Raw genomic sequence first — 56,042 nt, forward strand, 5'->3', positions numbered from 1 at the left:
ACCGCGGGCGGCCTCCTTCTGGTCCCGGTAGCACTCATGTTCGAGCCCATTCCTCCGGTCCCGACCCTGACCAACCTGCTCGCGCTGACGTGGCTCGGCCTAGTCGGCATGGCCCTGACCTATGTCCTCTGGTTGCGAGGGGTCACGCGCCTGGACTCATCGGTGGTTTCACCGCTGTTGCTGCTCAGCCCGGTGACCGCCGTGCTGCTCGGCTGGCTGTTCCTGAACCAGACGCTGACCGCGCTTCAGATCGCAGGCGGCATTCTTGTCGTGGGCAGCATTTGGCTCGGGCAACGCGCCAATCACCCTTCCGCGGCCCCCATTCCTAGGCAGACTGGACAGGCGGGAGCCGGCTTTCCATTAGTCGGAAGAACTGTGCGCTGCGCAAGGCCGCGACGAAGCTCGGCCTAATCACTGTGTCCTCGCAAGGGACAACGCGATCCTCCATCCCTGGCTCATCATCGTGGCGAGCCTGCTCGGCAATGGCTCGTCCTTGTCGCCGAGCAACTTCCTCGAGGGCGGCGATCGCACGCGTCGCCACGGGCGGGGAGAGCGCCAGTCGCCAGGCAGCGGGAGCGAAGCCCCCTGCTCCGCGATGGACACGGACACAGTCATCGCTGGCAACCTGTCCATGAGCGATTATTCCCCATGCAGAAATGCTCCATTGCGGAGAATGGGAATTCTGCTCACAGAAGGGGAAGGGCGTTGTCCCGTTCACCGGGCGGCCAGCACCGCCCGACCCATCACGAAAGGACATCCTCCATGGCCCGAGTCGTGCGATGATGAATGCTGCCCTGACGTCTGGCGTCGACCATGTCGGCCTGACGGTCCCCGACCTTGCCGCCTCCCAGGCGTTCTTCACGGACTGCCTCGGCTGGACCCTGCTGGGAGAGAAGCCAGACTATCCGGCCGCCTTCGTTTCCGATGGCGTCACGCGGGTGACCCTGTGGCCGGTGAAGGACCGGGAGGGACACGTGCCTTTCGATCGGCACCGGAACGTGGGACTGCACCATCTCGCCTTCCGGGTGGTCGATCTCCCCACGCTTCACGCCATCCATGAGCGCGTAGCCAAGTGGCCGGGAGCCGTGGTCGAGTTCGCGCCGGAGCCGAGCGGTACCGGACCCAAGGTCCACTGCATGATCCGCGAGCCCGGCGGCAACAGGATCGAGTTCGCATACCTGCCGCAGGACATCCCACGCCGCGCGGAGGGATGAAGCGCTATCAGGCCTCTGCGCATTTGAGAAATCATTGAACGATGCGGTCCAGGTGACACCGAACCCCTTTCCTGGCGCTCGGACTCATGACGACGACAGTCCCGTCGTCCTGATCAACACGTTCCACCCGAAGCCGGGAAAGCTGGACGAGTTTCTCGAAACGCAGATCGCCGAGGCTGGGCACCTGGGCGGTGCCGCCCGCGCGATGGGCTGGCTGGGGAACCGCATCCACCGCGCCCAGGACGGCCGGACGGCCGTCATCGTCACGGCCTTTGCACCGGAGGCGGCACGGAAGCGATGGGCTGAGAGCGACCTGTCCATACCTCGAACGGGTTGATTCAGAGGCATTCGACCTGGTGTTCGAGAGCAACGGCCCGTAGCTCCGGGCGTGCCGGAAATGGAAGGAACATCCCGTCTGCGGCGATCAGGGAGACGGGATCAACAGCCCACCCAGGAGGGGACAAGAGATGATGCAGGCCCAACCCGATTCAAGATCCGTCTATCGCATCGACAAATTCATCGTGCCACCGCCCGCTCGCGACGAGTTCATGGCAAAGGTACTCGAAACACATGAATGGCTCTGGACCATGGAGGGATGCCTTCAGAACCTTGTCCTGGAGCAGGTCTCCGGCACAGGCCGCTACAACGTCGTGACCGTCGTCGAGTGGGCAGATGCCGCCTCATTGGAAAAGGCCACGGCCGCCATGCTGCACAAGCGAGAGCGGGACGGCTTCGATCCCCGGGAAATGCTCGCGCGGCTGGGCATCGTGGCCGACCTGGCAAACTACGGAACGTGCGCCATGACAGGCCACTCACCCGGGCCTTAGGGTGTCATGCACTTACTTCCGGGTTTGTGCCAGCCCTTCGCCTCCCGGCCTCGACATAGACCGCTTGTCCTCGGCCAACTGAAAGGAAACCCATGCTTGTCACCACTCTCGAGGACCTGGAAGCCCTTTACGGCCCATCTTCCGATGCCGCACGCGTGAAGGAGACGGACCGGATCGTCCCGGAGTACCGCGTCTTGATCGAAGCATCGCCCTTCCTCGCGCTGGCGACGCGGGGACCCGACGGCCTCGACTGCTCGCCCCGCGGCGACGGGCCCGGGTTTGCGCGCGTGGCCGACGACAGGACACTCCTGCTGCCCGACCGGCGCGGCAACAACCGCATCGATTCCTTGCGCAACATCCTCCACGATCCACGAGTCGCATTGCTGTTCCTCATTCCCGGCGTCGGCGAGACGCTGCGTGTCAACGGCCGTGCCGCCATCTCGGCAGATGCTTCGCTGCTGGAGAGCTTTGCCGTCGACGGCAAGCCTCCCCGCACGGTGCTGGTGATCCGTGTCGAAGCCGTGTTCTTTCAATGCTCCCGCGCGATCGTGCGCTCGGACCTGTGGAACCCGGAACGCCATGTGGCCCGATCGAGTCTCCCCAGCGCCGGACAGATCCTGGCGGCATGCAGCCGCAACCGGATCGACGGCTCGGATTACGATCGGGCCTTGCCGGAGCGGGTGCGCGCGACTCTCTACTGATCCCAAACGCATGAGCCACCACACGCACTCCTTTGGGGGAAACCCGGATTGACGGTGGATACCACTTGCGCTTGTCGAAGTAACACAAGCCCAACGATGCCCTGGCAGGTCGCTGGCCTGGAGAACCTCCTTGTATCCGCTGGCAACGACCACCAGAAAAGACCCTCAACCTTGGTGATCAGTGCTTTCCGCGAGTCCGTCACGGGCGCCGAACTCCCCCTCATACCTCCCGACAGGAGCGAGCCGAGCACCAGGAGGAGGAAGGGTCGTAGTCTGTCAGGGAACCTCGCCCGGGAACGTTCGGACGGCCTCAGTTGATCGAGCCGTCCGCGCGCAGCCGTTGGGCGGCGAAGTCGATGAACGCCCGCACCCGGGCCGAGGCCTGCCTTCCCTCCCGGTGCACGAGGTGGATCGGCACCGGCGCGGGCTCGTTCCCGGCCAGCACGCACTTCAACCGCCCGGCGGCAAGCTCCGGGGCAACCATGTAGGACAGCACCGACGTCAGCCCATGTCCCTGTACGGCGGCGGTGATCGCCATCTCCGCCGTGTTCACCTCCAGACCAGGCCACGGCCTGACCTTCACTTCAGAGGCGCCATCCCTGAACGACCATTCCGGCGCGGGCGTAACGCCCTGGAAGGCAATGGTCCGGTGGCGGATCAGGTCATCAGGCTCCTGGGGGATGCCGTTTGCGGCAAGATAGGCGGGCGACGCGCAGACGAGACGCCGCACCGAGCCGCGACCATCGCCGCTCTGTTTCGAAAAGGACTTCTCCCATGGCTCGCATCCTTGCTGTCGACCCCGCCGCCGCCACAGGCGAGGCCAAGATCCTCCTCGAGGCCGTGAAGGCGTAGCTCGGCATGACACCCGACTTCCTGCGCGTGCTCGCCCACTCCCCTGCCGCTCTCGGTTCCTTCCTGGGCCTCTATGGCATCGCTGAGCAGGGCAGCCTCGATCCCCAGACCCGCGAACGCATCGCCCTGACGCTGGCCGAGCAGAACAGTTGCGAATACTGCCTGTCGGCCCACACCGCCATCGGCCGCAGCGCCGGCCTGACGGGCGACGAGATGGCGGCCAACCGCCAGGGCACCTCGCAGGATGCCAAGGCAGCCGCCGCGGTCGCGTTTGCCCGCGCTCTCGTCAAGCACAAGGGCGAGGTGACGAACGCCGAACTCGACGCTGTGCGGAAGGCCGGCTACCGCGAGGCCGAGATCGTCGAGATCATCGTGCATGTCAGCATGAACCTGCTCACCAACATCCTCGGCAGGGCGAGCCGGATCGAGATCGACTTCCCGAAGGTGGCTCTCCGGCAGGCCGCTTGATCCTACCTTTCGCGGACCCTTGCCCCCGCCGGATTTGCCCGGGCGGGCACTCCCCTCCGGCGCCCGCCCCTCCTACCATCAACTCTCCAGGAAAGCGGGATGACCCAACCCGTTCTGACATCCGAAGTCGATCACATCGGCCTAACCGTCTCTGATCTCGCCGCAACCCGGACCTTGTTCACCGACTGTCTCGGCTGGACGCTGCTCTGGGAAATCCCGGCCTATCCGGATGCCTTCGTCACAGACGGCACCACGCGAGTGACGCTCTGGGAGATTAGGCGTGGCAAGCCACGTCCCTTTCGACAGACACCGGAAACTAGTCCTCCACCATCTCGCCCTCCGAGTGTCGGACCTGCCCACGCTCAAAGCCATTCATGGGCGCGCTTTCGCGGCAACGTTCAGTATATCAGCGCGGGCAACATCGCCGCCGACGGCCGCGTCGCCCTGATCCTGATGGACTACCCGAATCGCCGCCGCCTTAAGCTCTGGGCGCGAGCATACACGAGGACGAGGATCCCGCCTTGCTGGCGCGTCTCGAGGTCCCGACCTACCGCGCCCGGGTCGAGCGGGCCATCGTCATGACGGTCGAGGCGTTCGACTGGAACTGCCCGCAGCATATCACGCCCCGCTTCACGGAGGCGGAGAGCGCCGACCTCGTCTCACCGCTGCGGCAGCGGCTCGCGGAAATCACGCCGGAGAACGAGTCCTTGAAGGCGACAGTCGCGAACGCGCAGGCGCTCGGCAGCGGTCCGCTGGAGTTGGCGATCACAGGCATGCGCCAGTTGACGCCCCGGATCAGGGCGTACGAGTTGCGGGCATCCGACGGCGGTCTCCTGCCCGCCTGGACGGCGGGCGCGCATCTCAGCGTGCCTGTCCGCCTTCCCGATGGGCGGGAACAGACCCGCAGCTACTCGCTGATGCGCGATCCCGCGCAGCACGAACCCCGGCCGAGATGGCGCTGCGGCGCGACCTGGAGGCCAGGCTCGGCGGCCGCCTGCGGACCTACTTCAGCCAGGATGCCGTACCGACGCCGTTGGACGTCGGCAAGGTCCCTGGCGGACTTGCCGCCGGATGCCATGGTCTATGTCTGCGGTCCCGCCTCCTTGATCGCGGCGGTGACGGGCAGTCGGAGGCGATGGGCATTCCGCCGGATCGCGTCCGGTCCGAACGCTTCACGGCGGAGACGCCGCGCGAAGGAATTGGCCGATCACGCTGCATCTGGCCCGAAGCGACAAACGCTCGCCGTCGCCCGTGAGGAGACTTGTCGAGCGCGTCCCAGGCTGTCTCAACCGCCCCTATGACTTGTCTGGCGCGCTCGTATTTCGCCGCCTTGGATAGGCGGCTAGAAAATGTCTATGTCGGGATGGTGGAAAGAAGACGTCCATCACCCGCTATTTTTCGATCTTGAGCCGTCACCATGCGTCTTCCTTGCGCACCATGTGGACGATGTTGGCCGGGTTCATGATCCAGCCGCCTCGAAAACCGGGCTCCAAGGCTCGACCGCGTCGCAGCGGGTGATGCCGTTGCTTTCCAAATGCGCAAGTGCGGCTTTGTGGTCGTCAGTGAACAGTTCACCAGACTTCAGCCTGGCTTAGCACCGGGACTTCTTCCAGCCAGAGCCGGTTCGGACCGAGTTCGAAGCCGACTGCTGGCGCTTTGGTTTCGCTTGTCAGGCTTCAAGCTATGTTATAAAAATATAACATGTCAAGAGATTCGAAAGACGACCTGGTGTTCAAGGCGCTGGCGCACCCGGTGCGGCGGGGCTTGCTGGATCACATCCGGGATCAGCCCAAGACAACCGGCGCGCTTTGTGACGCCTATCCCGAACTCGACCGCTGCACGGTTATGCAGCATCTGAAAGTGCTGGAGGACGCCAGCCTGATCCTGGCCAGGCGCGAAGGCCGCGAGCGCTGGAACCATTTGAACGCCCTGCCGATCAAGGCGATCTCTGATCGCTGGATCAGCCAATATGCCGGCCACGCGATCAGCGTTCTGGACAGAATGAGGAGTGCACTCGGCTAGACCGCTTTCAATTGTCTGCTGACTGAGGAGTTATCGTTATGCGAGAGCGACTTCGGCCCGATGACGTTCCTGTGCTCGCCGGCCATCTTGTGCACGGCGATCAACCACCAGCGCACGCCCGACGCCCTCAACTGCGCGTTCGAGCGCCAGTTCACCCCCCGATATCCCGGGACAATGCCCTGGATCTGCGCCTATAAGGTGGCCGTGTACGCCTGACCAAATGCGCCGAAGAATTCGAAACAGGTCCTCGGCTAGCGGACGCGGCGGTCCGCTAGCGGGTGATTCAAGCTTCGAACGGGGCATTGACAGAATGTCGGGGGCGGAAGGCCGGAGCCAGCGTACAGAGTGGTCTCGTGCAATGTCGGCTTTCAGGCAGTGGGCAAACTGACCCCAACGGCATATGCGGCGCACAGCAGTCGTTCATCACGTGTGGCAAGAACGGCTGGAACGGGTCAATCCTTCACGTCCAGAAGAATTCCGACCAAACGAATCCTTGAAGTCCGGCAGGGTCGCACACGCGCCATTTCCGGATCGTGCAGAAAACCGCGACCAACGACAATAGGGTGATCCGATAGCGGACCCCGATCTCAGGGCGGCTACCTGCTGGTCTTGCGACAGGGACCGCAATGCTTCGCCGCGGAGCAACCAGAACGGCTTTGCGGTTTCCTCCAGTTCCTCGATCGCTTCCCGCGGGGCGGCGTGACCATGCTCGGCCAGCAGCAACGCACGGTGTTCTCGGCTTCGACCTCCTTGACCGCCACTCTCAAGCGCCTCGTCGTCCGGCAGGTAGTACGGGCACCAGCTGCCGATGCGCAGTCCCGAGCACCATTGTCTATCGTTCCGCGTATGTTTGGTTATGGCGCTCTCGGTCTCCTATGCTTCGACCGAGCGCGTGCGACGATCGAGAGATGCTTCGGTGCCGTGGAAACGGGCGTCCTGTTCTCGGCGCAGGTTGAGCAGGATCGAAGACGACTCGATCTCAAGATCAGCCATGACGATGTGCTCCCCCTTGGCGACCGGCCGAGCGAGCCGTCGGTCGGCGGCAAGATAAAAGGGCGCGGGCGCGTCCGGCGCCAATGCCTGCGAGGGCCGGATCTCGGACGAAACGCCGGTGATCACGTGGTGATGGCCACCCATCGCCAGATCGTGGCCGGCGGGCAGGTCGACTTCGGCGCGCGCTACGAGATCCACGCGATGCCGCGCCTCGACGCCTCCGCTCGACACGCCGTGTATCGCGGCTTCGAGGATGCTGGTTGCGGCCTCCAAGCCGAGTAGATGGCGTGGCACGAACATCATCGCGGCGGAGCCGTCCCGTGCGAGCACATGGCCCTTCTCCTCCAGCATCGTCCAGGTCGGCCGATCCTTGCACCTGACCACGACGAAGACGCCGCCGGCAAAGCTCACCTCGTCCGGCCGGCGCAGGCAGTGAAACACATCGACGCGGCGCGCACCGGAAAGCAGGCCGCCCTGGGACTTCAGATTGAGGAAGGTCGGCACTTCGCCGATCCGCGCGATTGGCGCGTGCAGGGTCGGAACATCGGGGTCGAGATCCAGGGCGTTCGCAACCAGGCTCAACTCGCACAGGTCGGGAACGGCGCGTTGCGGGAAGGCGGCGGCAATCGTGGCGCGGCGCTCGGCAATCTCGCGGCAGTCGCGGTCGCCCAGATTGGCGACGGGGGCGAAGTCCGGAAGATGCACCTGCCGTCCGTTGCTCGACAGTGTGCTCGTTCCGGGATCGAAGACGAAGTCGTATTCGCTGGATTTTCCGGCCGCAATGATCTCCAGACCGATGACCTCAGCCCAACTGGCGAGCCCGATGAGCAAGCTCGGCTGATCGCCGTCGACGGGCGTCACGACCAGGCCACGCTCCCTGGCGACTGCGGCGAGACCCGGCCCGACGACGCTGTCGACCTCCTTCGAGACGAGCGCGACATGACGACCCGCTTCGATCGCGATGCGTGCATGCTTCGCACCGGCTTCGGGCTGTCCCGTGGCTTCCACCACCGCGTCCACCGGCAGTCCGACGACGCATGACAGGTCGCCGGCAGCTATGACATCACCGGCCTTCCAGGCTGCCTCCGCCTCTGCCGAGGTCGAGCAGATACGGATGCGTCTCCTCGCGACACCGACGGATGCAAAGGCGGCAGCGGCCGTTTCGGCCTCCCTGTCAACCGCAACGCGCGCGCCCAGCAGAGGCACATGCTGTGCCTGCACGAGAAAGCTTCGGCCGAAACCGCCAGTACCGACGACCACGGTTTCGACACGCCGCGCGCCGGCAAAATGGGAGTGATAGTTCATGGCGATCCATTGATTGAAGGAAATTGTCCGTCTCAGTCGCCTAGAGGCTCTGCTTGGTCCCGCTTCCAGCGCGATGCGAGGCGCACCAGTTGCGGCAGGATCACCAGCGCGAGCGCCAGCGTCATGATGGTACCGACCAGCGGATTCGACCAGAAGACCAGGACCGATCCGTCCGACAGGATCATCGACTGGTGAAAGGCATTTTCGGCCTTGTGGCCGAGCACCATCGCCAGCACGAGCGGCGCGATCGGGTAGTCAAGTTTGTTGAAGAGATAGCCGACGATGCCGAACGCCAGCACCAGCCATAGGTCGAAAGTGGCGCTGCTCACCGTATAGGCACCAACGAAGCAGACAGCGACGATCATCGGTCCGATGATGGCAAAGGGGATCCGCAGGAGCGCTGCGAACATCGGCACCGTGGCGAGCACTAGGATGACAGCGACGATGTTGGCCACATACATGCTGGCGATCAGACCCCAGACGAAATCGGGCTTGGTGGTGAACAGCATCGGTCCCGGCGTCAGGCCCCAGATCATCAGTCCGCCCATCATCACGGCAGCGGTCGCCGAACTCGGCACGCCCAGCGCCAGCATCGGTAGCATCGCGCAGGTGCCGGCCGAATGGTCGGCCGCCTCCGGAGCGACGATGCCTTCCGGCCGGCCCGTGCCGAAGACCTTCCCCTTCCGCGACCACTGGCGGGCAATGCCGTAGCTCATGAAGGACGCGGCGGTGGGGCCGCCCGGAGTGATGCCCATCCAGGCGCCGACAAGGCAGGAGCGAACGAGCGTCAGATAGTAACGGGGCAGTTCGGCAATTGTGCGGAAGACGTCGCGCAGGTCGACGCGCGAACTGACGCCCCTGAACTTGAGCCCGTGCTGGACGGTCATAAGGATCTCGCCGATGCCGAACAGCCCTATGACGACGACGAGGAAGCTGATGCCGCCGATCAGTTCGCTGAGGCCGAAGGTAAGCCGCAGCGAACCGGTGATTGTGTCCATGCCTACCGAAGAAAGGGCGAGGCCGAGCAGCAGCGAGACCGCGGTCTTGCCGGGCCAGGCGCTACCCATGCCGATGAAGGCGCAAAAGGCGAGAAAATAGACCGCGAAATACTCCGGCGCGCCGAAGCGCAGTGCAAAATCGGCGGCCCATGACGACAACAGCGTGATGACAATGACGCCGACCAGCGCGCCAGTACCGGCCGACATGAAGGCAAGCGTCAGCGCCCTGGTCGCCTGCCCACCCCGCGCCATCGGATAGCCGTCGAATGTGGTCGCCACCGAGGACGGCTCGCCGGGGATGTTGAAGAGGATCGACGTCGTCGATCCGCCGAAGAGAGCGCCCCAATACATGCTGGCAAGCAGGATGATCGCCGAGACCGGATCCATGGAGAAGGTCAACGGGATAAGGAGCGACACGCCATTGGGAGCGCCCAGCCCCGGCAGCACACCGACGACCAGGCCAAGCAATACCCCGATCACCATGATGGCTATATGCGTGGGGGTGAGTGCGATCTGGAACCCGTCCAGCAGCAGGCCGAAATTTCCCATGGTTAGACCTCCCGCCCTACCTCAATAAATGCCGAACAAAGGCTCGAGCGGCCCCTTGAGGAGCGGCACCTTGAACGTGAGTTCGAAAACAGCGAACAGGGCGAGTGAAAAGCCGACGCCGATGAGAGCCGAAAGAAGCGGCCGATAGCCGCCCTGGCGCCAGGCGACGTAGAAGAGATAGAGCGCCGTTCCGACGTAAAGGCCAAGCAGGATCGTTACGACGACGAAGGCGGCCATGGGCCCCCCGAACCTGGCAAGGCGGATTGCATGCCGCTTTTCCACAAAGAGCTCCGCATCGCCTCGCTTGGCAATCGCCGCGTGAGCTCCGTTGTAGAGGCCGAGAACGGCCAGAAGCAGGCCGATATAGAAGGGAAAATAGCCCGGCTCGGGACCGGATTCGGTCCAGCCGACCCCAAGCTCGAGCGAGCCGAATGTCGTCACGGCGCCCGCCAGGGCCGTCAGGCCAGCCACAAAGAGCTCCATGTGAAAGCGTCTGATAACCATTTCGGCCTCCCTGTCGAAGCTACGATCCGGCACGCCATGCACGCCGGATCGTCCTGCGGAGATTACTGGACCAGCCAGCCCTCGGCCTTGAACACCTTGAGCGCGTTATCCTGACTCTTCGCGATGAAGTCCTCGAACTCGGAGCCGGCAAGAAAACGGCCCGTCTGCGAGGTCTTGGCCAAGTAGTCCTTCCACTCCGGCGTCTCACTGACTTTCTTCAGCAGATCGGAATAGAAGGCGAGCGCTTCTTCGGGCAGGCCGGCCGGCGCCCAGACCGTGCGCGGCATCTGGTAGGACTCGATCGGCAGGCCGGCTTCCGAGCAAGTGGGAATGTCGCTCCAGCCCTGATCTCCCTGGATCGGCTCGCCTTTCGCCATACGCTCGGGGCTGAACACGCAGAGTGGCCGGATAGCTGCGCCCTGCCATTGGCCAAGGTTCTCGTTCGGATTGTTGACGTTCGCGGCAATATGGCCGCCGGCCAGTTGCACGCCTACTTCGCCACCACCGTTGAACGGGACATATTTGAAATCCGCCCCGGTCTCCTGCTCGATCAGCGCAACCAGCGTCTCATCGGTATCCTTGGATTGGCTGCCGCCGAACGGAATCTGACCTGGATTGGCCTTGGCCGCCTCGATAAGGCTCTTGGCGTCCTTGTATTCGGAATCGGCCTTCACCCAGATCAGGAACTCGTCGAGCGCGAGCGCCGCGACGGGAGCCAGATCCTCCGTGGTGTAGGCCAGCTTGGCGACATGCGGCAACAAATAGACGTTGTTGGTGCCGAAGATCAGCTTGTGCGGATCGCCGGCATTGGCCTTGGCGTAGATGAAGGCTTCGGCGCCGCTGCCCGAGCCCTTATTCAGCACGACAATCGGCTGCTCCATCAGATTGTGCTTGGTGACGATCGACTGGATCGTGCGGGCGAAATTGTCGGTGCCGCCGCCGGCGCCCGACGCGACGATGAACTCGACGGGCCGCTCGGGCAGCCATTCGGCGTGAGCCGCAACGGTAGAAAGTAGTGCTGCCGCGGCAGCGAGAGTGATTCTGGTGTTTCGTAGCATGGCATTTCCTCCCGAACCTGGATTGCGATGATCATTGGCGATCGGGGGACCTGCCCCCACCGCCGCATGATTGGCTCGCTGCTGCAAGCCATTGCCGCAACCGTTCCTGATTGCGGCTTCGCGGGCCCAGGAGGTCCCGCGAAAACCGTCAAAGCTCCTCCGCGAGATCGATCACGCGCTGCACTCCGTCCACGAGCGCGCGGTGCAGCCCGTCAGCCGACGGAATCGCAACCGAACGCTCGCCAGGAACTGAACAAGCCTGATTGAACGCAGGGTCATGCCTCTGTGATGCTCCGCTTATTCGATTACGTCGAACGCGCCGATATGCTCGTGGCTCAGTTCAATCCCGAGGCCCGGCTTGTGGTCGTCGAGTTGAAGAAAGCCGTTGTCCGGCTGAGGCTCGCCTTTGAACAGGTAGTAGAAGAGTTCGTTGCCGACCTCGACCTCGTGGACGGGGAAGAACTCGGCCATTGGCGACGCGGTCGACGCCATCGTCAGATGATAATTGTGCATCTGTCCGGCGTGCGGGATCACCGGAATCTGGTAGGCTTCGGCAAGCGCGTTGATCTTGCGCGCGGCCGAGATGCCGCCGACGCGGTTGGTGTCGTACTGGATCACATCGAGCGCACGTCGGTCGAGCAGTTGCTGAAAGCCGGCCAGGGTGAACTCGTGCTCGCCGCCCGAGATCGGCACATGGCCGAGCTTGCGCAATTCGGTGTAGCCTTCAATGTCGTCGGCGATGACAGGCTCTTCGAGCCAGCGAATGTCGTAGGCTTCGAGCTTCGGCAGCATCCGCCTGGCATATTCGAAGGTCCATCCCATGTAGCATTCGCACATGAGGTCGCGGTCCGGGCCGATGACGTCGCGCACCGTTGCGACCAGTTCGAGGTTCTTGCGCATACCAGCCGGCCCGTCTTTCGGCCCCCAGCCAAAGCGCATCTTGACCGCATCGAATCCCTGGTCGACGTAGCTCTGCGCCTCGGCCCGGAGCGCGTCGAGCGGCTGCCCGTAAAGCTTTGAGGCATAGCAGCGGATCTTGTCCTTGGTCCGCCCCCCCAGCAGCTTGAAGACCGGCCTGCCGACCTCCTTGCCCATCAGGTCCCACAGGGCGATGTCGATGGCGCTGATTGCCGTCATGCCGATGCCCTTGCGGCTCCAGGCATGGGTCTTGCGATACATCTTCTGCCAGAGATACTCGGTGTCGAAGGGGTCTTCGCCGATCAGCATCGGCGCGTAGTACTGGTCGATGGCGGCCTTGACTACGCGCGGCGCCAGGGCGGCATTGCCGAGGCCAATGGAACCGTCCTCGGTCTCCACCTCGCAGACCAGCCATCCGTGAAAGCGGAAGCTGCCCATGCTGTCGCCTCGCTCGTAGAGCAGGTCGGCGGCGTTCGTGCAGAAATTGGCCGCAGGCGGCACGACCTTCCCGTTCCACTCGAATACGCGGGTACGTACGCTCTTGATCTTCATGTCTTTGGTTCCGCGAGATCGAAAGGAAGGACGTCAGGCGGCGGCAAACATGCTGCGGCGCGCGGCCGACATGGCCACGCAGATGTCGAAAGCCGCCTGCATGGCTCCGACATTTGCCGTCCCGCGCCCGTAGATGTCGAAAGCCGTCCCATGGGCCGGGGTGGCGATGGGGATCGGCAGACCGCCATGGACGGTCACGCCGCGCGAGAACCCCATGAGTTTCATCGCGATCTGGCCCTGGTCATGGTACATGGTGACGATCGCGTCGAACTCGCTGGCGCGAAGGAAGATCGTATCGGCAGGGAAAGGCCCGACAGCCGGGTAGCCGCGCCGCCTGGCCTCCTCAACGGCCGGCCCGATGACGTCGATCTCCTCGCGGCCGAAGCTGCCATTGTCGCCATTGTGGGGATTGAGCCCGCAAACGGCGATCCGAGGGGTCTCAAGCCCCGACTCGACCAGCGTCGAATGGACGAGCGCAATGCCATCGATAATGCGCTCCTGGGTGATCAGCCCGGCGACATCCTTGAGGGCGACATGACTTGTGACGCGACTGGTCCACAGATTGTCGAGAACGTTCAATTCGCCATGCGGGCCGGTGACGTTCAGCAACTCGGCGAACCATTGGTTTTCGTCCTCGTGCCTGAGGCCGGCCTGATGCAGCGAACTCTTATTGAGCGGCGCAAACAGCAGCCCGTCGGTGACGCCCGACCTGGTGATTTCGACCGCCGCTCGCAGTGTATCGAGACTGTAGGAGCCACCGTTGGCCGTCGCCCTTGCCCGTTCGAATTGTTGGCTCGCGCCGCCGCGAAAATTCCACAGCACAACACCTGACGTCGCGAGTTGATCAGGCTGTTTGTCAGAGAGTTCATAGTCGAACCGCCGGCCCGCAATGCGCATGCCCTCCTCGACCTCGTCGCGATCGGCAATGATTAGGACCGACGCTTTTTCGAGATTGCCTCGATCCGCAAGTAGTTTGGCGGTCAGTTCCGGGCCAATGCCGGCCGGATCGCCGACGACCATCGCAAGGCGAGCCTTCATTCCCGAGTTCCTCCCACGCCGCGGCGCACCGCCGCCCGTGGTCAGCCAAACACATCAATGTCATGCCTGTCAACTGGTCCGGCCACAGGACCACTAGACCAGATTGCCGGCCTTTGCTATCTTCGGCAGCGCAGCATGGAAGCTCGATTGAATGGGCATCACCTTGGACCTCAACAACCTCAAAGCAGGGCTGTCGAAACGCACAATCCGCGAGCAAGTCAGTCAGCGCATCGCCGCCATGGTCCAGTCCGGCCTCCTGCGCGAGGGCGACGAATTGCCAAGCGAGCGTGAGTTGGCCGCGACCCTCGAAGTAAGCCGGGAGACGGTGCGCGGCGCGATCCAGATGCTGGCGGCGATCGGAATGGTCGAGATTTCTCAGGGCAGCCGCACGCGGGTCATCGGAACAATCGGCTTTCCGTCGGCAGACCGCGCCATGGGCGAAGCGGGAACTCGTCGCTCCGCCCATCAAGTCTACGAGGCGAGGCGCCTCGTGGAATTGCCCACTGTCCGCCTCGCTGTGGAGCGGATCGATGATGCCGGGATACAGCGCATGAAGCGCTTGGTCGATGCGCAGCGTGAAATGACCAACGACCCCGTGCGCTTCCAGATATCAGATGCCGAGTTCCATGATGTCATTTACCGGGCTGGGGGAAATCCACTCCTCGCCGAATTCCTGCACGAAATGTACTCGTTCGGCCTTGAATTCCGCCGCCGCGTGCTTGTAGCGAAAGGCGCCGTATCACTGAGCGTCCAGGATCACATCCAAATACTGGATGGCTTTGAAAGGCGCGATGCAGCGGCCGCCGTGGATGCGATGGAAAATCATCTTAACCGGATCCATCGCACGACGCTGGAAGTGATGCACGCCTGATCCGACACAAGCCCTGTCCGATCACCGAAACCACGACCTCGAGCGACGCGGGCTTGCAGAGCAGATTGAAACGTACATTTGAGAAGAACGACCTGCGTTAACGACCGCTATGCGGGCGTAACAAGTCAGTTCACCAGAGAGTCCTCAATGACGGCTCAGGGCCGGAATCTGCCGGTCCGCTTTCGGAAACAATGCGCGCAGAGCTGCCGTTCGTATTATGAAGTGTGGGCGTCAATCCCTTTGTGTCCAGAAGGTTTCCACTCAAACGAATCCTTGTACCCCGGGTAACCCAGTCCAGTCGCAGAGCACCTGCCGACGTTTCCGCTGCGCGAATGACGGTGTTTGGCCCCCAAACAGCATCAGAGCTTCAATCTCGCCAGCAGACAGCCTGCACTCGCTGGTCTGTGACCCATGGGCATGCGGCATTCTAAGAAGCCGCTCCGCTTGACCACCGTCCTGCACGGGAGCACAGTGCCCGCGAGCGTTCGGAACCCGGACCTTCCGCACCGCATCACTGTTCGGCATTCCGAACGCGGTTGCCCGCCTGATGGCGAACGAGATCGTTCTCTCCACTCTATGCCGCTGTTTCGCGGGCTGGCAGGGGGCTAGCGCGTGTTCGGCGCTGCCGCTCGCCACACGGGAGGAACGCATGGAACGCTGCAAGAGAATGGTCGACCTCGGCCGTCGCCGCTTCCTGCAGGGAGGCGCTATCGCGGCCGCCGGAGCGGCAGCCGCCGCAACGCTGCCCAGGGAGGCCAAGGCGCAGGCCGCAATGGCGCGGGTGGAGTATCCCTCGAACCGCCTCGCCAATGTCGCCGACCTGAAGGTCAACGAGCCGCTCGAGGTCGCATATCCCGATAAGGACGCGCCCGGCGTGCTCATCAAACTCGGCCGCCAGGTCGAAGGCGGCGCGGGACCCGAGGGCGACATCGTCGGCTTCACTACGGTCTGTCCGCACAAGGGGTTTCCTCTCGCCTACAATCCCGATGACCGCACGCTGAACTGCCCCGGGCACTATTCCCGGTTCGACTGCGAGGCGGGAGGATTGGAGATCTGGGGCCAGGCCACCCAGAACCTGCCGCAATACACCCTCCGCGTTGACGACAATGGCGACGTGTTCGCCGAGGGGCTCGACGAACTCCTCTACGGCCGCCTCTCCAACGTACTTTGAAGGGAGGATCTGCCATGGCCTACAAACGCCAAATTGACCGCCTGCCGATCATCCCGGCCGATGCTAAGGTCCACAATGTGGTCTGCCACTACTGCATCGTCGGCTGCGGCTATCACGCCTACAGCTGGGACGTGAACCGCCAGGGCGGCACCGCGCCCGACCAGAACATCTTTGGGGTCGACCTGTCCCTCCAGCAGCCCGCCCAGACGGCAGCCTGGTACTCGCCCTCCATGTACAACATCGTCAAGCAGGACGGCCGGGACGTGCACATGGTCATCAAGCCGGACCCGGACTGCGTCGTAAACTCCGGCCTGGGCTCGATCCGCGGTGCCCGGATGGCCGAGATGAGCTACAGCCGCGCCCGCAGCACCCAGTTGCGGCGTCTCACCGACCCGCTGGTGTGGCGCTACGGCCAGTTGCAGCCGACCTCGTGGAACGACGCGCTCGACCTCGTGGCTCGGGTCACCGCACGGGTGATCGCCGACAAGGGCGAGGACGCGCTCTTCGTCTCCGCCTATGACCACGGCGGCGCCGGCGGCGGCTATGAGAACACCTGGGGCACCGGGAAGCTCTATTTCGGTGCGATGAAGGTGAAGAACATCCGCATCCACAATCGCCCGGCCTACAACTCCGAGGTCCACGGCACTCGCGACATGGGGGTGGGCGAGCTCAACAACTGCTACGAGGACGCCGAGCTTGCCGACACGATCATGGTGGTCGGAGCAAACCCGCTTGAGACGCAGACCAACTATTTTCTGAACCACTGGGTCACCAATCTCCGGGGCACCTCGCTGGACAAGAAGAACGAGCAGCTTCCCGGCGAGGCGCACGACCGCGCCAGGATCGTCATCGTCGACCCGCGCCGCACCCCGACCGTCGCCGTCTGCGAAGCAGAAGCCGGGCCGGAAAACGTGCTGCACCTGAAGATAAGATCCGGGACCGACCTGGCGCTGTTCAACGCGCTCTTCACCGAGATCGCCGACAGAGGCTGGGTCGACCAGGCCTTCATCGAGGCCAGTACTGCCACACAGGCAGGGTCCCAGTCCCAAGCCGACGTGGCGCACCCGGCGATCCTGACCACCTTCGCCGCCGCGCGCCAAGGAAACCGCACGTCGCTCGAGGAGGCAGCAGGGATCACTGGCCTCTCGCCGGACGACATCCGGAAAGCCGCGAGATGGATCGCCGAACCCAAGCAGGGCGGGGAGCGCCGTCGCACCATGTTCGCCTACGAGAAGGGGCTGATCTGGGGCAACGACAACTACCGCACCAACGGGGCGCTGGTGAACGTCGCGCTCGCCACCGGAAACGTCGGCCGCCCGGGAGGCGGCGTGGTTCGGCTCGGCGGCCACCAGGAGGGATACTCGCGGCCGGCAGCGGACTTCATTGGCCGCCCGGCTCCTTATGTGGACAGGCTGCTGATCGAGGGCCAAGGCGGCGTGCATCACATCTGGGGCTGCGACCACTACAAGACGACGCTGAACGCTGACGTGTTCAAGGCCGCCTACAAGGTCCGCACCGACAAGGTGAAGGATGCCATGACCCGTGTAGCCTATGGCGACAGACAGACGATGGTGGATGCCATTGTCGCGGCGATAAATGACGGCGGCCTGTTCGCGGTCGACGTTGACATCGTGCCGGCCAAGATCGGCGAGGCCTGCCACGTCATCCTGCCCGCCGCCACCAGCGGCGAAATGAACCTCACCTCGATGAACGGCGAGCGGCGGATGCGGCTCACCGAGCGCTACATGGACCCGCCCGGGCAGGCCATGCCGGACTGCTTGATCGCGGCCCGTATCGCCAACCACATGCAGCGGGTCTTCAACGAGATGGGCAAGAAGGACCTCGCCGCGAATTTCAACGGCTTCGACTGGCACACCGAGGAAGACGCCTTCATGGACGGCTACCACCAGCACGAAAAGGGCGGGGAGTACGTGACCTACGCCCGGCTTCGCGCCATGGGCACCAATGGCTTCCAGGAACCCGCCGTCGCGATCGAGGGAGGCCCCGCCGTCGTGGGCAGTTCGCGCGGCGAGACCACGACCGGAGCCCAGCACGGCATGATCATCCAGGGCCCGGCGATCGAGGGAGCGCGCGGGAAGGAGCCCGTGCAGCAGCAGGGACCGAACGCAGCCGCCGCGCAGGTGCCTACCACCGGGGCCGAACGCATCATCGGCACCAAGCGCCTTTATGCCGACGGGAAGTTCAACACGCCGGACGGCAGGGCGCGATTCATGCACGCGGCCTGGCGCGGGCTGGAGGCTCCGGGCAAGCAGGAGGAGAAGGACAAGTACGCCTTCCTGATCAACAACGGCCGAACCAACCACATTTGGCAATCAGCCTACCTGGACGTCGGAAACGAACTGGTGATGGACCGCTGGCCCTATCCGTTCATCGAGATGCATCCGGAGGATATGAAGAAGGTCGGCGTGAAGGAAGGCGACCTGGTGGAGGTTTACAACGACGCGGGCTCGACGCAGGCGATGGTCTATCCGACGCCCACGGCGCGGCCAGGCGAGACATTCATGCAGTTCGCCAATCCCATGGGCGTGCAGGGCAATGTCGTCGACCCCGGGACCAACGAGTTGATCATCCCGAACTACAAGCAGACCTGGGCCGATATCCGCAAGCTGGCCGATGCGCCTGGCAGCGTGCATCACCTGACGTTCAAGTCGCAGCAGTACAGGGCCGGCTGACTATTCGCGACCTCGGCCGCCGCGGCGCACGGCCGTCGCGGCCTCTTGCTGGCCGGTCGTTCTCTCGTGACCGTGTGTGTGCTTGGGCCTTGCGCTTGCCTGCGCAGACCAAGAGCAACTGGGAGGAGGCTGACATGAAATCTCTCCGAATCGTCGTTCGTCGATTTGGCGGGCCGGAGGTCTTGGAAACCGTTGAGGAAGAGGCGCCAGAGCCGGGCCGAGGTGAGGTGCGGGTGCGCGTGTTCGCTGCTGGCGTCTCCTTCGCAGACATGCTGATGCGGGAGGGTATCCATCCGGAAAAAACTACCCTGCCATTCACGCCGGGATGGGACATTGTCGGTGTAGTGGAAAAAACCGGAGAGGGAGCCTCCAATATAGCGGTCGGTCAAATGGTTGCTGCACTGCCAATTCATGGCGGCTACGCCCAATACATCTGCCTACCCGAGGGTGACCTCACTCCTGTTCCCGCCGGCCTTGATCCCGCCGAGGCCGTGAGCCTTGTGCTGAACTATGTAACGGCCCATCAGATGATCCATCGCGTTGCACATGCTTCAGCAGGACAACGGGCACTCATTCATGGCGCGGCCGGAGGAGTCGGCACCGCCTTGCTGCAACTTGGCCGTCTGGCGAGTCTGGAAATGTATGGCACCGCATCTCTGGCGGATCATCAGATCGTATCGGATCTGGGCGCCACGCCGATCGACTACCAGAAGAGCGACTTTGTCGAAAAGATTCATCGCCTGACCGGTGACGGTGTGGATATCGTCTTCGACGGCGTTGGAGAAGCCAATGTTTGGCGGTCATTTCAGGCTCTGAAACCGGGCGGCCGCGTTATCGCTTATGGCTTCACCTCGTTCTTACAAAAAGGCCGGCTTGAAGGTGGTTTGCGCTACCGTCTTCGCGGCATACTGCGCCCTGCATGGTACGCGCTCCGTGCTTTCCTTTCACCCGGCAGACGACGCATTCTCCCCTACAGCATACAGTACCTGAAACGGTGGAGACCCGCATGGTTTCGGGAAGATTTGAGCACGGTGCTTAATCTGCTCCTGGACAAAAAGATCAAGCCAATGATCGCTGACCGGATTCCGCTCAGTGAGGCCCGCCGTGCACAAGAACTGATCGGCGGCGGATCGGTCAGGGGCAAGCTGGTGTTGGTTTGCAACGCTGATTAAAGCGCGACCGTCCCTTATCCGGGCCACTTCTAGGCTGTGTCCGGTTTCGGCGCGAATAGCGGTTCCGTAGCAGGACAAACTGCAAGGACGTTAAGCCGTAACTTCCCCGTTGCCTATTTTCTCTCGTCGTCCTATATCCGCTCCGATGTATCGGGATTTGCGGATATATGGATAAGACGGCAGCCCTCGCCGCCCTGGCGGCACTTGGCCAGGACACCCGGCTCGAAATTTTCCGGCTCCTCGTGCGCGCCGGCGCGGATGGCATTCCGGCAGGCGAGATCGCGACCCGGCTGGGCACGGTCCAGAACACGACATCCACCCACCTCAAGACGCTCGGACATGCGGGCCTCGTCCGCGCCGAGCGCGACGGCCGCACCATCCGCTACTTCGCCGATATGATGGGCTTCCGTGACCTCCTCGCCTTCCTGATGGAGGATTGCTGCAACGGCGCTCCGGAGCTTTGCCAGCCCGCGATCGAGGCCATCACCTGCGGCTGCTAGAGGAGCCTGCCATGACTCAGGCCTACAACGTGCTGTTCCTCTGCACTGGCAACTCCGCCCGCTCCATCCTTGCCGAGGCGATCCTGAACCGGCTCGGCGAGAACGGGTACCGGGCGTTCTCGGCCGGATCCTACCCGAAGGGAACGGTCCATCCCTTCGCCATCGATCTGCTGAACGGCATGGGTTACGACACCTCCTTCGCCCGCTCCAAGAGCTGGGACGAGTTCGCCGCGCCCGACGCTCCGCACATGGACTTCGTCTTCACCGTCTGCGACGCCGCGGCGGAGGAGAGCTGCCCCGTGTGGCCCGGCCATCCCATGACGGCGCACTGGGGCATCCCCGATCCGGCAGCGGCACAGGGAACCGACGCCGAGAAGCACCTCGCCTTCGCAGAGGCCTACCGCATGCTCTCCAGCCGCATATTGGCCTTCCTCTCGCTGCCGCATGCTTCGATCGACCGGCTCGCGCTGCAGCAGCGCCTTCGCGAGATCGGGCAGTCCTCTCCGAACGCTGGCTGAACCAAGGATCACATCATGACGGTTATCGCAGTCAAGGCGGGCCGCGAGGCTCCCGCGGGGATCGGCTTCTTCGAGAAATACCTGACCGTGTGGGTCGCGCTCTGCATCGTCGCTGGCGTCGCCCTCGGCTACCTGCTGCCGGGCCTTGTCGGCGCGGTCGCCCATGCCGAGGTCGCCCGGGTCAACCTGCCCGTTGCCGTGCTGATCTGGCTGATGATCGTGCCGATGCTGCTCAAGGTCGACTTCGCCTCCATGGCCAAGGTCGGCACCTACTGGCGCGGCATCGGCGTGACGCTCCTCGTCAACTGGGCCGTAAAACCGTTCTCGATGGCGCTGCTTGGGTGGCTTTTCGTCGGATGGCTGTTCCGCCCGCACCTGCCCGCCGACCAGATCGATTCCTACATCGCCGGGCTGATCATCCTTGCCGCCGCCCCCTGCACGGCAATGGTCTTCGTGTGGTCGGCGTTGACCAAGGGCGAGCCGAATTTCACGCTCTCGCAGGTGGCGCTCAACGACGCGATCATGATCCTCGCCTTCGCCCCGATCGTCGCGCTGCTTCTTGGCCTCTCGGCGATCACGGTGCCATGGAACACGCTCGTACTGTCGGTGGCGCTCTACATCGTTCTGCCCGTGATCGTCGCCCAAGTGGTTCGGTCCCGGGTGCTCGCCTCGGGAGGACAGGCGGCGCTCGACAGGCTGCTAGCCCGGCTGCACCCCATCTCTCTGCTGGCGCTCCCCGCCACCCTCGTCCTGCTCTTCGCCTTCCAGGGCGGACAGATCATCGCACAGCCAATGGTGATCGCGCTGCTTGCCGTGCCGATCCTCTTCCAGGTCTACCTGAACTCGGGCCTCGCCTACCTGCTCAACCGGGTGTCGGGCGAGCGTCACTGCGTCGCGGGACCATCGGCCCTGATCGGAGCTTCGAACTTCTTCGAGTTGGCGGTCGCCGCAGCGATCGCGCTGTTCGGCCTGCAGTCGGGGGCCGCGCTTGCGACTGTCGTCGGCGTCCTGGTCGAGGTCCCGGTGATGCTTTCGGTCGTCTGGATCGTGAACCGCTCAAAAGGCTGGTACGAGCGTGGCGCAGCCGTGAAGCAGCCTGGATGACAGAGGAGGCCCAGATGAGCATCACGATCTATCACAACCCGGCTTGCGGCACCTCCCGCAACACGCTGGCCATGATCCGGCAGTCGGGCGAGGAGCCGAAAGTGATCGAGTACCTGAAGAACCCGCCGTCGCGGGAGAAACTGGTCGAGCTGATCGCCGCCATGGGTATCACGCCGCGCCAGTTGCTGCGCGAGAAGGGCACGCCGTATGCGGAACTGGGTCTCGGCGACCCGAAATGGAGCGACGACGAGTTGATCGACTTCATGCTGGCGCACCCGATCCTCATCAACCGCCCCATCGTCGTAACGCCGTTGGGCACAAAGCTCTGCCGTCCCTCGGAAGCCGTGCTCAACATCCTGCCGAACCCCAATATCGGTCCCTTCACGAAGGAGGAGGGAGAGATAGTCGTCCCGGCGCCCTGAGCCGCAGCGCTGCCGATTGAACAGCGGGTTCAACGAAGCTTATTTCGAAGATCATCGAAATTGAATTTGCCATCCCGTGAGGATGCCGCATGCGATGCGGACCGATCTCGGCTGGTCGAAGCCCACACTCTACAGCGCGGCGACGGTCGGCATGCTGCTGGCGGGCCTCGCGGCCTATCCCCTTGGCGCCGCGATCGACCGCGGCCACGGGCGTGTCCTGATGTCCGGCCCGGCGCATCCATTCTCGCGGGCGTGCCGCTCGTCGCATGGTCGCAGGTCGAAGGGCTCGCGGCATTCTACGTCGTGCTCGCGGTCCTGGGCTGCATGCAGGCCGCGACACTGCCTTCGCGGTCATCGCCCGCCGCGTCGGGCCACTAAACGCCCGCGAGGGAATCACGGCGCTGACGCTGTGGAGCGGTTTCGCGAGCACGGTCTTCATCCCGATCATCCAGCAGTTGATCGAGACGCAAGGCTGGCGGGGCGTGCTGCTCGTCATGGCGGCCGTCAACACGTTCGTCTGCGGAGGCCTCTACTTCGTCGCCATTGACGCCTCCCGCGATGCTCCCATGCGTTCCGCCGAACCGGGTAAACCATCCCCTGCTGTCGGACGCACCGCCGTTGCCGCGGCCATGCGAAGGCCCGATTACTGGGGCCTGATGCTTGCGTGGGTCTCCTATGCTTTCGCCTTCTGGTCGCTCTACCACTTCTTCCCGCTGCTGCTGGAACGCGGGCTGGATTCGTCAGGTGCGGTGGCGGTACTAAGCGGTCATCCGCTCACAATCTCTGCATGTCGCAGAATGGGCCAGGCCACTTCCGAATTGGTCTTTCTCTGCGAGCTCTGCCTTCAGAATGCAGATTAGCTCAACCAGGGCAAAACGATCCGACTCGCTGAATGGACGCCCAACAATGGCGATCGCGCATTCATCCCTGCTACGCCCCGCGATCGCTTTTCGGATCGGTACGTTGTGTCTCGCCGAACCAGCTACTCGGACTGCACGATGTAGTTCGGGAATCGTTCACGGATGGCACCGATCATAGAAAGCGTTCCGGATAGATGCTTGCGGAGCGCGGCAGCAGCGCCATCCGAATCACCCCGACCGATCGCTTTCAGGATATCGCGGTGATCTTCAAGCAACGACTGCAGCTTGCCGGGCATGGGGAGGTTGAGGCGGCGCAAGCGATCCAGATGGACGCTCTGTCGGCGGACCACCTTCCATGCAAGCGGATTGTTGGTGCGCTCATAGAGCACACGATGAAATTCTCGGTCCAGAACATCGAACTGATCGTAAGTGGACGGATGAGCCACCTGCTGCTGCTGTTCCAGAATGGAAGCCAGGGCCGCCGCAGTTTCAACTGGCGTGTCAGCAGCAAGCCGTCGCACGGCTTCGATCTCTACGGATAACCGCAGAAACTGAGCTTGCCGCGCATGCTCTACATCGATCCTAGACACTCTGGTGGCATATTGAGGGTATATGTCGACCAAGCCGTCCTCTTGAAGCCGCAACAGGGCATCGCGTACCGGCGTCTGGCTGACGCCGAACTCTTGCTGCAGAGCGGCGCGTGAAAGCACCACACCCGGCTCCAGCGCGACGGACAATATCCTGTCCTTGAGAATGTCGTAGACCTGCACCGCGACCTGTCGGGAACGGTCGAGTTGCGCAACACCATCTTTGATCAACATCCATCGCTCCTGCGGCCGTGAGACACCGTTACACCGAAAATAATTTTGATGCACTGATGTTTTAGTGTATCTGTGGCATCGTCGCTTTCGAAGGCGACTGTTCTGCCATTCAATTCCGGGAGGAGGATTTTATGCGGAAATTGACACTTGGGCTCACCGCCCTCGCGGCCCTCATCGGGCTATCCGCTGCGGCACCGGCGGATGAGAAGACAACGCTCTTGATTACTCGCCAGCCCGGCATCCTGTATCTGGCCAGCCATGTCATGGAGACGCAAAAGCTTGTGGAGAAGCAGGCCGAGGCTGCGGGGCTGAAGGGGCTCACTGTGGAGTGGCGCGCGTTCTCGGGTGGCGGCGCCCAAACCGATGCCCTGCTCGCCGGGAACGTCGACGTTGTGAATACTGGAACCGGCAATTTGCTGCTTCTGTGGGACCGCACCAAAGGCCGCGTGAAGGGCATCATTCCGAGCTCGGCGCAACCGGTGATCATGGTGTCCAATGACCCGCGCATCAAATCGCTTGATGATATTGGTCCGAACGACAAGATCGCCGTTCCAACCGTAGGCGTTTCGACCCAGGCGATCCTTCTGCAGATGGCCGCCGCAGCCAAGTATGGCGAGGATCAGGTCAAGAAGTTCGATGCCAATACGGTGCAACTCGGCCATCCGGACGCGGTCGCGGCCATCGCCAACCCTAACCACGAGGTCAAGAGTCATTTCTCGGCTCCGCCCTTTCAGTACATCGAGTTGAAGCAGCCTGGCGTGCACAGGGTTACCGACTCCCGGGAGATCCTCGGCGGGGGGCTGACCCAAGCGACCTTCTTTACGACCACGGATTTTGCTGAAAAGAATCCGACTCTGGTTAAAGCGCTCCGCGACGCCACCAAGGAAGCCGTGGGGATGATCAAGAAGGACCCGAAGGCAGCGCTTGAATCCTACAAGAAGGTTTCGGGTGACAAGACCTCAGTCGATGATCTTATGGCGATCATCAACGAGCCAGGATTCCTTGATGACTACCGAACCGACCCCCAGGGGACGATGAAGTTCGCTACTCACCTGCACAAGATCGGCACCTTGAAAGCGATGCCCTCTGCCTGGACAGACTACTACCTGGCAGACTCCGCGGACCTCAATGGCAACTGACGTGTCTTTGTGCAGGCGAGGATCCGCAATGTCCTGGCCGGCCTTTGAACGCCATGTCAGCCAGCACGAAGCAATCAAGATGTCCGAAACTGCAGTATCTGGCACGATGCGTGGGCCGGGCGGTGCAAGGTCACCGCTTCTGACGGTCGATAACGTCACGTTGCGCTACAAGACTCCCAGCCTGCTCGTGACGGCGACGGAAGACGTCTCCTTCAACGTGGCGAGATCCGATCGCTTCGTCCTCCTCGGGCCGTCGGGGTGCGGGAAGTCGACGCTGCTGAAGGGCGTTGGCGGGTACATGAAACCCGCCGCTGGTTCGATCTGCATCAACGGGCGGCCGGTCACCAAGCCCGGCCCGGATCGGATGATGGTCTTCCAGGAATTCGACCAATTGATGCCCTGGAAGACCGTGCTTCAGAACGTGATGTTTCCGCTGGTCGTCGCGCGCAAGCTCTCCCAGAAGCAAGCCAGCGACATAGCCCGCGCCTACATCGACAAGGTGAAATTGACGCGCGCGATCGACAGCTATCCGCACACGCTCTCGGGGGGCATGAAGCAGCGCGTTGCCATAGCCCGAGGCATGGCCATGCAGCCCGACATCCTGCTCATGGACGAACCATTCGCCGCCCTGGACGCATTGACGCGTCGTCAGATGCAGGACGAACTTCTGCAACTGTGGGATGACACGAAATTCACGGTCATCTTCGTCACCCATTCCATTGCCGAGGCGATCAAGATCTCCAATCGGATCCTGCTCCTGTCGCCGCATCCAGGCCGGGTGAAAGCGGAGGTGGTGAACGTTGACCGGGCCTCCATGGGCGACGGCAGCGCAGCCGATCTGGAACGCGAGATCCACAATCTTCTCTTCTCAGAGCAAGTCAGGTCCGGGGCCACGTCATGAAACCAAAGGAAGCTTTGATAGCCAAGCCCCAGATCATCTTGTCCGACGGCGACATCGGCAGCCGCCCGGCTCACGCCAACTTGGCTCCCGTGGAGCAGAAACTCAGCACAGCAGAACTTGTCTGGGGCATCGGAGCCGTCCGCAAGACACTGATCATCCTTATTCTGGCGGTGCTCTGGCAGACATATGCCGTCTACCTCGACAATCCGCTGCTGTTTCCTACCCTCAGCGACACGATCACCACGCTGATCGACCGCTTCGCCGATGGGACTCTGCCGGCCCGCATCGGCACGACGCTGAAGGTTCTTCTGATGGGCTACGCCGCCGGCACACTGCTTGCGGCGCTGCTGACCGTACTAGCGATCAACACCCGCATCGGCACCGACTTCCTCGAGACGATGACCGCAATGTTCAATCCGCTGCCGGCCATCTCGCTGCTGCCGCTCGCGTTGATTTGGTTTGGCCTGGGAACGCCCAGCCTTGTCTTCGTGCTGGTTCACTCAGTTCTTTGGGCGGTTGCCCTCAACACCCACTCCGGTTTCCTCGGCGTGTCGCGCACGCTGCGGATGGTCGGGGCAAACTATGGGCTGACCGGCTTTTCCTATGTGACGCGCATCCTGATCCCCGCTGCATTTCCGTCGATCCTGACCGGTCTCAAGATCGGTTGGGCATTTGCCTGGCGCACCTTGATTGCCGCGGAGCTGGTGTTCGGTGTCTCGTCCGGCCAAGGCGGTCTCGGCTGGTTCATCTTCGAGAACCGCAATCTGCTCGACATTCCGGCCGTGTTCGCGGGCTTGCTGACGGTCATCGCCATTGGTCTGACCGTGGAGAATCTCGTCTTCCAGACCATCGAGCGCCGAACCATCCGCAAATGGGGAATGAAGGAATGAGCCGCGCTCGAAAGACCGCAAACGATCTGCGTTCGGCACGCTGGTTCGCACCTGACGACCTGCGGAGCTTCGGCCATCGCTCTCGCATGATGCAACTCGGCTATTCGGAAGAGGACTTCCGCAACAAGCCGATCATCGGTGTTCTCAACACCTGGTCCGAATTGAACAGCTGCCATTCGCATTTCCGCGAGCGGGTACAGGACGTGAAGCGCGGCGTCGCCCAGGCCGGCGGCTTTGGGGTCGAAATGCCGGCGCTGTCGGTCGACGAGAGCTTCACCAAGCCGACATCGATGCTCTACCGCAACCTACTGGCGATCGAGACCGAGGAGATGATCCGCTCGCACCCGCTCGATGGCGTGGTGCTGATGGGCGGATGCGACAAGACCACGCCAGGGCTGGTGATGGGTGCACTGAGCGCGGGCGTGCCGATGATCTATCTGCCGGCGGGGCCGATGTTGCGTGGAAACTTTGCTGGAAAGTTTCTCGGCTCTGGATCGGATGCCTGGAAGTACTGGGACGAGCGCCGCGCCGGCAACATCTCCGATGAGGAGTGGCTGGGCATCCAGGGCGGCATCGCGCGCTCGGCCGGCACCTGCATGACCATGGGAACAGCCTCAACCATGACGGCGATCGCCGACGCGATGGGCCTGACGCTGCCTGGCGCGTCTTCGATCCCGGCAGTGGACTCTAACCATCAGCGCATGGGCGCTGACTGCGGCCGGCGCATCGTCGAAATGGTGTGGGAGGAATTGACGCCTGACAAGATCGTCACCCAGGCGACCTGCCGCAATGCGGCCGTTGTGGCGATGGCTACGGGGTGCTCGACCAACGCTGTGGTGCATCTCATTGCGATGGCACGCCGCGCGGGCGTCGACCTGACGCTTGACGAGTTCGACGCGCTCGGCCGCGTAACGCCGCTGATCGCCAATGTGCGCCCCGCCGGCAAAGACTACCTGATGGAGGACTTCTATTATGCGGGCGGGCTGCGGGCGCTGATGAAGCAACTCGCGGATCGCCTCGACCTTTCGGTCATGACGGTCACCGGCCGGACGATGGGCGAGAATATCGAGAGTGCGAAGGTCTACAACGACGACGTGATCCGGCCGCTTTCCAACCCCGTCTATCACGAGGGCTCGCTGGCGGTGCTGCGCGGCAATCTCTGCCCAGACGGGGCGGTTATCAAGCCTGCGGCATGCGACCCGCGCTTCTATCTCCATGAGGGGCCGGCACTGGTCTTCGATAGCTATCCAGAGATGAAGGCGGCGATCGACGACGAGAACCTCGACGTGACGCCCGACCACGTTCTCGTGCTGCGCAACGCGGGTCCTCAAGGAGGGCCTGGTTTTCCGGAATGGGGCATGCTGCCGATCCCGAAGGCGCTGATCAAGAAGGGCTACCGCGACATGCTTCGGATTTCCGACGCGCGAATGTCCGGCACTTCCTACGGTGCCTGCGTGCTGCATGTGGCACCGGAAAGCTACGTTGGCGGTCCTCTCGCTCTGCTGCGGACCGGCGATTTGGTGCGGCTCGATTTGCCGAACCGCAGGCTGGATATGCTGGTCGCCGAAGACGAACTCGCCCGTCGCCGGGCCCTGTGGACCGCACCGCCTGCGCGCTACGAGCGCGGCTACGGCTACATGTTCGCCCGCCACGTCACCCAGGCGGACCAGGGCTGCGATTTCGATTTCCTGAAAACCGACTTCGGCCGCACCGCGGGCGAGCCGGACATCTTCTGAGGTCACGATGTCAGACGACGTTCTTTCCGACGAGACACGTACGAAGCTGAAGATGATTTCGACGGCGTCCATCGCGACGGCGCTGTTCAAGCGAGGCTTGCGCAACCAGTACATTCAGGGCGTCGTGCCCGTCTCCCCCAAGACGGAGACCATGGTGGGCCAGGCGTTCACCCTGCGGTATATCCCGGCACGCGAAGATCGCAATCCGATCACCGTTTTCCGCAATCCGGATCACCCGCAGCGGGTGGCGATGGAGACTTGCCCGCCCGGCCATGTTTTGGTGATGGACGCGCGCAAGGATGCACGAGCCGCAACGGCCGGTTCGATCCTGCTCACGCGGCTTGCGCTTCGCGGCGCGGCTGGCGTTGTCTCCGACGGCGGGTTTCGCGACGCCGAGGGGATCGCCGCGCTGGACATGCCTGCCTATTACGCCAAGCCGTCCGCGCCCACGAATCTGACGCTTCACGAAGCGATCGAGATCAACTGTCCGATCTCGTGCGGCGACGTCGCGGTCTTTCCCGGTGATGTGCTTGTCGGCGATCGGGACGGCGTGATGGTCATTCCCGTGCACCTGGTCGATGAGATTGCCGACGAATGCAGCGGCATGGAAGCCTTCGAGGAGTTCGTACTCGAGGAGATTGAGGCTGGGGCTTCGATCATCGGGCTCTATCCCTGCACCAAGCAAGAAAATCAGGCGAAGTACGAGACTTGGCGCAGCAAAAACGGGAAATAGATCCTCTGGACTACCGCTTCCAACGCGCACTCGGCAACTCGATCATCGATCTGCTCCGAACGCGCCAAGGATAGCGAGGCACTGAGCGTCTCCCCAGATCCTCAAAGTGTAGTCTGTAGCAAAGGCACTCCCGGACCGGGCGACCGTTGTTGCTGCTGAGTGTGGATTCCTCACAGCGTCATCGCCCAAAACCCGCCGACTGCGGCAGCCAGAGCGAGAGCTGGGGAAATGCCCAGACTATAAACAGTCCTGCGATCAGCAGGAGCACGTAGGGCAGTGCGCCCCGGACCACCTCGCTGAGCGGGGCGTTGGTTATCCCTTTGATGACGAACAGGTTCATGCCCACCGGCGGCGTGATCAGAGCGAGTTCCAGATTGATCATCAGCATGACGCCGTACCAGATCAGGTTGATGTCCAACGCCAAAAGTGCCGGCAGGATGATCGGTGTGGTGATCAGGATGATCGCGATGGTCTCCAAAAACATGCCCAGGATGAAGATCGCGAACATGACGACCAGGATGAAGCCGGTCTGCGACAGCCCAAGGGCGGTCACGCTTTCGATGATCTCGGCAGGAAGGCGGATGATCGTCACCGCATGGCCGAACATGCCCGCGGCGGCGATGATCATGAACAGCATCGCGCTCGTGCGCATCGTCTCGATCGAACAGTCCAGGAGATCGCGAAGGCTGAGATTGCGATAGACCAGCAGCGCGACCAGCAGCGCGTAAACGGCACCGATCGCCGCGGCCTCCGCCGCGGTGAAAATGCCAAAATAGATGCCGCCGAGAATGATGGGCGGCATCATGACAGCCCAGATCGAGTTCAAGAAGGCGCGCGCGACAGCAGCGGTGCCCGGCCATTCAGGCGATATCAGATCCTTGCGTTTCCTGGCCTGAAACCAGCTGAAGGCGGCGAAGATGGCGGCCATCACCAATCCGGGCAGGAAACCGGCGATGAACAGGGCGCCGATCGAGGCATTGGTGACGATGGCATAAAGGATCATCGGCCCGGACGGCGGGATCAGGATGCCGAGGGTGCCGCCGGCGGCGATGATCCCGTAGGTGTCACGCGGCCGATAGCCGAAGCGCTGCATCTGCGGAATGGCCGTGGAGCCGATGGTCAGCGCCGTCGCCACCGACGATCCCGAAATGGTGGCAAAGATGGTGCAGGACAGGATCGTTGCGAAGCCGAGCCCGCCCTTCACATGGCCGACCAGCTTGTTGGCCATGTCGAAGAGGTCGTCGACGACCTTCGCCTTGATCATCACATAGGCCATGAAGGCGAACATCGGGATGGTCGCCAAAAGCGGGTTGTTGAGGCTGGCGAAGACCGTGTCGGCCATGCTGTAGATGCTGCCTTCGAAGACCGCGAGCACGACGAGGGAAGCGAGGCCGAGCGCCGCAAAAATCGGCATCCCGGTCAGCAGCAAGACGAGCAGCAGAGACAGGACGAGGAAGATGGTCATCGCCCGCTCCCGGCCATGCGGCCGATAATCTTGGCGAGCGACACCAGACCGAGCAGCGCCGCGCCGAGCAGCATGGTGGATTGGGGAATCCACATCGGCAACTCGAGATAGCCGGAGGAATACGCGCCGAACTGGCGGGAGAAGGCGACCGTATGCCAGGCGGTGACCAGCAGCAGCACCGAAAACACGAGAACGGCGATGTCGGCCCACAGATCCAGCAGCCATCGCGTCCGGGAGCCGACATTCTCCAGAAGGAGGTCGATGCCGATATGGTCGCCGCGCCTGTAGGCCTCCGCGGCGCCTGCCATGACGATCGCCACGACGAGGAAACCAGTGGCTTCATCAACGCCGAGCAGCGAGTGGCCGAGAACATAGCGCTTGAAGACGCTAAGCGCCGTGATCGCGAGGACGATAACAATCAGCAGGGCCGCAATCACTCCAGAAATCCAGGAGATCGCTCCTGCGATACGTTCGAGACGGGAGGCGGCGGCCGCCGGCCCCTCCCCTGCTTCGACCACCCCAGCCATTTCGCCCGCCTATTTGATCTTTTTGATCAGTTCGAGCAGCTTCTTGCCGTCCTCGCCGGACTCTTCGGCAAAGCCTTCGGCGAAGGAGGGCTGCATCGCCGCCTGGAACGCAGCATTCTCCTCATCGGTGGCGATGTGCACCGTCACGCCCTTTTCGCGAAGCTGGTCGGGTGCGTGGGCGCTGGCTTCGATCGAGGCTTCCAGCGCCCAGCCGGCGGCTGCTTCGCCCGCCTGCTTCAGCGCCGCCTTGGACTTGTCGCTCAGGCCGTCGTACCAGGCCGGGTTGACGTAGCCGTGCAGATAGGCCGCGAGTACCGGAACCACGGTCATGTGGTCCTGCACTTCGTAATATTTTCGCGAATAGGCGGCCGCCACGTCGGTGATCGCCGCGTCGATGACGCCGGTAGCGAGCGCCTGGTAAACTTCGCTGCCCGGCATCGACACCGTGGTGGCCCCCATGGCGACCAGGCCACGGTCGAAGGCAGGGCCGATGCCACGCATCTTCAGGCCCTGGAAATCCTCCGGTTTGGTCAGCGGCTTGCCCTTCGAGGTGAAGACGCTGGTATTGGTCTGGAACATCCAGGCAATGTTCTTGATGCCCTTTTCCGCCAGCTTCTCCTCAAGGAATGCGGCGGCTTCGGACGTCGGCCACTTCTTCCAGGCCTCGATCGACGACATCGTGTAGGGGCCAACCGTGACATTCATCAGCGGCAGCGTCTTGCCCCATTGGAAATTGAGAGAAAAGGCGCATTCGATGTCACCCTTGGCCACCGCCAGGATGTTGTCATTGGCCTTGACCAGGCTGTCGGCGCCGAAGATCTGAACATCGATTTCGTCTTCCGAGAGCTTCTCGACTTCAGCCGCCCATTTGTCGACGACAACGGCGATATGGTGCGCCGGCGGCAACTGGTGGCTGCAGCGCATTGTCTCGGCGGCCTGCGCAATCGTGACGAAGGACGTGGACAGCGCAAGCGCGGCCAGTCCCTTTCCTAGTTTTGCCATCGTCTCCTCCCTGGGCTTGCTGTGAATTGTTATTGCCGCCGGTTTCCGCCCGTCAGCTGCGCCATACGATCGTTCGCGGAGGCCCCGCGCGCGCTACGGCACCGAAAAGCTGTTCTTGTGGCATTTCCGCCGCCGGGATCTCGCGGACCGCAGTCAACGCATCAAGATCGATGCCCGTGCGGAAGCCTTTCGTCTCGCAGAGATAGACGAGATCCTCCATGACGACGTTGCCGGTCGCCCCGGGCGCGAACGGACATCCACCCAAGCCGCCGAGCGAGCCGTCCAGCACGCGCGCACCCGCGTCGAGCGCGGTCGAGGCATTGGCGATCCCCATGCCGCGCGTGTCGTGAAGGTGGACGATGTAGGGACGGGCGTCGCAAAGCCGCGTCATTGCACCTGCCAGCTCGCCGACCTGCCGCGGACCGGCAAACCCGACCGTGTCGGCGATGCCGACGATATCGGCTCCGGCTTCGAGGCATTGTTCCGCCAGCGCGATGACCTGCGCGGGGGCGACCGCGCCAGCGATCGAGCAGCCGAACGCCATCGCGATGCCGGCATTGATGAGCGGGCGACGACCGGATCCGTCCCGCATCCGCGCGACCGTACGCACCAGGTCGACCGCCTCCGCACGGGTACGGCGCGCATTGGCCTGGCTATGCTCCTCGGTGGCCGAAACAACGCAGACGATCTCGTTGACGCCCGTTGCGAGCGCGTCCGCTGCGCCGCGCTCGTTCAGCGCCAAAGCCATGCTGAAGGCGCTTGGCAGCGCCTCGACAGTTTCGATCATCTCCCGCACATCGGCGAACTGCGGCATCCGGGAGGCCGGCAGGAATGAACCGACCTCGAAATGACGCATGCCGGCCGCATATTCGCACCGGATCCATTCCTGCTTGGCTTGGGTCGACGGGAAGTTCTTGACCAGTTGCAGTCCATCGCGAAGCCCGACCTCGCGCAGGGTGATTCTGCCGGCAGGATAGATGTCCAAGACGCCCGTCATGCCGCCTCCGCTTTTGGTGCACCACGGGCAGCCGCGATCTCTCGCTGGTCAAGACCCAGTTCGCTCAGAACCGCGTCGGTGTCCTCTCCGACCGCCGGCAGGTCTCCACCGCCGGCCAGCATCACGCCATCGATCTCGAAGGGCAGCGAAGGAGCGCGGAACGTCGCTCCATCCGGCATTCGCGATGTCGCCAGCCCGCCTGGACGCATGACATGCGGGTCGCTATACATGTCGCTCGGCTTGGAGATTGGCGAATAGGGAATGCCCAGCGCCTCGAACGCCTTCAGAAGGCCATCGGCCTCGCGGCCGGCGATCGCCTTCTCGATAATTGGAACCGTCCAGTCGCGGGCTTCGATCTGATCCATGCGAGTCAGGAGGCGCGGGTCGGAGAGTAGCGCGTCGAGTTCCAGAAGCTTGCACATGGCGGCCCACTGGCCTTCCGTCACGGCGCCGACGAAGATTTGCCGGCGGTCTGCGGTATTGAAGATGTCGTAGACCGGCCAGGAAAAATCCCGTTCCGGCATCGGCGGCGGATTCCTCCCCTCCAGTTCGAACTGCACCATATGCTGCGCAACCAGAAGTAGGCAGTTCTCGAAAAGACCAATGCGGATGTTTCGCCCCTTGCCGGTCTCTTGGCGCTCCAGCAGTGCGGCAAGAACCGAAAAGGCGCCGAAAAGCCCGCCCATGATGTCGTTCGCAGAAGAACCGACGCGCAGCGGCCGTCCGCTCGGCCCGGTCATGTAGGCGAGACCGGTCATCATCTGCACGACCTCGTCGAGCGCGGTGCGCTCTTGGTATGGCCCTTGCAGGAAGCCCTTGTGCGAGGCCAGGATCAGACCGGGATAGTCGATCCGCAGCCGCTCCAGGTCGGCTCCCATCCTGGACAGCGAAGCGTCGCGAAAGTTTTCCACGAACACGTCGGCCGTTCCCAAAAGCTTGTGAAGCGCCTCCCGCCCGCATTCCGTCTCCAGATCGAGTTGGACGGATTTCTTGCCGCGGTTGAAGAGCGGGAACATCGGCCGTCCCATACCGGAAAGCTTGCGGGTCTTGTCGCCCTCCGGTGGCTCGACCTTGATGACCTCGGCGCCGAGGAAACCCAGGAACATGCCGCAGGATGGACCCATGATCATGTGGCTCATCTCAACCACGCGAATCCCCGCCAAGGGTTTGAACTGTCTATCCATCCGCGTGTTCGGGCTCCTCGCTGCCCCAGTCTCGACGGAAAAGGATAGCGTTGCCCGATATGTCGTGAAATTATAATGTTTCTAACCAGAGCTTCTGGAAAATAGAAACATGGAAACCCGCCAACTCCGCTACTTCGTTGCCATCTACGAGCATGGCACACTGTCGGGCGCCGCCGAGACAACGCGTATCGCCGCCTCGGCGCTCAGTCACCATATGTCGAACATGGAAGCCGAGTTCGGCAGCGCCCTATTTGCGCGCAAGCCCCGCGGGATGCAGCCGACGGCCGCCGGCGAGCGGCTCTACGTGCATGCAAAGGCGATACTCAGGGCGATGGCGGCGGCCGAGAGGGATATCCGCCAGGCGGGCGGTGAGATTTCCGGGGAGGTATCGGTCGGCATGGCCTATTCGGCGGTCAAGGCGATTGGCGTCTCTCTCGCCAAAAAAGTGCTCGCAGACTATCCGAAGCTGAGGCTTTCCTTGACGGAGAGCCTTTCCGGCTCGACCCTGATGCATCTCATGGCGTCCGAGGTCGATCTCGCGCTGGTCTATAATCCGCCGGTCGATCCGCGCCTGAAGACGGAGGCGGTTCTGGAAGAGCGCATGGTCTGTGTCGGCAAAAAGGAGATAATTGGCGATACCGGCGATCCGATCCCGTTCCGCGACCTGCTCGAACTGCCGATCATATTGTTGCGGCAGGGCGTCTCGGCGCGCGCCATCATGGACGATGTTGGCCTGCTCAAGAAGATAGAGGCCAAAGCCAAGTTGCAGATGAACTCCGTGCAGGCGATTAGCGGTTCGTTGCTCGCCGGTCTCGGCTGCGTGATTGGTACCAAGTTGTTCATGCAGGAGCATCTTGAGAGCGGCGCCTTGCATTTCAGGCCCATCGTAGAGCCCGAACTCTCGCGCACCCTCTACATCTGCGAAATGGCGGAGCGGCCGGCGACCTTCGCCCTGGAGACGGTCAGACGGGAGATCCTTGAACTCGTTGCCGACGCCGTGCACATCGGCATATGGGAGGCGCGGCTGCTGAGTGGGCAATCGGATGGCCGCAACTGATGTGAGTCTCGCTCCCGAAGATATTCGGGCACCCACGCGGCGCTGGAAGCTTTTCTGCAAACGTACGGTCAAACGGGCGTAACGGACAACGATGTAGGGTGTTCGATTGACTGCTCCCACGACTTCCAGCGTGGCGGCGGCGATGTCAGCTTTCAGGAAGCGGCAAAGCTGATCCCACGGCCGACGTGCGGCGCATAGCTGCCGCTCACATCTGGCAGACGTAAGTCGGCTTCGGGTGGGAAGCTGCCCCCCGACAACTCTGAATGCAACCTTGAGTGACACACGCCGACAGGTTCGCCGCAGGACCAGTGATCGCCCTGCTTGTTCTTGGCCGCCCCTCTAAATGGATGTCGCACGGGGGGCGCCCCCTCATTACCGACGATCGACTAATCCCTGAGACTTGGTTTCAGCCGCTATCAAGCGCCTGCACCACTGGCGAGGCAATCCCGCGCTGCCGTGTTCCAGAAAAGTCGCAAGCTGCGCCTGGGCCAAGTTCTAATCTTTGCCCTCACCCCCCCGCTCGGCAACAAGGAGGCAATCGCTCCACGTGCCGCCGACATGGTGGCGACGTTGCCTACAGAGGGCTGGTTCTCTTGCGCGCCGAGACAGGGCTCACGCCAAAGATTGTCTTGAACTGTCTGGCGAAGGACGAAGCAGAGCTAAAACCCGTCTGTGCTGCGATCTCGGTGATCGACTGTCTGGTGTCGAGCACCAGCCGCCGTCCTGTCTTCAGGCGCATGTTCAGATAGCATGTGCGTGGCGACACGCCGACCACCTTCTTGAATAGCAGTTCCAGCATTCGTTCCTTCAGGCCGACCCTCTTCGCAATCTCCCTGATGGACAGAGGCTCTTCTATGTTTGCTTCCATGATCTTGATGGCCTCGGACAAACGCGGTTCCTGCCACGTCATTGTTCCGAGCGACAGCATTCGCTGCGGGTCGGCCGCTGTTCGCACTTCCTCGTAAATGAAGATCGATGCCACTTCGAGAGCGAGTGAATAGCCGTGTCTCTTCCGGATCAGATAGAGCGCCATGTCGAGCGCCGGCGAGGCGCCGCCAGTGGTGAACCGGTTGCCATCTATTACAAACCGGTCGGGTTTCACGGCAATCTCGGGAAAGGCTGCGGCAAACCGGTCAAGATCTTCCCAATGTGTCGTGGCACTTCGTCCATCCAGCAATCCGGCCCATGCCAAGACCCATGACCCTGCTTCGACGGCGCCTATGGGAACCCCTTTCTTTGCAATTCTCCTCAGCCGTCCCAGCAAGTCTGAGTCCAGATATCGATCCACATTGAATGCGGCGAGCACGATGAGAGCACCATCGACTTTTGATGGATCGAGGCCATCCTGTACCCCAAGCGGCACGCCGCTGGAGGTCGTTACCGGCTCCCCGTCAGGGCTGACCAGTTTCCAGCGGAACAGATTCCTTCCGCTTGCCCGGTTGGCCGCCCTAAGCGGTTCCAAGGTGCCAGCCAGCGACAGGAGCGACACTTCCGGCAGGACCAGAAGGGTAATGTCTACGACTTCATCCGAAGGGGAAAAGAGCAGACTCAATTGCGGAAACTGCATGGATCGTTTCGTATGGTGCAGCGTGCGAACGCGCGCTTCAACCTAGATTCGCTCCCGCGGTGGTTCGCCGCACACCTTATGTGGAGGAATAATGACTAGGGTATTCACCGCGGCACTGGCCGCATTGAGCCTCGTAAGCGCCGGTGCTGCTTATGCAGGGAACATGCCGTCAAAGAGCGCGGATTCGATCGATCTGCAGGAAACGTTCGATCACATCGGCGCGGAGGTTCACGCACTCACAAGGGACGGGCGCACATCCTACTACATCGATGAGGGTCCCAAAGAAGGGCGTGCGGTTCTGTTTGTCGGTGGTCAGGGCACCAGCCTGGAAGCCTTTCAACTCACGGAATTCGCGCGCACCTCGCGCGAGGCGCTGGGGCTTCGTGCGATCTCTGTCGAGCGTAACGGTTTCGGCGAATCCGAGTTCAATGCGGAACTTGGCTACGCCGATTACACCCGCGAAGCTCTCGCCGTCCTTGACCATCTCGGCGTAGACAAGTTCGTCATCATGGCGATCTCCGGTGGCGGCGCCTACGCCGCGCAAGTGGCGGCTGCCGCGCCAGATCGGGTGATTTCCCTCCATCTCGGCGCCGCGGTTTCACGCACGCTGCCCACGCGCACAGCTCCGAATTGCTCAGAGACCATTGAGCAAGTGAACGAGCGAAACACGAAGTACACCCACAATCCGAAGGACTGGTGGGGAGTGCCGGGATCGCCGGTCCTGGTCATCCCGGGCTGGCAGACACGAGCATATGCCGACGCAACGCGGTCCTTCTATGTCGGCGGGCAGCTAGGGGACCCGGCTGCGCTTACGCATGAGAGATTGCTGCCCTGCAGCCCCGATGCAGTCGTCGATGCGTCGAAGATCACCGCTCCCGCCTATCTCTACTACGGAGAGACCGACAAGGCGGTTACCGTTGAAGAGATGAAGCAGTGGGAGGCAGCGCTCCCGAATGTAGCGAAAGCCACCGTCTATCCCGGTGAGGGCCACACGGTACAGTACCGCCATTGGGATCAGATCCTCGTCGATATGGCGGGATACGCGGATTACACGGTCGTGTGTCGCGACAAGGAAAGCCAACTCGTCAAGAATGATCAAGTTGCAGCCGATGACTTCATCGGTATCTGCGCATGGAAGGCTAGCCTGGAAGCAAAGTAGCCGTCGCTAGTCGTGGTGCCGTTTCGCCGAATCGGCATCATAATCTATCTCTTTTTTGAGCATGATCTTCTCCGGGAACCGGCATCCATTTTTAGGGATCATGCTCTAGGTCGGTGGTCGCGGATTGCCATTCTGTGACACTTCAATCCGCTGGAGGATTTCGCGCGCTGCGATCCGCCGGTCCCGGTTTGCCCGGGGCCGGTGTATCTTGCCTAAGACGCACCGTGCTCCTGGGGATGGCGGCCTCCGCATCCTTGGCGGCCACAGAGGCTCCGGGCCAGCCCGCGACCTCGCCCCAAGCAAGTGCCCCCGCACCGGCTGACAGGACCGTGGAGGTCACCGAAGGGTCCTGCGCCTTCGTAAGAGGTTTCCCTCGCGAGGGCGCAATACTATTCGGTCCCTTTGTGATTTCCTCAATGCTTAAGGCCACGGAAGTGGCACTTTGCGGAGCCATTATCCCGCTGATGATACCAGTAGCGTTAGATGAATGAGTTATCTTCTCATGCAATGCGCAAGTCTGGAACCAGGACTCTTTCAGCGCGCGAGTCGGTCGACCGCCTCGTACTGGCTAAGGAAGACGCGTCCGGTTAGGTCATTTAGGAAATCGCAGTGCTTCAGGCGATCCATGACCGGCCCCTTCACTTCTGACAGGTGCAGGGTAATGCCCGTGTCAATGAGGCGGTGGTTTATCTCTTCGAGACTCTCGAGCGCGGACGCATCGATGGCGTTGACGGCCGAGCACATCAGGACGACGTGCTTCAGTTCAGGTCTTTCGGCCACGAGTTCCGCGACACGGTCCTCGAGGTATCGAGCATTGGCGAAATAGAGGCTTTCATCGACTCGTAGCGACAGGATCTCAGGCGAGGTGATGACCTGATGTCTTTCGACATTGCGGAAATGCTCGGTGCCGGGCACCTGGCCGACAATGGCCATGTGTGGGCGCGATGTACGATAAAGGTGCAACAGCAGCGACAGCGCCACGCCCATCACCACCCCGATCTCTACCCCAAGGAACAGCGTGCCGAGAATGGTCGCCGCCATAGCTGAAAAATCGGACTTCGAATAAGTCCAGACGCGGCGCATGGCGGAGAAGTCAACCAAGGACAGGACGGCGACGATGATCGTCGCAGCCAAGGTGGCCTGCGGCAAGTTGGCCAAAAACGGTGTCAGGAGCAATGTCGCAAGCGCGATGCCGATCGCAGTGTAGATGCCGGCGGCCGGGGTTTCAGCCCCCGCATCGAAATTGACCACCGAGCGCGCGAAGCCGCCCGTCACCGGATAACCTGACGAGATGGCCGAGGCGGCAGGCCCAGCGGGGAGCCACAGTCGGCAAGCGCAGGACCGTCGGCACGCGAGAGCGAGCGGAGCGCCTTCCTGACGCCGTCCTCGGGCAGCCATGACGGCGGAAGCCATCCGCAGCCGGGCTTCAGGTCTTGGCCACCTGCCTCCAGCGACTGCCGCGAGACCCAGAAGGGGTCTGCGTTCTGGATGTTCTCCGTGCACGGCAGCGCGGTAGTGACGGGCTTTGCCGTTTCGCAGGGACTCGCGGCGTCCCCGAGGGGCGATGCATTGATGCTAGCCGCGATCGTCGTGTGTGGCCTGGGCTGTGCGGAGGGTGCGAAGCTCGCCCGGACGTTGGGTGGCTGGCAAGTGATCTCGTGTGGTTCTGTCGCTGCCGATCATGGCCGTGCTGGCCATCCTGTACATGCCGCCGACGCTCTCGCGATGAGGCTCCCGCCTGGATCAGCCTGGCCTACGTCTCGCTGTTCAGCATGTTGATCGGTTTTGTGTTCTGGTATCGCGGCTTGGCGCAAGGCGGCATCGCTGCCGTGGGCCAGTTGCAGCTTCTGCAGCCCTTCTTCGGACTTGCGCTGGCCGCCACGCTTCTGCACGAGCCAGTCACGTCGGTGATGTTTATGGTGACCGTGGCGATGATCCTGTGCGTGGCCGGCGCGCGAAAGTTCGCCCTGTAGGATCGCGAGGACAAGCCGACGTATACGTCCGTGAAGATGATCCATGCAGCCGGTCGAGACCAGCCCACCGCAACGAACGCCTTGGGTCAAACCGGGCAGTAGCCAACCATTGCCTGGAAGCAAATCCTTGGAGGAAGCACATCTGACGTGAGTGCGCCAGAAGCGGTCATCGACCTAACACTACGGGAATATCGTGATCTCACCCCGACGGCTCATCGAGTAGCGGAATACCCGAAATCTGAAACTGCGGGCATCTTGAGCAAGGGAGGGCAGAACTACCCGATGGACACCGAGGCCGTCAGAATGCCGCGCTTTTCACGCTGGTCAGATTCGACTTTCTGGAGTGGGGATAGAATGCCTCCTGACGAGACCGAAAACCCCACAGTCCTCAGGTGCTCCCGAAGCCGGCTAGCCAATTTCATCCCCTCCCCGCTAGGTCTGAGACACTGCTCCCCCAGAAGAGAGGAGATCGGACACGAACCCCTTTGAGATCATCTTCGCCACCGTAGTCGCCCTAACGATCCTGAGCGCCGGATCGGCAACGGCGATCGTGCTGGTGGTCGATACGCGGGCCAGGCCCGGTGCCAGGATGGTTGCAGTTCGGCTGATAGAGATCGCGGTGCTCGGCGCCGGAGCTGTGATCGCTCTGCTCGATCTCGGCGCCCGCGGGATCTGACCTTGTTTGATAACGTTGTGCGCAACGGTACCCGCCGGACGACTATCAGCAGGATTCAATCCTGCCTGACGATGGCTCCGATCGCATTCACGACCAGCCGGGCCGCCGTCAGCGCTGTGATGCCGTTGATGTCGTTGCGAGGAAAGAACTCGACGAGATCGAATCCTGCGATCCGGGCTCGTTTGCCGACGCCCGCGATCAAATCGATCGTCTGGGTATAGGTGAGGCCGCCAGGGGTCCGGGCAGCTACCCCCGGCATGACGCTGGGATCCAGTCCGTCGCAGTCGAGGGTGATGACGACCCGAGCGCCTTCCGGGATGTGCCTTAGAGCCGCTTCGACCCCCTGAGAGTGAACCTCGCGCGCGGTCACGAAGCGGCTGCCAAAGTTCCGGGCAGCTTCGATTTCTTCGAGGCGTGCGCTGCCCACGCTCCGGAGACCGACCTGCACCATACCCGCGACATGCGGCATCTCGCTCGCCCTTCTCATAGGGTTCGAGTAGCCGAAGCGTTCCCCGTACACCTCATCACGCCAGTCGATATGGGCGTCGATCTGCAGGATCCAGATCGGGCCGTGATCCGCGAAGGCGGCGATGAAGGGTATGGGGATGGAATCGTCACCACCGATCAGGATCGGCACCGCCGACATGGCCAGGATCTCACGCGTCTGCGCTTCGATGCCGACGCGATTGCGCTCATTGTCATACATGGTCGTCGGCACGTCCCCGGCATCGATGCAGCCGGTTGGCTTGCCGTCGAAAAGTGTGCCGCAGAGATCGAAATCCCAGTGATCTACGAATGCGATGTCTCTCAAGCTAGCTTCACGGATGGCACCCGGAGCCGAGGCATAGCCGCTGCTGTCCTTGCCCGGATAGGTGGTGCCATGTCCCGCTCCGAAGATGACCGCTTGGGGTTTGCGTCCTTCGGGCAGCCGTTCAGGGAATCCCAGGAAAGATGTAGGTGCGCTCATCCGGGCAAGTTAGCCCGATCCGAACGCCGAAGATACTGCGCGGCCTCATCCTAGTATAACGGCATTTCGGGTTATGTGAGCTTTCCTGCATCGCTGCCGTCCGCCGCCGGAGCCGCATGGATGTGGATGCCATAGTCTGGCGCACGGGTTCCGGGGCGATTTCGACTGGCTCGAAATCCTGAGGCGAAGGATTCCGTCGGACGTGTCCTGCGCGAGAGGGTGCATCCCCCACGGCGTACCTCCGCTTCATCGGCCGTCCCCGGCAGCGCAATCGCACCTCGGGGCTCGTCATGTGCGTCCGAGTCGATGCGGAAGCCATTGTCGCCCGAATCCAGTCGGCTGGTGCGAGTTATCGCACTGCCACTCGTCCGGCGCCTTCACGTCCGCCGTGACGAGATCGTAAGGCTCTGGGGGAGGCAATTGCCTAGTCGCCGACGCTAACGATCACACAGCGACGGTCTGGGTCGACATGGACCATCAGCCGCGCCGAGCCGCCTCGATTACGGCAACGTCGATTTTCCTCATATCCATCATCGCCTCGAACGCGCGTTTTGCTTCGTCGCCGCCAGCAGCCATCACCTCAGTCAGCACGCGTGGCGTGATCTGTCAGGAGATGCCCCATTTGTCCTTGCACCAGCCGCACACACTTTCCTGGCCGCCATTGCCGACGATGGCGTTCCAGTAACGGTCCGTCTCCTCCTGGTCCTCCGTGGCAATCTGGAACGAGAAGGCTTCGTTGTGCTTGAACGTAGGTCCGCCATTGAGGCCGAGGCAGGGAATGCCGGCGAGCGTGAATTCGACCGTCAGCACGTCGCCAGCCTTGCCTGACGGGTAGTCGCTGGGAGCACGGTGAACCGCGCCTACCGAACTGTCAGGAAAAGTCTCGGCGTAAAAGCCGGCCGCGACCTCGGCGTCCTTGTCGTACCAGAGGCATATTGTGTTCTTGGCAATCGCCATTGCTCGTCCTTTCAGTTTCTAGGCCAAGTCCGATCCAATTCCCACGCATTCACCGCGCGCTATCCTGCGCGGGTCCGCAGCTAAGGAAGGGGTCGCATGCGAGCCGTGCCTACTGGTTGATGTCGGGCTCGACGAGTTTCGCGAGCTTGCGCAGAGATTCCTGCCACCCGAGATAGCAGGCCTCGGCGGGGATCAAGTCCGGCACGCCCTGCTGCTCAATGTTCACCTCTGTGCCGACCGACACGGCCTTCAGGTTCACCGTGACCTTCATCTCGCCCGGCAGGTTGGGGTCGTCGAACCTGTCGGTGTAGACGAGGCGCTCGCTCGGAGCGAGTTCCAGAAAGCTACCGCCAAAGGAGTGGCTGTGGCCTGTCGTAAAATTCCGGAACGACATCCGGTGATTGCCGCCGACCTTCGCATCCAACTCGTGGACGGTGCAGGTGAATCCGTATGGTGGAAGCCAACTCGCCACCGCGTCCGGTTCGAGGAAGGCACGGTAGAGCTTCTCCGGCTTGGCGGCAATGACGCGGTGCAGACGGATCGTGCTGGGCATGGATTGCTCCCTTTCGGTTTGGTTGGGTTTGTTCGATCGTCCCGAGCGGAGAGATCGCAGTACATCAAGCAGTCGTGCCGCCTCTTCCGTTCGTGCGTCTTACGGGCCGGCAATCGCCGCCCGATGCAAGTCAAGACGAACGGAACCGGGAGAGTCCGAAATGGCATTGGAATAGACCTGGGCGCCGGCCCGATGCCGCCATCGCCTCGGATACTCGAACTGTTGGCGACCACGTTGGTGGGTGCTGTCTCCGTAGCGAGCGGTCGCGTCGAGTACGCGGTCGAGCGCATCGGCTGACTTCATCTCGGGAGAGGACAATACGCGCTGGCCTTCCGGCTATCCGCTTCCGCCCGGTGGGCACGATGCGAACGCCGTTGGTCTCCATCACCTCCGTCGAGGCAGCATAGGTCGTCGCACCTTCCATCGCTATCGCTGAAATCGGTCGCGGCGCAGGTCGGCCTCTTCCGCCCGCGCGTCTCGCGGAGGCATTTCAGCGTCGCTTCGGCGTCGCACCGCGCCTCTTCCGTGACATGCGGTGAGCGCTCAAAGGCGCCTTCGGAGACGCGTTGTTGTCGGGCAACTCCGGGCCGAAATCTGCCGGTCCGCTTTCCAAACACATTTGGCTGAGGCCGATATTCGGCAAATCACCTCTTCCAATGGGTTCGCTGCCTGATACGAGCAAGGGCAAGCCGCCGACGGCACCCTTGTCTCGACGCCGGCGACATTGCATCAACTTCTTTCTTGCTGGGCCTTTGTTTTCCCTGACAAGACCCAAAGAAGCCAAAGTCTTCGCGCCGCGATCTCAGTGGGGACGGCATGACGTCCCTTAAGAAAGCGCAGTTCCAGGGAATATTTTCGATCGCGTTGCGTTTATCCAAGAGGTCCGAGAGAGGCCCAGCCCCCACGATCGTCGCATCGAGGTTCATCCCCCTACGATCATCGCAGGCCTTGAGCTCCACGGACGCCCTTCCTTGGAGAAGACAATGAGACGCTATCTCTCAACGCTCGCATGTTCGGGGTTGCTGGGCATTGGAGCGCTCTACGGCGCGCCGGCGTTTGCCGGGAGCAATCCCAGTTCCATTCCCGATATTGCCCCTACGGTCAACGCGGGCGGCAAGGCTTTCCGCACCCTACCCGAACAGCCCGTAGGTTGCGGCACAATGCGTTGCGGCGGGGGCAGCCTGCAGCAAACCGCCTCTATGCACTGGCCAGACGATGATCCTGGCGGCGTCCATCTCGTCCGTGGCGGTGGCGGAGGCGGCATGGGCGGTGGTGGGGGCGGCATGGGCGGTGGAGGCGGCGGCGGAGGCGGCACGGGCGGCGGAGGCGGTGGCGGCGGAGGCGGCGGCATGTTCCCGCAAGGCGGCGGAGCATTCTACCGCCAAGGCATAGGCTATGGTGACTACTACAGCGGCTACTCGGCGCATGTCGCCAGGTGCGCTGCCCATCATCGGTCGTATCGGGCATCCGACAACACGTTCCAGCCCCTCCATGGCCCGCGTCGGCAGTGCATATCGCCTTGACCGCGGGGGGCGCTCCCGCCCGGAGCACCTCTCGCATCCCCGTCATCACAGGGGGGCCTTTTTCGACTGGCGTGTATCACTATCTCGCCGACTAAAGGCTATGACGACAGCGCCGACGATGCCGGCAAGGGCTCCATCCAGAGCCAGCCGAAGGCGCTCGCTAGGGGCAATCCGACGATCACCATCCCCGAGACGGCCGCGTTGGCCAGCCGGGGTGAATTCCTTTCGTGAGAGGGCACGCGGGATCAGATGATCCCGCCATTGGCACGCAGCACCTGGCCGTTGATCCAGGCTCCATTGGGTCCGGGGAGGAAGCTGACCGCGCCAGCGATGACCTCGGGCTGGCCAAGCCGTTCGAGCGGGTCTGCCTTGGCGAGATTGTCGATCACCGCTTGGGGCTTGCCGTTAAGGAACAGGGCGGTCGCGGTCGGTCCCGGAGCGACCGCGTTGACCGTGATGTTGCGGCCGCGCAGTTCCTTGGTTTGCACATGGGTCATCGCCTCGACCCCCGCCTCGGTGGCCGCGTAGCCGCCGTAGGTGGCGGGAGTGAGTCCGACCACGCTTGACGAGAGACTGATGATCCGCCCGCCCTCGCGCAGACGCTTAGCCGCCTCGCGCAGCGTGTTGAACACGCCCTTGAGGTTGATCGCGACTTGGCTATCGAACAGCGCGTCGTCGCTCTCGGCAAGGCTAGCCAGCTTCATGATGCCGGCATTGTTGACCAGCACGTCCATGCCGCCGAACGCCGCCTGTGCCGCGTAGAACATGCGCGCGACTGCAGCCGGGTCACTGATATCGGCTTGCTCGGGAATCGCGCGGCCGCCTGCCGCCTCGATCTTCGTGACCAGCGCCTCTGCCTCCGCCGCGCTGCTGGCATAGTTGGCGACGACGGTGAAGCCGTCCGCCGCCAGCCGTTCCGCGATTGCAGCGCCGATGCCCTGCGACGCGCCGGTGACGATTGCAACCTTGTTAGTGTCTGCGTTCATGATGCTCTCTTTGTCCTTCCGCTCGTCCGAAGCGGATGAGAGCAAAATGCCCTTTAGAGGCGCTGAGATAATCAGCACTATTCTGACTTGGAACAATTTGAATGGACCGGCTCGACTCGATGCGGCTCTTCACCCGGGTGGTGGACCGGCGAAGCTTCACGCAGGCCGCGCAACCGTTTGCCTCCGGTCGATCACGACTGGTGCGCTTCGGCCCTTCGAATTCCTGCTTGACAGGGACTTGGTTCGAGTCGAGGTGGCTTCCCCTCTTTCGGTCACGGGGACAGAGATCTGCCAGGACGCCGTTCTGACGGGACTCGGCCTCGCGCAGATGCCGGTTTTTCACATTGAGCGTGACTTAGCGGAAGGTCGGCTGGTGCGAATCTTGGCCAATTTTGCGCTTCCAGTTGCCCCGGTTTCCGTGCTCTATCCACGCAATCGCCAACTCTCGCCGTGCGTGCGGCTGTTCATCGACTGGATCCTGGAAAAATTCACCGCCACAGGTGCTGAGCCAGGAACGATCGCCACTTGATGGCCTGGCGGATCATCGCCAATGAAGGTCTGTCTTTCGCATCGGCGTCATTGAGAGCGGACGGGCTGCTGTCGGCCCAAAGTGGCCTCACCGACATCGGCGCAGAGCTGTCGAACGTCCCAATAGGGTCCGCAAACGGACCGTCCGATTTTAGCGGCCGAGGTGCAAAAAGCCGACGTTCCCCTGCGGACCTATTGCGAGCCTCACCCTGAACTCAAGGCGGGCTGACTGAATGATAATGGGCTCGACGCAAGAGGCGGTCGCCGCTGCCGGCACACATAGCTCAGGCAATCGGCTTTCCACCGACCTCGATCCGGTCGATCACGCTCGCAGGTGCCACAAAATCGTAGTCAGGGACGGCGCTGTTCTCGGCGATAATTTGCCCTTTCACCCTGAGTTCATTTCCCTTCGCCCCCGGCTTGAGGCTCAAGGCGTGTGCTTTGAGATGGACCACCTTGCCCCGCACCAGGCTGTCCCCCTCCCCACCTTTAGTGCGGATGTCCTGCTCCACGGTGATCGTCCCGAACGGCTTTGAGAGTTGTACCCCAATGGCACCGTCGCCGTAGGTCAGGATGCTCTGGAACTCGGCTTCCCCCAGCGAGCCGTCGTAGAGATTGAAGCCCCGCGCACCGATTCCGTGGGTCTCGATTTGTGCCTGGATCCTTAAGGTGTGGATGTCTCCAAAGTTCACGAAACCGATGCCGCTGCTTCCGTGTGAAGTGACCGCGGCCCGGGCAACCCAGGAATCGATTCTGCCCCAGTTGTCGAGCACCATATCGTTGGGTCCGTAAGTTGTGGTCGGACCTTCGTTGACTACGCTTTGGGCATGCACCCCGGAGCCGACGAAAACACCTCCGGCAATCAGGTTTGACGTGCCTTTGGGGATGCCGCCGTCCGCGTGAACTTCGCCCGTTTTCAGCAGCTTTAGCTCGATTGTGCCCCCCTCCTGGGTCGGCGCGGGGGCCCGGCTTAGATCGGCATCGACCGGGATGAACCAGCCACCGAAGATGAATACGCCGCTCCCCCTCAGCGGATGTTTCCTGCTGCCGCCCGAGAGGTTGAGAGCCTCCAACGTCCAGCGGCTCGCCTTGTCCTTTGAGTAGTTATAAACCGTGAGCCCTCCGAGCAGGACCTCCACCCCGAAGCCCCCAGGTCGATGGGCGGCCAGTCGCGCATCCGCCCGCTCGACATGGATGTTCTCTAGTTTCAAGTCGCCCCGTCTGGCCAGGCTGCCTTCCAGATGGACACGGCCGACCGTCCGCACGTTGCTGATAGTCAGGGTGCCAAGGTCCTCTTCATCGTCCGACAGGCCCAGGGCGACCTGAGTTTCATCGGCTACCAAGCGCAAATCGGCGATCTGGTGGTCGGCGCTGAGCATCAGTCCGGGCTGGCCCTCCTTGAAGTGCAGTTCGGCGCTGGTGCTTACACCACGCAGGTGGGTTCCGGCGGGTAGCTTCAGACTCGAAAGATCGGTGATCTGGCTCTGCACCTCGATACGGGCGGCGTTCTGATGGATGGCCCTTTGGAGTGAGGCGGCATCTTTCACGAGGGTCACAGCAACCTCCCTGGTTCAGTCTCGGGAGGTTGAACCTCTTCGCCCCTTTCGGGAACCCCTTTGAAGCGGGCAGACTCGCTGGAGCGTCAGCCATCAGCTCAAATTGAACGGGACGACTTGTTTTTTGGACCACAAGCGCGCGGGATCGGATCTCGGGCAGACAACCAAGGTGCCGATCATGATCTTCAGGATCGCAGCCGCGCAGTTTGATATCGATTGCGAGATCAAAGCGCGCGCGATCTCGCAATCGACTTTCGCGATCGAGGAAGAACCGAATTGCCCACATCTGTCGCGGCTTAAGCGCTCGTTTCGCGCCGACCTTCCTGGCTGTATTCCAAACACGTCGCTCCTGCGATGCGAGATCGCACTGTGAAAGTCCCAGGATGTTTCTCCTTCGGCCACCACGGCCGGAAGAAAAACGAATTGATTCACGAGCTCGTTTGGGCCGTGAGCGGTCAGTCCGCTTTCGGATTCGGACCTTCTAAAGCGGACTTTCAGGTCTGTGCGAGCAGCGTCGTTGCCTAACCCTTTCAAGACTTTCCTCGCGGTTCTGGCGATTAGAAAGCTGACGTTCCCGCGAACCAGCAGCACCGGCTCGATTGTTCTCAGCGGCCGTCCTCGGGGACTGCGCGGGCTTGCCAATGCCTGTGACATCGTCAGCTACGCCCGCTGGAATCGTCCTCTTGGTGGTGTGCGTCTTCTTGCTTCCCGCGATGAGAACGGTTCCATGACCATTGCCGAGTACGTCCCTGCCTCCTGGGACGCGCCGCCGCCGGCCGTTCGTCGCTGATGCAAGCCGAGAGGCTTGAAAAGAGCGCGAAAGGCTTGGCATACGAAGGATCACGCTAGACCAAGGCCGGGTTAGGCGCTCTCGACACGGTTGAGGGCATTGACCGCGCCATGGCCGGCCAACCACGCTGCACGCCGCGCAAACAAATCCGGCACGGCCGCATTCGCCTCGGCAATCACCGCGCCAACGTCAGCGCTGAGAAGCCTGCCGCCATCAACAAGGACGCGTCCGCCAACCATGGTCATATCGACGTCTCCGCCCTGCACAGCGTGTACCAGATTGTGATGCAGGTTCCCCGAAGCTCCTCCCAAGAGAGGCGTCATTCGCGGCGTATCCGTTCGAACGGCGATCATATCGGCTTGCTTGCCGACTTCGATCGAGCCGATCTGCTTGTCCAGTCGCAACGCCCGGGCTCCTTCGATCGTAGCCATGCGGCACACCGACCACGCATCGAGAGCGGCCGCATCAAGCGTCGATACCTTGGCCAGGAGCGACGCGACCTTCATCTCGTCGAACATGTCGAGATTGTTGTTTTCCTTCTCGCCGTCGGTGCCAAGACCGACAGCCACGCCCTTCTTTCGCAGGGAGAGGACGGGAGCCGCGCCGCTTGCGAGCTTCATGTTGCTTACGGGGTTGTGGGCGACGCCGACGTTGTGACGGGCGAGGATGTCGATCTCCTCCTCCGACAGCCAGACGCAATGGGCGAGGAGGACATTGTGCGCATCCAGCAATCCGAATGCTTCGAGCGCCTCCACTGGCCGCTTTCCGTAGCGGCGTTCAGTCTCCGCGACATCGAAGCGGCTCTCGTTGCTGTGGGTGTGGAAGCCAACCTTGTATTTGCGGCTGAGCGCGACCGCACGCTTCCAGGCCTCTGGCGTGCCGTAGAACATGTGCTCAAGGCCGACCCACACATGGATCCTGCCTCCGGCGCCGCCATGCCAATCCTGGATCAAGGCCTCGTTGGTGTCCAAAGTCTCGAAATAGTTGTGGTCTGGATGTTCCCCGACATAGGGCACCAGCACAGCACGGATGCCGATGTCCTTGGCGACCCTGGCGCTTCCGCTCATGTGCCGCCACATGTCGACGATCGTGGTTGTCCCCGACAGCAGCGCCTCTGCATAGCAAAGATGGGAAGCTATCTCGGCTTCCTTGGCATTCACGACGCGGTGCATCGGATCAATGAATTGCTGAAGCCAATCCCAGACGGGAAGCTCCTCGGCGGTACCGCGCAGCAACCCGGAATGGGCGTGAGTGTTGACCAGGCCCGGCATCAGCAGCCTGTTGGCCAGTCTCTTGACCTGGATTCCCGGATTCGCCGCGAGAAGGCCAGGCGCCTCACCCACTGCGTGAATTAGGCCGTCAGGACCTACCAGGACCGCGCCATCCTTGATCACCGTATTGTGGTCATCCATCGTGACGAGGTGGTCGGCGTGTAGAACAAGTGAAGTCATTTTGTCTCCGTGTCGGATCGTGGTTGAAACTCAGGCTTCGGCCGCAAGGGCGCTGCGGCTCGCCTCGAGCGCGGCGGTGTCATGGCTCGTCAGGCCGTTGAAGAGCAGGTTGAGGACAATGGCGGTCAGCGTAGCCAGAATGATGCCGCTTTCCGTGAAGATCTTGGTCCATTCCGGAAGGTGGACAAAGAAGCCTGGCGCAAGCATCGGGATCATGCCCACTCCAACGCTGACTGCCGCTACCAGCACGGAGCCCTGGTTCTTCTCAAAATCGACGGTGGAGAGGATGCGCACCCCCATCATCGCCACCATTGCAAACATCACAAGCGCCGCGCTGCCGAGCACGAAGGGCGGCGTCGAGGCGACGACATAGGCGAGCTTCGGGAACAGGCCGAGCAGGACGAGAATGATCCCGCCGGCGGCGCAGACATAGCGACTCTTGACGCCGGTCAACGTCACAAGCCCGATGTTCTGGGAGAATGACGTATAGGGAAAGGCGTTGAAAAGCCCACCGAGGACGGCGCCCAGGCCGTCGGCCCGCAATCCCCGAACCAGGCGCGGAGGCGTTGTCGGACGATCGACAATGGTGCCAAGCGCCAGGAACATTCCTGTCGATTCCACTAGGGTCACGAGCATAACCAGGCACATCGAAACGATCGCCAGCGGATCGAAGACAGGCATGCCAAAGGCCAACGGCCGGATGAAGACAAACCATGGTGTTTGGGACCATTCTCCAAGACTGATCTCACCGATGGCAAATGCCGCAATGAAGCCGGCAACAACACCGATCAGGACCGCGATGTTCGCCAAAAATCCTTTGGCAAAGCGCGACAGAAGCAGGATGAGCGCCAGTTCGCCAAGCGAAATGATCAGGTAGATTGGCGCGCCGTATTTCGGGTTGGGCTCGCCGCTGGCAAGCACGGGTGGCCCACCGGCCGCCCAGTCGATGCCTACCTTCATGAGGCTCAGACCGATCACCAACAGGACCGAGCCTGTCACGACCGCTGGAAAGAAGCGAAGAAACCGGGCCATCAGCGGCGCGAAAAGGATGCCAAATATCCCGGATGCGATGATGGCGCCATAGATGCCGGGCAGGCCAAGCGACGGGTTGGCTCCGATCGCGATCATCGGCGCGATTGAGGTGAAGGTCACTCCCATCATCACCGGCATTCGCATGCCGAACCCGAAAAAGCCCAGCGACTGGATCAAAGATACCAGTCCCGCGACGAACAGGTCGGCGCTGATGATGATGACGAGATGCTCTTTCGGAAGGTTGAGAGCCGCCCCGAGAATAAGGGGCACAACGATACAGGCCGAATACATCACCAATACATGCTGAAACCCCAACACTGCCGTCCGAACGGGCGGCAGTCTCCGGTCCACCTCGTGGACTTCAATTGACATTGTCTCTCCTCCCTAAGAGTCATCTTCCGCGACGGACTCCTCCCGAGCGCGAGGCCGGATATTGCGTAGCGGTGGGCAAGCTGTAAAATTGGGATCTATCTCCTTTTCCGATGGATCGAATGGACGTCTCCCTCGAACAGCTTCTCGTCTTCCAAGCTGCAGCACGCGAAAAGTCCTTTTCCGAAACGGCGCGCAAGCTCGGGAAGGCTCAATCCGCAGTGAGCAGCGCCATCGCGGACCTCGAAATTGATCTTGGGGTATCCTTGTTCGACCGGAAGGGCCGATACCCGCTACTAACGCACGCGGGCGGAGCGCTGCTGCCAGAGGTGGAGGCCATCCTGTCACACCGCGACAGCTTGAAGGAACGGGCACATGCCCTCGCCAGTTCGTCGGAAGCACGTGTTGCTATCGCCATCGAAGATGCGTTCCCAACGGCGGAGATTGCCGCAGTGCTTGCCGATATGAGCCGTAGCTTTCCGAGCGTCCAACTCGACATCCTCCAGCCGACCGGGGGCGGGTTGCTGGAAATGCTGGTCAACGGCGAGGCCACGCTGGGCCTCGGATGCGCCCGACCGCACTATCCCACAGGGATTGGGTTCCGACGGTTAGGCGATGTGGTCCTGATCAACGCGGCTCGATATGATCATCCCCTGGCTGGGACGGAAGGCGTGCGGTTCTCACATCTGGCCGACCATGTTCAGCTGTTTCTGGCGGCGCAGACTGGCCATCTTCTAACGAGCGAGTATCTGAAATCTCCGCGTAGATGGGTCGTGGAAAGCCAGGTCACGCTGCTGAATCTGCTAAAAAGCGGGCTGGGATGGGCGATCGTGCCCAGACGCCTCGTGGCGTCCGAACTGCAAGGCGGCGAGATCGCCGAACTCAGGCTGGACGCGTATCCGTTTACCGACTGGCGGGTCGGACTCGATCTGGTGTGGAAAATCGATGACAGACCAGGGGTCGTCGCCGCCTGGCTGAAGACCGAACTGGGTCGAAGTCAAATCTCCGGCTAGGGCAGCCTCCCCCGGATTTGGATCGAACAGCCTCCACGAGCTAGATGTCAGTGGTATGGAGGATACTCGTCCGAGGCACGTCCGTTTAGGAGCGCGGCGTCAATGCTGGAAATGGCGCAAATTATGGCCTCGGCACCGACGATGTCCGCTTTTGGTGGACGAACCGGCCGTGCGAACGGCTGAGAAGCGGCGCAAAGCGGCCATTCGCAACGCGGACGGCGAAGGTCACTGATGGGGTCATTCCTGCGCATTGCCGGACGGATCCACTTCATCCGCAGTTCGACTCCAGGACGGAGCGGGCGACAGAACGCCCGCTCCGGGTCTTACTATTCGGCCAACTCGCGCATGACCTTGATGAGGTCCGACTTGCCTTCGAAGCCGATGCCCGGCAGTTCGGGCATGACGATATGGCCGTCCTCGACCTTCACGCCGTCCGGGAAACCGCCATAGGGTTGGAAGAGGTCCGGGTAGCTCTCGTTGCCGCCAAGTCCGAGGCCCGCGGCGATGTTGAGCGACATCTGGTGGCCGCCGTGCGGGATGCAGCGGGACGGCGACCAGCCGAATTGCCGCAGGACATCCAGCGTCCGGAGATATTCGACCAGGCCATAGGACAGAGCGCAGTCGAACTGCAGGTAGTCGCGATCCGGACGCATGCCTCCATAGCGGAGCAGGTTGCGGGCATCCTGGTGCGAGAAGAGATTTTCGCCAGTTGCCATCGGTGCGTCGTAGAACTCGGAGATCGCGGCCTGCAGGGCGTAGTCGAGAGGATCGCCGATTTCCTCGTACCAGAACAGTGGATACTCGCGAAGCATCTTGGCGTAGGCGATGCCGGTCTCGAGATCGAAGCGACCATTGGCATCCACGGCAAGCTGCGCCTGTGAACCGATCTCCTTCAAGACGGCTTCGATACGGCCGCGATCTTCATCGATCGGCGCGCCGCCGATCTTCATCTTGACGACGTTGTAGCCGCGGTAGAGGTAGCCCCGCATTTCAGCCTGCAGGGCGCTGTTATCCTTGCCGGGATAGTAGTAGCCGCCAGCGGCATAGACGAACACCTTCGGGTTCGCTTCCCTGCCCTTCATCTCCGCGAGAAGGCGGAAAAGCGGCTTACCTTCGATCTTCGCGACGGCATCCCAGACGGCCATGTCGATCGTGCCCACCGCGACCGAGCGCTCGCCGTGGCCGCCGGGCTTCTCGTTCATCATCATCGTCGCCCAGATTTTGTGCGGGTCGAGATTGGTGCCCGCGTCATTCATCAGGCTTTCCGGTGATGCGTCCAGAATGCGGTTTCGGAACCGCTCGCGGATCAGGCCGCCCTGACCATAGCGGCCGTTGGAATTGAAGCCGTAGCCGACGACACGACGGCCGTCCTTGACCACGTCGGTGACAACTGCGACGAGGCTGGCCGTCATCTTGCTGAAGTCGATGTAGGCGTTGCGGATTGGCGAAGCGATTGGTTTGGTGACCTCGCAGACCTCAACGATGCGCATTTTGATACTCCGGTTCGGATAGAAGAAGTTGATGTCTCAGTGCAGGGCCTGGGGGGCCGCAGCGGTGATCTGGAGCGGGATGGCATGGAAGCTTGAGAGCGTGGTGCCGAGCGTCACGAAACCTGCTCCGGCAACGCCTGCAGATCCTTTCGAGGTAAGTATCAGGACGCCCAGGTTGACGAGTTGCCCTCCAATGCCGAGGAGAGCGCTTGTCGCCTGGGCGACGAAAACGGCCGCCCTGGTAAGATAGATGCACGTGCACCAGACCGACGACCGATTTCTCGCCATGGGCTACCTCCTCCTGATCCTCGTGCCGCACCTCCGCTGCGGATGGATGACCGATCAGGCCCTAGTACGGAAGGGATGGTCGACACACCAATGCTGATAGGAAACCTATCAGTGCCAATTCGGCATACACCCGCTGGCCTGCCACAAAGCTGCTGATGTCCTCAGATTCTAGTTCTTCTTAGGAATCACCCGAAATTCGCTCGCTTTTCGGAATCGAGGGTCCTCTTCTCAACCCGACGCGCTGTTCACTTTTGGCATCAGCAGCGCATGAGTCTTTGTCATCCAGGAACTCGGCCTAGCTGAGGAAGTCCGCTACGGCCTTTCCGGAGGTGACTGTGTCCGCGCTGCCACCGAGATCACGGGTGCGCAAACGAGGGTCAGCGAGAGAAGCCTCGATCGCGGACATCACGGCGCTCGCAGCCTCCTGCTCCCCCAGGTGCTCGAGCATCATGGCCGCAGACCAGATTTGGCCGATCGGGTTTGCTATGCCCTGTCCTGCTATGTCGGGAGCCGAGCCATGCACTGGTTCGAATAGGGACGGAAACTTCCTCTCGGGATTGATATTGCCGGATGGCGCGATGCCGATCGTGCCTGTGCAGGCCGGGCCAAGATCGGAAAGGATGTCGCCGAAAAGGTTGGAAGCCACCACCACGTCGAACCGGTCTGGATTGAGAACGAAGTGCGCGCACAGGATGTCAATGTGATACTTGTCCCATACGATATCCGGGTAAGACTTTGCCATCTCTTCGACCCGCTCGTCCCAATAGGGCATGGTGATCGAGATGCCATTCGACTTCGTCGCCGACGTCAATCTCTTCCTGGGGCGACTCTGCGCGAGGTCGAAGGCGAAACGAAGGATTCGATCGACGCCTATCCTCGTCATCACGGTCTCCTGGACGACCGTCTCCCGTTCCGTGCCAGGAAAGATCTTGCCGCCGATGGACGAGTACTCCCCTTCTGTATTCTCACGCACGACGTAGAAGTCGATGTCACCCGGGGCACGGCCCGCCAGCGGAGATGTCACGCCAGGCATCAGGCGCACGGGCCGCAGGCTGACATACTGATCGAACTCCCTGCGGAACTGGATTAGGGATCCCCAGAGCGAGATGTGATCCGGCACCACTTCGGGCCAGCCCACCGCTCCAAAGAAGATGGCGTCGTGCCCGCCGATCTGGGTCTTCCAGTCCTCCGGCATCATCCGCTCGTGCTTCACGTAGTAGTCGCACGAGGCAAAATCGAATGTGTCGATCTGGAGCTCGAAGCCGTACTTCTTGGATGCGGCTTCAAGGATACGCAGTCCTTCCGGGACCACCTCTTTGCCGATGCCATCCCCGGCGATGGACGCGATCCTGTGGATTCGGTTAGTTCTGATCACAGTCATGTCTTGTTCCAATTTCGTCAG

At 62.2% G+C, this 56,042-nt stretch carries 55 protein-coding genes and 5 pseudogenes (1 of these 60 cut by a window edge); 31 read left to right on the forward strand and 29 right to left on the reverse strand.

Going from position 1 to position 56,042, the window contains the following annotated elements; all coding sequences use genetic code 11:
* The 5 genes from HUI96_RS29615 to HUI96_RS24320 all read left to right on the forward strand — a co-directional run.
* On the forward strand, window positions 1-411 hold a 411-nt coding region (locus HUI96_RS29615), incomplete at its 5' end, for a DMT family transporter (protein WP_237684352.1).
* 368 nt (window positions 412-779) lie between these two features.
* Window positions 780-1,214 (forward strand): VOC family protein, encoded by a 435-nt coding sequence (locus HUI96_RS24305; RefSeq protein WP_188257308.1) that lies wholly within the window; start codon window positions 780-782, stop codon window positions 1,212-1,214.
* 34 nt (window positions 1,215-1,248) lie between these two features.
* Entirely contained in the window at window positions 1,249-1,551 is a 303-nt protein-coding gene (locus HUI96_RS24310; RefSeq protein ID WP_188257309.1) for an antibiotic biosynthesis monooxygenase, read from the forward strand.
* Between the two features lie 130 nt (window positions 1,552-1,681).
* Window positions 1,682-2,041: an antibiotic biosynthesis monooxygenase gene (locus tag HUI96_RS24315; protein ID WP_237684353.1), complete on the forward strand. Its 360-nt coding sequence runs from the start codon at window positions 1,682-1,684 to the stop codon at window positions 2,039-2,041.
* Between the two features lie 92 nt (window positions 2,042-2,133).
* On the forward strand, window positions 2,134-2,742 hold the full coding sequence (locus HUI96_RS24320; protein WP_188257310.1) for a pyridoxamine 5'-phosphate oxidase family protein: 609 nt from the start codon (window positions 2,134-2,136) through the stop codon (window positions 2,740-2,742).
* Window positions 2,743-3,052: 310 nt separating this feature from the next.
* Here the strand turns inward: HUI96_RS24320 and HUI96_RS24325 are convergent, their stop codons facing one another.
* Window positions 3,053-3,472: a LysR substrate-binding domain-containing protein gene (locus tag HUI96_RS24325; RefSeq protein WP_188257311.1), complete on the reverse strand. Its 420-nt coding sequence runs from the start codon at window positions 3,470-3,472 to the stop codon at window positions 3,053-3,055.
* Between the two features lie 128 nt (window positions 3,473-3,600).
* Between HUI96_RS24325 and HUI96_RS24330 the strand changes: the two genes are divergently transcribed.
* The 3 genes from HUI96_RS24330 (at window position 3,601) to HUI96_RS24335 (ending at window position 5,363) form a co-directional block, all read left to right on the forward strand.
* On the forward strand, window positions 3,601-4,062 hold the full coding sequence (locus HUI96_RS24330) for a carboxymuconolactone decarboxylase family protein (protein WP_337918611.1): 462 nt from the start codon (window positions 3,601-3,603) through the stop codon (window positions 4,060-4,062).
* A gap of 99 nt (window positions 4,063-4,161) precedes the next feature.
* The gene (locus tag HUI96_RS30330; RefSeq protein ID WP_425299288.1) at window positions 4,162-4,644 is read left to right on the forward strand and encodes a VOC family protein; all 483 of its coding nucleotides are present in this window, start codon (window positions 4,162-4,164) and stop codon (window positions 4,642-4,644) included.
* Window positions 4,584-5,363 carry a hypothetical protein gene (locus HUI96_RS24335; RefSeq protein ID WP_188257312.1) on the forward strand — a complete coding sequence of 260 codons (780 nt, stop codon included), beginning with the start codon at window positions 4,584-4,586 and terminating at the stop codon, window positions 5,361-5,363. Before HUI96_RS30330 ends, HUI96_RS24335 begins: the two co-directional genes overlap by 61 nt.
* A gap of 111 nt (window positions 5,364-5,474) precedes the next feature.
* Here HUI96_RS24335 and HUI96_RS29620 read toward each other — a convergent pair.
* Window positions 5,475-5,726: pseudogene (locus HUI96_RS29620) on the reverse strand (hypothetical protein); the annotation flags it as partial.
* Window positions 5,727-5,763: 37 nt separating this feature from the next.
* On the opposite strand from HUI96_RS29620, the gene HUI96_RS24340 reads away from it, so the two are divergent.
* Window positions 5,764-6,084, forward strand: coding sequence for an ArsR/SmtB family transcription factor (locus HUI96_RS24340; RefSeq protein WP_188257313.1), 321 nt, complete (start codon window positions 5,764-5,766; stop codon window positions 6,082-6,084).
* Here the strand turns inward: HUI96_RS24340 and HUI96_RS24345 are convergent.
* From HUI96_RS24345 to HUI96_RS24375, 7 genes are all read right to left on the reverse strand, one after another.
* Entirely contained in the window at window positions 6,081-6,239 is a 159-nt protein-coding gene (locus HUI96_RS24345; protein ID WP_188257314.1) for a hypothetical protein, read from the reverse strand. The two genes, HUI96_RS24340 and HUI96_RS24345, sit on opposite strands and share 4 nt — an antisense overlap.
* A 718-nt stretch (window positions 6,240-6,957) precedes the next feature.
* Complete coding sequence (locus HUI96_RS24350) at window positions 6,958-8,382, reverse strand: NAD(P)H-dependent oxidoreductase (protein ID WP_188257315.1); 1,425 nt, start codon at window positions 8,380-8,382, stop codon at window positions 6,958-6,960.
* Between the two features lie 32 nt (window positions 8,383-8,414).
* Entirely contained in the window at window positions 8,415-9,929 is a 1,515-nt protein-coding gene (locus HUI96_RS24355; protein WP_188257316.1) for a tripartite tricarboxylate transporter permease, read from the reverse strand.
* Window positions 9,930-9,950: 21 nt separating this feature from the next.
* Window positions 9,951-10,433 carry a tripartite tricarboxylate transporter TctB family protein gene (locus HUI96_RS24360; protein WP_188257317.1) on the reverse strand — a complete coding sequence of 161 codons (483 nt, stop codon included), beginning with the start codon at window positions 10,431-10,433 and terminating at the stop codon, window positions 9,951-9,953.
* 62 nt (window positions 10,434-10,495) lie between these two features.
* Window positions 10,496-11,491: a tripartite tricarboxylate transporter substrate binding protein gene (locus tag HUI96_RS24365; protein WP_188257318.1), complete on the reverse strand. Its 996-nt coding sequence runs from the start codon at window positions 11,489-11,491 to the stop codon at window positions 10,496-10,498.
* A gap of 297 nt (window positions 11,492-11,788) precedes the next feature.
* Window positions 11,789-12,961 carry an L-rhamnonate dehydratase gene (locus tag HUI96_RS24370; RefSeq protein ID WP_188257319.1) on the reverse strand — a complete coding sequence of 391 codons (1,173 nt, stop codon included), beginning with the start codon at window positions 12,959-12,961 and terminating at the stop codon, window positions 11,789-11,791.
* A gap of 33 nt (window positions 12,962-12,994) precedes the next feature.
* Window positions 12,995-13,999, reverse strand: coding sequence for a 4-hydroxythreonine-4-phosphate dehydrogenase PdxA (locus HUI96_RS24375; protein ID WP_188257320.1), 1,005 nt, complete (start codon window positions 13,997-13,999; stop codon window positions 12,995-12,997).
* A 151-nt stretch (window positions 14,000-14,150) separates the two neighbouring features.
* Between HUI96_RS24375 and HUI96_RS24380 the strand changes: the two genes are divergently transcribed.
* The 9 genes from HUI96_RS24380 to HUI96_RS24420 all read left to right on the forward strand — a co-directional run bounded on the left by HUI96_RS24380 (window position 14,151) and on the right by HUI96_RS24420 (window position 23,310).
* Window positions 14,151-14,870: a FadR/GntR family transcriptional regulator gene (locus HUI96_RS24380; protein WP_188257321.1), complete on the forward strand. Its 720-nt coding sequence runs from the start codon at window positions 14,151-14,153 to the stop codon at window positions 14,868-14,870.
* 649 nt (window positions 14,871-15,519) lie between these two features.
* Entirely contained in the window at window positions 15,520-16,041 is a 522-nt protein-coding gene (locus HUI96_RS24385; protein WP_188257322.1) for an arsenate reductase (azurin) small subunit, read from the forward strand.
* Window positions 16,042-16,055: 14 nt separating this feature from the next.
* Window positions 16,056-18,734 carry an arsenate reductase (azurin) large subunit gene (locus HUI96_RS24390; protein ID WP_188257323.1) on the forward strand — a complete coding sequence of 893 codons (2,679 nt, stop codon included), beginning with the start codon at window positions 16,056-16,058 and terminating at the stop codon, window positions 18,732-18,734.
* A 134-nt stretch (window positions 18,735-18,868) separates the two neighbouring features.
* A complete protein-coding gene (locus HUI96_RS24395) occupies window positions 18,869-19,906 on the forward strand; it encodes a medium chain dehydrogenase/reductase family protein (RefSeq protein ID WP_188257324.1) in 1,038 nt (345 codons plus the stop codon).
* A 167-nt stretch (window positions 19,907-20,073) separates the two neighbouring features.
* Complete coding sequence (locus HUI96_RS24400) at window positions 20,074-20,406, forward strand: ArsR/SmtB family transcription factor (RefSeq protein ID WP_188257325.1); 333 nt, start codon at window positions 20,074-20,076, stop codon at window positions 20,404-20,406.
* An 11-nt stretch (window positions 20,407-20,417) separates the two neighbouring features.
* The gene (locus tag HUI96_RS24405) at window positions 20,418-20,924 is read left to right on the forward strand and encodes an arsenate reductase ArsC (protein WP_188257326.1); all 507 of its coding nucleotides are present in this window, start codon (window positions 20,418-20,420) and stop codon (window positions 20,922-20,924) included.
* Between the two features lie 60 nt (window positions 20,925-20,984).
* Entirely contained in the window at window positions 20,985-22,028 is a 1,044-nt protein-coding gene (gene arsB, locus HUI96_RS24410) for an ACR3 family arsenite efflux transporter (protein ID WP_188257400.1), read from the forward strand.
* A gap of 14 nt (window positions 22,029-22,042) precedes the next feature.
* The gene (gene arsC / locus HUI96_RS24415) at window positions 22,043-22,450 is read left to right on the forward strand and encodes an arsenate reductase (glutaredoxin) (protein ID WP_188257327.1); all 408 of its coding nucleotides are present in this window, start codon (window positions 22,043-22,045) and stop codon (window positions 22,448-22,450) included.
* A gap of 266 nt (window positions 22,451-22,716) precedes the next feature.
* Complete coding sequence (locus HUI96_RS24420) at window positions 22,717-23,310, forward strand: hypothetical protein (RefSeq protein WP_188257328.1); 594 nt, start codon at window positions 22,717-22,719, stop codon at window positions 23,308-23,310.
* A gap of 122 nt (window positions 23,311-23,432) precedes the next feature.
* Here the strand turns inward: HUI96_RS24420 and HUI96_RS24425 are convergent, their stop codons facing one another.
* Window positions 23,433-24,131, reverse strand: a complete 699-nt coding sequence (locus HUI96_RS24425; protein ID WP_188257329.1) for a GntR family transcriptional regulator — start codon at window positions 24,129-24,131, stop codon at window positions 23,433-23,435.
* A gap of 131 nt (window positions 24,132-24,262) precedes the next feature.
* Between HUI96_RS24425 and HUI96_RS24430 the strand changes: the two genes are divergently transcribed.
* From HUI96_RS24430 to HUI96_RS24450, 5 genes are all read left to right on the forward strand, one after another.
* Complete coding sequence (locus tag HUI96_RS24430; RefSeq protein WP_188257330.1) at window positions 24,263-25,270, forward strand: ABC transporter substrate-binding protein; 1,008 nt, start codon at window positions 24,263-24,265, stop codon at window positions 25,268-25,270.
* A gap of 79 nt (window positions 25,271-25,349) precedes the next feature.
* Complete coding sequence (locus tag HUI96_RS24435) at window positions 25,350-26,171, forward strand: ABC transporter ATP-binding protein (RefSeq protein ID WP_237684354.1); 822 nt, start codon at window positions 25,350-25,352, stop codon at window positions 26,169-26,171.
* Window positions 26,172-26,188: 17 nt separating this feature from the next.
* On the forward strand, window positions 26,189-27,061 hold the full coding sequence (locus HUI96_RS24440) for an ABC transporter permease (protein WP_425299293.1): 873 nt from the start codon (window positions 26,189-26,191) through the stop codon (window positions 27,059-27,061).
* Window positions 27,058-28,797: an L-arabinonate dehydratase gene (gene araD, locus HUI96_RS24445; RefSeq protein ID WP_188257332.1), complete on the forward strand. Its 1,740-nt coding sequence runs from the start codon at window positions 27,058-27,060 to the stop codon at window positions 28,795-28,797. The genes HUI96_RS24440 and araD overlap by 4 nt, the downstream gene beginning before the upstream one ends.
* Window positions 28,798-28,804: 7 nt before the next feature.
* Window positions 28,805-29,530 (forward strand): ribonuclease activity regulator RraA, encoded by a 726-nt coding sequence (locus HUI96_RS24450; RefSeq protein ID WP_188257333.1) that lies wholly within the window; start codon window positions 28,805-28,807, stop codon window positions 29,528-29,530.
* Window positions 29,531-29,708: 178 nt separating this feature from the next.
* Here HUI96_RS24450 and HUI96_RS24455 read toward each other — a convergent pair whose 3' ends face one another.
* Genes HUI96_RS24455 through HUI96_RS24475 form a run of 5 tightly spaced genes read right to left on the reverse strand, consistent with a single transcriptional unit; the run spans window position 29,709 to window position 34,705 of the window.
* The gene (locus tag HUI96_RS24455; RefSeq protein WP_188257334.1) at window positions 29,709-30,995 is read right to left on the reverse strand and encodes a TRAP transporter large permease; all 1,287 of its coding nucleotides are present in this window, start codon (window positions 30,993-30,995) and stop codon (window positions 29,709-29,711) included.
* Window positions 30,992-31,522, reverse strand: coding sequence for a TRAP transporter small permease (locus HUI96_RS24460; RefSeq protein ID WP_188257335.1), 531 nt, complete (start codon window positions 31,520-31,522; stop codon window positions 30,992-30,994). The genes HUI96_RS24455 and HUI96_RS24460 overlap by 4 nt, the downstream gene beginning before the upstream one ends.
* Before the next feature lie 9 nt (window positions 31,523-31,531).
* Complete coding sequence (gene dctP, locus HUI96_RS24465) at window positions 31,532-32,524, reverse strand: TRAP transporter substrate-binding protein DctP (RefSeq protein WP_188257336.1); 993 nt, start codon at window positions 32,522-32,524, stop codon at window positions 31,532-31,534.
* Between the two features lie 52 nt (window positions 32,525-32,576).
* Complete coding sequence (locus HUI96_RS24470) at window positions 32,577-33,521, reverse strand: hydroxymethylglutaryl-CoA lyase (protein WP_188257337.1); 945 nt, start codon at window positions 33,519-33,521, stop codon at window positions 32,577-32,579.
* The gene (locus HUI96_RS24475; protein ID WP_188257338.1) at window positions 33,518-34,705 is read right to left on the reverse strand and encodes a CaiB/BaiF CoA transferase family protein; all 1,188 of its coding nucleotides are present in this window, start codon (window positions 34,703-34,705) and stop codon (window positions 33,518-33,520) included. Before HUI96_RS24475 ends, HUI96_RS24470 begins: the two co-directional genes overlap by 4 nt.
* 109 nt (window positions 34,706-34,814) lie before the next feature.
* Here HUI96_RS24475 and HUI96_RS24480 point away from each other — a divergent pair, with 109 nt between their 5' ends.
* On the forward strand, window positions 34,815-35,762 hold the full coding sequence (locus HUI96_RS24480) for a LysR family transcriptional regulator (RefSeq protein WP_188257339.1): 948 nt from the start codon (window positions 34,815-34,817) through the stop codon (window positions 35,760-35,762).
* A 574-nt stretch (window positions 35,763-36,336) separates the two neighbouring features.
* On the opposite strand, the gene HUI96_RS24485 is transcribed toward HUI96_RS24480, so the two are convergent.
* Window positions 36,337-37,329 carry a GlxA family transcriptional regulator gene (locus HUI96_RS24485; protein WP_237684355.1) on the reverse strand — a complete coding sequence of 331 codons (993 nt, stop codon included), beginning with the start codon at window positions 37,327-37,329 and terminating at the stop codon, window positions 36,337-36,339.
* Between the two features lie 91 nt (window positions 37,330-37,420).
* On the opposite strand from HUI96_RS24485, the gene HUI96_RS24490 reads away from it, so the two are divergent.
* Complete coding sequence (locus tag HUI96_RS24490) at window positions 37,421-38,488, forward strand: alpha/beta fold hydrolase (protein WP_188257340.1); 1,068 nt, start codon at window positions 37,421-37,423, stop codon at window positions 38,486-38,488.
* 534 nt (window positions 38,489-39,022) lie between these two features.
* Here the strand turns inward: HUI96_RS24490 and HUI96_RS24495 are convergent.
* Together HUI96_RS24495 and HUI96_RS29625 are read right to left on the reverse strand one after the other, a co-directional pair.
* Window positions 39,023-39,790: pseudogene (locus HUI96_RS24495) on the reverse strand (SulP family inorganic anion transporter); the annotation flags it as partial.
* Window positions 39,790-39,966: pseudogene (locus tag HUI96_RS29625) on the reverse strand (PLP-dependent aminotransferase family protein); the annotation flags it as partial. The pseudogenes HUI96_RS24495 and HUI96_RS29625, both read right to left, overlap by 1 nt.
* Before the next feature lies 1 nt (window position 39,967).
* Here HUI96_RS29625 and HUI96_RS24500 point away from each other — a divergent pair.
* Window positions 39,968-40,461: pseudogene (locus HUI96_RS24500) on the forward strand (EamA family transporter); the annotation flags it as partial.
* Between the two features lie 550 nt (window positions 40,462-41,011).
* On the forward strand, window positions 41,012-41,137 hold the full coding sequence (locus HUI96_RS29950; protein ID WP_273033214.1) for a hypothetical protein: 126 nt from the start codon (window positions 41,012-41,014) through the stop codon (window positions 41,135-41,137).
* Between the two features lie 55 nt (window positions 41,138-41,192).
* Here HUI96_RS29950 and HUI96_RS24505 read toward each other — a convergent pair whose 3' ends face one another.
* The 3 genes and pseudogenes from HUI96_RS24505 to HUI96_RS24515 all read right to left on the reverse strand — a co-directional run bounded on the left by HUI96_RS24505 (window position 41,193) and on the right by HUI96_RS24515 (window position 43,614).
* Window positions 41,193-42,104 carry an agmatinase gene (locus HUI96_RS24505; protein ID WP_188257341.1) on the reverse strand — a complete coding sequence of 304 codons (912 nt, stop codon included), beginning with the start codon at window positions 42,102-42,104 and terminating at the stop codon, window positions 41,193-41,195.
* 477 nt (window positions 42,105-42,581) lie between these two features.
* A pseudogene (locus tag HUI96_RS24510) lies at window positions 42,582-43,055 on the reverse strand (VOC family protein).
* Between the two features lie 115 nt (window positions 43,056-43,170).
* Entirely contained in the window at window positions 43,171-43,614 is a 444-nt protein-coding gene (locus tag HUI96_RS24515; protein WP_188257342.1) for an SRPBCC family protein, read from the reverse strand.
* 983 nt (window positions 43,615-44,597) lie between these two features.
* Here HUI96_RS24515 and HUI96_RS29630 point away from each other — a divergent pair.
* Entirely contained in the window at window positions 44,598-45,137 is a 540-nt protein-coding gene (locus HUI96_RS29630; RefSeq protein WP_237684356.1) for a BA14K family protein, read from the forward strand.
* 245 nt (window positions 45,138-45,382) lie between these two features.
* On the opposite strand, the gene HUI96_RS24525 is transcribed toward HUI96_RS29630, so the two are convergent.
* Entirely contained in the window at window positions 45,383-46,123 is a 741-nt protein-coding gene (locus HUI96_RS24525; protein WP_188257343.1) for an SDR family oxidoreductase, read from the reverse strand.
* On the opposite strand from HUI96_RS24525, the gene HUI96_RS24530 reads away from it, so the two are divergent.
* Window positions 46,089-46,652, forward strand: coding sequence for a LysR substrate-binding domain-containing protein (locus tag HUI96_RS24530; RefSeq protein ID WP_337918612.1), 564 nt, complete (start codon window positions 46,089-46,091; stop codon window positions 46,650-46,652). The genes HUI96_RS24525 and HUI96_RS24530 overlap by 35 nt on opposite strands.
* Before the next feature lie 283 nt (window positions 46,653-46,935).
* On the opposite strand, the gene HUI96_RS24535 is transcribed toward HUI96_RS24530, so the two are convergent.
* The gene (locus HUI96_RS24535) at window positions 46,936-48,207 is read right to left on the reverse strand and encodes a hypothetical protein (RefSeq protein ID WP_188257345.1); all 1,272 of its coding nucleotides are present in this window, start codon (window positions 48,205-48,207) and stop codon (window positions 46,936-46,938) included.
* A gap of 169 nt (window positions 48,208-48,376) precedes the next feature.
* Here HUI96_RS24535 and HUI96_RS30335 point away from each other — a divergent pair, with 169 nt between their 5' ends.
* A complete protein-coding gene (locus HUI96_RS30335; RefSeq protein WP_188257346.1) occupies window positions 48,377-48,580 on the forward strand; it encodes a hypothetical protein in 204 nt (67 codons plus the stop codon).
* Window positions 48,581-49,068: 488 nt separating this feature from the next.
* Here HUI96_RS30335 and HUI96_RS24545 read toward each other — a convergent pair whose 3' ends face one another.
* Together HUI96_RS24545 and HUI96_RS24550 are read right to left on the reverse strand one after the other, a co-directional pair.
* Window positions 49,069-50,448 carry an amidohydrolase family protein gene (locus HUI96_RS24545; protein WP_188257347.1) on the reverse strand — a complete coding sequence of 460 codons (1,380 nt, stop codon included), beginning with the start codon at window positions 50,446-50,448 and terminating at the stop codon, window positions 49,069-49,071.
* Between the two features lie 30 nt (window positions 50,449-50,478).
* Window positions 50,479-51,852, reverse strand: coding sequence for a nucleobase:cation symporter-2 family protein (locus tag HUI96_RS24550; RefSeq protein ID WP_188257348.1), 1,374 nt, complete (start codon window positions 51,850-51,852; stop codon window positions 50,479-50,481).
* A gap of 119 nt (window positions 51,853-51,971) precedes the next feature.
* Between HUI96_RS24550 and HUI96_RS24555 the strand changes: the two genes are divergently transcribed.
* Window positions 51,972-52,862 carry a LysR family transcriptional regulator gene (locus HUI96_RS24555; RefSeq protein WP_188257349.1) on the forward strand — a complete coding sequence of 297 codons (891 nt, stop codon included), beginning with the start codon at window positions 51,972-51,974 and terminating at the stop codon, window positions 52,860-52,862.
* 326 nt (window positions 52,863-53,188) lie between these two features.
* Here HUI96_RS24555 and HUI96_RS24560 read toward each other — a convergent pair whose 3' ends face one another.
* The 4 genes from HUI96_RS24560 to HUI96_RS24575 form a co-directional block, all read right to left on the reverse strand.
* Complete coding sequence (locus HUI96_RS24560) at window positions 53,189-54,352, reverse strand: mandelate racemase/muconate lactonizing enzyme family protein (protein ID WP_210320309.1); 1,164 nt, start codon at window positions 54,350-54,352, stop codon at window positions 53,189-53,191.
* Window positions 54,353-54,388: 36 nt separating this feature from the next.
* Window positions 54,389-54,640, reverse strand: a complete 252-nt coding sequence (locus HUI96_RS24565) for a cation:dicarboxylate symporter family transporter (protein ID WP_237684357.1) — start codon at window positions 54,638-54,640, stop codon at window positions 54,389-54,391.
* Between the two features lie 295 nt (window positions 54,641-54,935).
* Window positions 54,936-56,021, reverse strand: coding sequence for a tartrate dehydrogenase (locus tag HUI96_RS24570; protein WP_188257350.1), 1,086 nt, complete (start codon window positions 56,019-56,021; stop codon window positions 54,936-54,938).
* Window positions 56,022-56,038: 17 nt separating this feature from the next.
* On the reverse strand, window positions 56,039-56,042 hold the end of the coding sequence (locus HUI96_RS24575; protein WP_188257405.1) for a tripartite tricarboxylate transporter permease. Its footprint extends 1,502 nt past the window's final position; 4 of the gene's 1,506 nt are visible here — the last part of the coding sequence; its start codon lies off the right edge, out of view — the gene reads right to left on this strand; the stop codon is at window positions 56,039-56,041.

It is taken from the genome of Pseudaminobacter soli (ex Zhang et al. 2022), assembly GCF_014595955.1.
GTDB classification, from domain to species: Bacteria; Pseudomonadota; Alphaproteobacteria; order Rhizobiales; family Rhizobiaceae; genus Kumtagia; species Kumtagia pseudosoli.

Excerpts from the sequence above, each read along its gene's own strand:
- HUI96_RS24305 (WP_188257308.1), top strand. The coding sequence starts at position 780 with ATGATGAATGCTGCCCTGACGTCTGGCGTCGACCATGTCGGCCTGACG.
- HUI96_RS24315 (WP_237684353.1), top strand. The coding sequence starts at position 1,682 with ATGATGCAGGCCCAACCCGATTCAAGATCCGTCTATCGCATCGACAAA.
- HUI96_RS24320 (WP_188257310.1), top strand. The coding sequence starts at position 2,134 with ATGCTTGTCACCACTCTCGAGGACCTGGAAGCCCTTTACGGCCCATCT.
- HUI96_RS24330 (WP_337918611.1), top strand. The coding sequence starts at position 3,601 with ATGACACCCGACTTCCTGCGCGTGCTCGCCCACTCCCCTGCCGCTCTC.
- HUI96_RS30330 (WP_425299288.1), top strand. The coding sequence starts at position 4,162 with ATGACCCAACCCGTTCTGACATCCGAAGTCGATCACATCGGCCTAACC.
- HUI96_RS24340 (WP_188257313.1), top strand. The coding sequence starts at position 5,764 with ATGTCAAGAGATTCGAAAGACGACCTGGTGTTCAAGGCGCTGGCGCAC.
- HUI96_RS24350 (WP_188257315.1), bottom strand. The coding sequence starts at position 8,382 with ATGAACTATCACTCCCATTTTGCCGGCGCGCGGCGTGTCGAAACCGTG.
- HUI96_RS24355 (WP_188257316.1), bottom strand. The coding sequence starts at position 9,929 with ATGGGAAATTTCGGCCTGCTGCTGGACGGGTTCCAGATCGCACTCACC.
- HUI96_RS24360 (WP_188257317.1), bottom strand. The coding sequence starts at position 10,433 with ATGGTTATCAGACGCTTTCACATGGAGCTCTTTGTGGCTGGCCTGACG.
- HUI96_RS24365 (WP_188257318.1), bottom strand. The coding sequence starts at position 11,491 with ATGCTACGAAACACCAGAATCACTCTCGCTGCCGCGGCAGCACTACTT.
- HUI96_RS24370 (WP_188257319.1), bottom strand. The coding sequence starts at position 12,961 with ATGAAGATCAAGAGCGTACGTACCCGCGTATTCGAGTGGAACGGGAAG.
- HUI96_RS24375 (WP_188257320.1), bottom strand. The coding sequence starts at position 13,999 with ATGAAGGCTCGCCTTGCGATGGTCGTCGGCGATCCGGCCGGCATTGGC.
- HUI96_RS24380 (WP_188257321.1), top strand. The coding sequence starts at position 14,151 with ATGGGCATCACCTTGGACCTCAACAACCTCAAAGCAGGGCTGTCGAAA.
- HUI96_RS24385 (WP_188257322.1), top strand. The coding sequence starts at position 15,520 with ATGGAACGCTGCAAGAGAATGGTCGACCTCGGCCGTCGCCGCTTCCTG.
- HUI96_RS24390 (WP_188257323.1), top strand. The coding sequence starts at position 16,056 with ATGGCCTACAAACGCCAAATTGACCGCCTGCCGATCATCCCGGCCGAT.
- HUI96_RS24395 (WP_188257324.1), top strand. The coding sequence starts at position 18,869 with ATGAAATCTCTCCGAATCGTCGTTCGTCGATTTGGCGGGCCGGAGGTC.
- HUI96_RS24400 (WP_188257325.1), top strand. The coding sequence starts at position 20,074 with ATGGATAAGACGGCAGCCCTCGCCGCCCTGGCGGCACTTGGCCAGGAC.
- HUI96_RS24405 (WP_188257326.1), top strand. The coding sequence starts at position 20,418 with ATGACTCAGGCCTACAACGTGCTGTTCCTCTGCACTGGCAACTCCGCC.
- arsC (WP_188257327.1), top strand. The coding sequence starts at position 22,043 with ATGAGCATCACGATCTATCACAACCCGGCTTGCGGCACCTCCCGCAAC.
- HUI96_RS24420 (WP_188257328.1), top strand. The coding sequence starts at position 22,717 with ATGGTCGCAGGTCGAAGGGCTCGCGGCATTCTACGTCGTGCTCGCGGT.
- HUI96_RS24425 (WP_188257329.1), bottom strand. The coding sequence starts at position 24,131 with ATGTTGATCAAAGATGGTGTTGCGCAACTCGACCGTTCCCGACAGGTC.
- HUI96_RS24430 (WP_188257330.1), top strand. The coding sequence starts at position 24,263 with ATGCGGAAATTGACACTTGGGCTCACCGCCCTCGCGGCCCTCATCGGG.
- HUI96_RS24435 (WP_237684354.1), top strand. The coding sequence starts at position 25,350 with ATGTCCGAAACTGCAGTATCTGGCACGATGCGTGGGCCGGGCGGTGCA.
- araD (WP_188257332.1), top strand. The coding sequence starts at position 27,058 with ATGAGCCGCGCTCGAAAGACCGCAAACGATCTGCGTTCGGCACGCTGG.
- HUI96_RS24450 (WP_188257333.1), top strand. The coding sequence starts at position 28,805 with ATGTCAGACGACGTTCTTTCCGACGAGACACGTACGAAGCTGAAGATG.
- HUI96_RS24455 (WP_188257334.1), bottom strand. The coding sequence starts at position 30,995 with ATGACCATCTTCCTCGTCCTGTCTCTGCTGCTCGTCTTGCTGCTGACC.
- HUI96_RS24460 (WP_188257335.1), bottom strand. The coding sequence starts at position 31,522 with ATGGCTGGGGTGGTCGAAGCAGGGGAGGGGCCGGCGGCCGCCGCCTCC.
- dctP (WP_188257336.1), bottom strand. The coding sequence starts at position 32,524 with ATGGCAAAACTAGGAAAGGGACTGGCCGCGCTTGCGCTGTCCACGTCC.
- HUI96_RS24470 (WP_188257337.1), bottom strand. The coding sequence starts at position 33,521 with ATGACGGGCGTCTTGGACATCTATCCTGCCGGCAGAATCACCCTGCGC.
- HUI96_RS24475 (WP_188257338.1), bottom strand. The coding sequence starts at position 34,705 with ATGGATAGACAGTTCAAACCCTTGGCGGGGATTCGCGTGGTTGAGATG.
- HUI96_RS24480 (WP_188257339.1), top strand. The coding sequence starts at position 34,815 with ATGGAAACCCGCCAACTCCGCTACTTCGTTGCCATCTACGAGCATGGC.
- HUI96_RS24485 (WP_237684355.1), bottom strand. The coding sequence starts at position 37,329 with ATGCAGTTTCCGCAATTGAGTCTGCTCTTTTCCCCTTCGGATGAAGTC.
- HUI96_RS24490 (WP_188257340.1), top strand. The coding sequence starts at position 37,421 with ATGACTAGGGTATTCACCGCGGCACTGGCCGCATTGAGCCTCGTAAGC.
- HUI96_RS24505 (WP_188257341.1), bottom strand. The coding sequence starts at position 42,104 with ATGAGCGCACCTACATCTTTCCTGGGATTCCCTGAACGGCTGCCCGAA.
- HUI96_RS24515 (WP_188257342.1), bottom strand. The coding sequence starts at position 43,614 with ATGCCCAGCACGATCCGTCTGCACCGCGTCATTGCCGCCAAGCCGGAG.
- HUI96_RS29630 (WP_237684356.1), top strand. The coding sequence starts at position 44,598 with ATGAGACGCTATCTCTCAACGCTCGCATGTTCGGGGTTGCTGGGCATT.
- HUI96_RS24525 (WP_188257343.1), bottom strand. The coding sequence starts at position 46,123 with ATGAACGCAGACACTAACAAGGTTGCAATCGTCACCGGCGCGTCGCAG.
- HUI96_RS24545 (WP_188257347.1), bottom strand. The coding sequence starts at position 50,448 with ATGACTTCACTTGTTCTACACGCCGACCACCTCGTCACGATGGATGAC.
- HUI96_RS24550 (WP_188257348.1), bottom strand. The coding sequence starts at position 51,852 with ATGTCAATTGAAGTCCACGAGGTGGACCGGAGACTGCCGCCCGTTCGG.
- HUI96_RS24555 (WP_188257349.1), top strand. The coding sequence starts at position 51,972 with ATGGACGTCTCCCTCGAACAGCTTCTCGTCTTCCAAGCTGCAGCACGC.
- HUI96_RS24560 (WP_210320309.1), bottom strand. The coding sequence starts at position 54,352 with ATGCGCATCGTTGAGGTCTGCGAGGTCACCAAACCAATCGCTTCGCCA.
- HUI96_RS24565 (WP_237684357.1), bottom strand. The coding sequence starts at position 54,640 with ATGGCGAGAAATCGGTCGTCGGTCTGGTGCACGTGCATCTATCTTACC.
- HUI96_RS24570 (WP_188257350.1), bottom strand. The coding sequence starts at position 56,021 with ATGACTGTGATCAGAACTAACCGAATCCACAGGATCGCGTCCATCGCC.